Annotated in this window: 45 protein-coding genes, 1 rRNA gene, 3 pseudogenes and 1 riboswitch; of the genes and pseudogenes, 22 read left to right on the top strand and 27 right to left on the bottom strand. The window is 61.9% G+C overall.

Annotation, left to right across the window (positions count from 1 at the left end):
* Positions 1–90: ribosomal RNA gene (locus VNX23_RS11000) — 16S ribosomal RNA — on the bottom strand; the annotation flags it as partial.
* A gap of 870 nt (positions 91–960) precedes the next feature.
* Here VNX23_RS11000 and VNX23_RS10995 point away from each other — a divergent pair.
* Complete coding sequence (locus VNX23_RS10995) at positions 961–3,012, top strand: M23 family metallopeptidase (RefSeq protein ID WP_325629917.1); 2,052 nt, start codon at positions 961–963, stop codon at positions 3,010–3,012.
* Between the two features lie 66 nt (positions 3,013–3,078).
* On the opposite strand, the gene clpB is transcribed toward VNX23_RS10995, so the two are convergent.
* The gene (gene clpB / locus VNX23_RS10990; RefSeq protein WP_325629902.1) at positions 3,079–5,718 is read right to left on the bottom strand and encodes an ATP-dependent chaperone ClpB; all 2,640 of its coding nucleotides are present in this window, start codon (positions 5,716–5,718) and stop codon (positions 3,079–3,081) included.
* 229 nt (positions 5,719–5,947) lie between these two features.
* Here clpB and VNX23_RS10985 point away from each other — a divergent pair, with 229 nt between their 5' ends.
* Positions 5,948–6,730 carry an MOSC domain-containing protein gene (locus VNX23_RS10985; protein WP_325629900.1) on the top strand — a complete coding sequence of 261 codons (783 nt, stop codon included), beginning with the start codon at positions 5,948–5,950 and terminating at the stop codon, positions 6,728–6,730.
* 282 nt (positions 6,731–7,012) lie between these two features.
* Here the strand turns inward: VNX23_RS10985 and VNX23_RS10980 are convergent, their stop codons facing one another.
* Positions 7,013–7,657 (bottom strand): TIGR02594 family protein, encoded by a 645-nt coding sequence (locus VNX23_RS10980; protein ID WP_325629898.1) that lies wholly within the window; start codon positions 7,655–7,657, stop codon positions 7,013–7,015.
* A 275-nt stretch (positions 7,658–7,932) separates the two neighbouring features.
* Between VNX23_RS10980 and VNX23_RS10975 the strand changes: the two genes are divergently transcribed.
* Both VNX23_RS10975 and VNX23_RS10970 read left to right on the top strand, forming a co-directional pair.
* Positions 7,933–8,796 carry an alpha/beta hydrolase gene (locus VNX23_RS10975; protein ID WP_325629896.1) on the top strand — a complete coding sequence of 288 codons (864 nt, stop codon included), beginning with the start codon at positions 7,933–7,935 and terminating at the stop codon, positions 8,794–8,796.
* Between the two features lie 262 nt (positions 8,797–9,058).
* The gene (locus VNX23_RS10970; protein ID WP_325629894.1) at positions 9,059–9,277 is read left to right on the top strand and encodes a hypothetical protein; all 219 of its coding nucleotides are present in this window, start codon (positions 9,059–9,061) and stop codon (positions 9,275–9,277) included.
* A gap of 1,056 nt (positions 9,278–10,333) precedes the next feature.
* Here the strand turns inward: VNX23_RS10970 and metW are convergent.
* Both metW and metX read right to left on the bottom strand, forming a co-directional pair.
* Positions 10,334–11,002 (bottom strand): methionine biosynthesis protein MetW, encoded by a 669-nt coding sequence (gene metW / locus VNX23_RS10965; protein ID WP_325629892.1) that lies wholly within the window; start codon positions 11,000–11,002, stop codon positions 10,334–10,336.
* A complete protein-coding gene (gene metX / locus VNX23_RS10960; RefSeq protein ID WP_414642979.1) occupies positions 10,999–12,189 on the bottom strand; it encodes a homoserine O-acetyltransferase MetX in 1,191 nt (396 codons plus the stop codon). Before metX ends, metW begins: the two co-directional genes overlap by 4 nt.
* 268 nt (positions 12,190–12,457) lie before the next feature.
* A riboswitch (SAM riboswitch) is annotated at positions 12,458–12,537 on the bottom strand.
* A gap of 172 nt (positions 12,538–12,709) precedes the next feature.
* Here metX and VNX23_RS10955 point away from each other — a divergent pair.
* From VNX23_RS10955 to VNX23_RS10945, 3 genes are read left to right on the top strand one after another with little or no spacing between them, the layout of a single operon-like run.
* Positions 12,710–13,540: a chorismate mutase gene (locus VNX23_RS10955; protein ID WP_325629888.1), complete on the top strand. Its 831-nt coding sequence runs from the start codon at positions 12,710–12,712 to the stop codon at positions 13,538–13,540.
* A gap of 41 nt (positions 13,541–13,581) precedes the next feature.
* Positions 13,582–14,679, top strand: coding sequence for a histidinol-phosphate transaminase (hisC, locus tag VNX23_RS10950; protein ID WP_325629886.1), 1,098 nt, complete (start codon positions 13,582–13,584; stop codon positions 14,677–14,679).
* Entirely contained in the window at positions 14,676–15,617 is a 942-nt protein-coding gene (locus tag VNX23_RS10945; RefSeq protein WP_325629884.1) for a prephenate/arogenate dehydrogenase family protein, read from the top strand. Before hisC ends, VNX23_RS10945 begins: the two co-directional genes overlap by 4 nt.
* A gap of 41 nt (positions 15,618–15,658) precedes the next feature.
* On the opposite strand, the gene VNX23_RS10940 is transcribed toward VNX23_RS10945, so the two are convergent.
* Positions 15,659–16,855, bottom strand: coding sequence for a DUF2125 domain-containing protein (locus tag VNX23_RS10940; RefSeq protein ID WP_325629882.1), 1,197 nt, complete (start codon positions 16,853–16,855; stop codon positions 15,659–15,661).
* Positions 16,856–16,965: 110 nt separating this feature from the next.
* On the opposite strand from VNX23_RS10940, the gene VNX23_RS10935 reads away from it, so the two are divergent.
* Positions 16,966–17,544: a gamma-glutamylcyclotransferase gene (locus VNX23_RS10935; protein WP_325629880.1), complete on the top strand. Its 579-nt coding sequence runs from the start codon at positions 16,966–16,968 to the stop codon at positions 17,542–17,544.
* A 21-nt stretch (positions 17,545–17,565) separates the two neighbouring features.
* Here the strand turns inward: VNX23_RS10935 and VNX23_RS10930 are convergent, their stop codons facing one another.
* The 4 genes from VNX23_RS10930 to ftsE all read right to left on the bottom strand — a co-directional run bounded on the left by VNX23_RS10930 (position 17,566) and on the right by ftsE (position 20,740).
* Positions 17,566–18,339, bottom strand: coding sequence for a lysophospholipid acyltransferase family protein (locus VNX23_RS10930; RefSeq protein WP_325629878.1), 774 nt, complete (start codon positions 18,337–18,339; stop codon positions 17,566–17,568).
* A gap of 15 nt (positions 18,340–18,354) precedes the next feature.
* Positions 18,355–19,035 (bottom strand): YdcF family protein, encoded by a 681-nt coding sequence (locus VNX23_RS10925; RefSeq protein ID WP_325629876.1) that lies wholly within the window; start codon positions 19,033–19,035, stop codon positions 18,355–18,357.
* Between the two features lie 81 nt (positions 19,036–19,116).
* Positions 19,117–20,088: an ABC transporter permease gene (locus tag VNX23_RS10920; protein WP_325629874.1), complete on the bottom strand. Its 972-nt coding sequence runs from the start codon at positions 20,086–20,088 to the stop codon at positions 19,117–19,119.
* The gene (ftsE, locus tag VNX23_RS10915) at positions 20,081–20,740 is read right to left on the bottom strand and encodes a cell division ATP-binding protein FtsE (protein WP_325629872.1); all 660 of its coding nucleotides are present in this window, start codon (positions 20,738–20,740) and stop codon (positions 20,081–20,083) included. The genes VNX23_RS10920 and ftsE overlap by 8 nt, the downstream gene beginning before the upstream one ends.
* Positions 20,741–21,069: 329 nt before the next feature.
* Between ftsE and VNX23_RS10910 the strand changes: the two genes are divergently transcribed.
* Positions 21,070–21,945: an MJ0042-type zinc finger domain-containing protein gene (locus VNX23_RS10910; protein ID WP_325629870.1), complete on the top strand. Its 876-nt coding sequence runs from the start codon at positions 21,070–21,072 to the stop codon at positions 21,943–21,945.
* Positions 21,946–21,978: 33 nt separating this feature from the next.
* Positions 21,979–22,356: a response regulator gene (locus tag VNX23_RS10905; RefSeq protein WP_325629868.1), complete on the top strand. Its 378-nt coding sequence runs from the start codon at positions 21,979–21,981 to the stop codon at positions 22,354–22,356.
* Positions 22,357–22,547: 191 nt separating this feature from the next.
* Here VNX23_RS10905 and VNX23_RS10900 read toward each other — a convergent pair whose 3' ends face one another.
* A complete protein-coding gene (locus tag VNX23_RS10900; RefSeq protein WP_325629866.1) occupies positions 22,548–25,124 on the bottom strand; it encodes a TIGR02302 family protein in 2,577 nt (858 codons plus the stop codon).
* Between the two features lie 497 nt (positions 25,125–25,621).
* Here VNX23_RS10900 and VNX23_RS10895 point away from each other — a divergent pair, with 497 nt between their 5' ends.
* Together VNX23_RS10895 and VNX23_RS10890 are read left to right on the top strand one after the other, a co-directional pair.
* Entirely contained in the window at positions 25,622–26,002 is a 381-nt protein-coding gene (locus VNX23_RS10895) for a carboxymuconolactone decarboxylase family protein (protein ID WP_325629864.1), read from the top strand.
* Positions 26,003–26,089: 87 nt separating this feature from the next.
* Positions 26,090–26,995: an NAD(P)-dependent oxidoreductase gene (locus VNX23_RS10890; protein ID WP_325629862.1), complete on the top strand. Its 906-nt coding sequence runs from the start codon at positions 26,090–26,092 to the stop codon at positions 26,993–26,995.
* Between the two features lie 156 nt (positions 26,996–27,151).
* Here VNX23_RS10890 and lysA read toward each other — a convergent pair whose 3' ends face one another.
* From lysA to argH, 3 genes are all read right to left on the bottom strand, one after another.
* A complete protein-coding gene (lysA, locus tag VNX23_RS10885; protein WP_325629860.1) occupies positions 27,152–28,417 on the bottom strand; it encodes a diaminopimelate decarboxylase in 1,266 nt (421 codons plus the stop codon).
* A gap of 51 nt (positions 28,418–28,468) precedes the next feature.
* Positions 28,469–28,747 (bottom strand): LPS translocon maturation chaperone LptM, encoded by a 279-nt coding sequence (lptM, locus tag VNX23_RS10880; protein WP_325629858.1) that lies wholly within the window; start codon positions 28,745–28,747, stop codon positions 28,469–28,471.
* Positions 28,748–28,838: 91 nt separating this feature from the next.
* Entirely contained in the window at positions 28,839–30,236 is a 1,398-nt protein-coding gene (argH, locus tag VNX23_RS10875) for an argininosuccinate lyase (RefSeq protein ID WP_325629857.1), read from the bottom strand.
* 287 nt (positions 30,237–30,523) lie between these two features.
* On the opposite strand from argH, the gene tlpA reads away from it, so the two are divergent.
* Together tlpA and VNX23_RS10865 are read left to right on the top strand one after the other, a co-directional pair.
* Positions 30,524–31,201, top strand: a complete 678-nt coding sequence (gene tlpA, locus VNX23_RS10870; protein ID WP_325629855.1) for a thiol:disulfide interchange protein TlpA — start codon at positions 30,524–30,526, stop codon at positions 31,199–31,201.
* A gap of 684 nt (positions 31,202–31,885) precedes the next feature.
* Positions 31,886–33,211 carry a hypothetical protein gene (locus VNX23_RS10865; RefSeq protein ID WP_325629853.1) on the top strand — a complete coding sequence of 442 codons (1,326 nt, stop codon included), beginning with the start codon at positions 31,886–31,888 and terminating at the stop codon, positions 33,209–33,211.
* Positions 33,212–33,390: 179 nt separating this feature from the next.
* On the opposite strand, the gene VNX23_RS10860 is transcribed toward VNX23_RS10865, so the two are convergent.
* The 7 genes from VNX23_RS10860 to VNX23_RS10830 form a co-directional block, all read right to left on the bottom strand.
* Positions 33,391–34,239, bottom strand: coding sequence for a fumarylacetoacetate hydrolase family protein (locus VNX23_RS10860; protein ID WP_325629851.1), 849 nt, complete (start codon positions 34,237–34,239; stop codon positions 33,391–33,393).
* 232 nt (positions 34,240–34,471) lie between these two features.
* Entirely contained in the window at positions 34,472–34,669 is a 198-nt protein-coding gene (locus tag VNX23_RS10855; RefSeq protein ID WP_325629849.1) for a putative motility protein, read from the bottom strand.
* Positions 34,670–34,824: 155 nt separating this feature from the next.
* On the bottom strand, positions 34,825–35,706 hold the full coding sequence (locus VNX23_RS10850) for a 3-hydroxybutyryl-CoA dehydrogenase (protein ID WP_325629847.1): 882 nt from the start codon (positions 35,704–35,706) through the stop codon (positions 34,825–34,827).
* A gap of 153 nt (positions 35,707–35,859) precedes the next feature.
* On the bottom strand, positions 35,860–36,804 hold the full coding sequence (locus VNX23_RS10845) for an electron transfer flavoprotein subunit alpha/FixB family protein (RefSeq protein WP_325629845.1): 945 nt from the start codon (positions 36,802–36,804) through the stop codon (positions 35,860–35,862).
* A gap of 1 nt (position 36,805) precedes the next feature.
* The gene (locus VNX23_RS10840) at positions 36,806–37,555 is read right to left on the bottom strand and encodes an electron transfer flavoprotein subunit beta/FixA family protein (RefSeq protein WP_325629843.1); all 750 of its coding nucleotides are present in this window, start codon (positions 37,553–37,555) and stop codon (positions 36,806–36,808) included.
* Between the two features lie 214 nt (positions 37,556–37,769).
* The gene (locus VNX23_RS10835) at positions 37,770–38,342 is read right to left on the bottom strand and encodes a cob(I)yrinic acid a,c-diamide adenosyltransferase (protein ID WP_325629841.1); all 573 of its coding nucleotides are present in this window, start codon (positions 38,340–38,342) and stop codon (positions 37,770–37,772) included.
* 283 nt (positions 38,343–38,625) lie between these two features.
* On the bottom strand, positions 38,626–38,820 hold the full coding sequence (locus VNX23_RS10830; RefSeq protein WP_325629839.1) for a twin transmembrane helix small protein: 195 nt from the start codon (positions 38,818–38,820) through the stop codon (positions 38,626–38,628).
* 132 nt (positions 38,821–38,952) lie between these two features.
* Between VNX23_RS10830 and VNX23_RS10825 the strand changes: the two genes are divergently transcribed.
* Positions 38,953–39,846 carry a YihY/virulence factor BrkB family protein gene (locus tag VNX23_RS10825; protein WP_325629837.1) on the top strand — a complete coding sequence of 298 codons (894 nt, stop codon included), beginning with the start codon at positions 38,953–38,955 and terminating at the stop codon, positions 39,844–39,846.
* Here VNX23_RS10825 and VNX23_RS10820 read toward each other — a convergent pair.
* Positions 39,773–41,026 (bottom strand): ATP-binding protein, encoded by a 1,254-nt coding sequence (locus VNX23_RS10820; protein ID WP_325629835.1) that lies wholly within the window; start codon positions 41,024–41,026, stop codon positions 39,773–39,775. The genes VNX23_RS10825 and VNX23_RS10820 overlap by 74 nt on opposite strands.
* A 266-nt stretch (positions 41,027–41,292) precedes the next feature.
* Positions 41,293–42,165 carry a tRNA glutamyl-Q(34) synthetase GluQRS gene (gluQRS, locus tag VNX23_RS10815; protein WP_325629833.1) on the bottom strand — a complete coding sequence of 291 codons (873 nt, stop codon included), beginning with the start codon at positions 42,163–42,165 and terminating at the stop codon, positions 41,293–41,295.
* Positions 42,166–42,202: 37 nt separating this feature from the next.
* Here gluQRS and VNX23_RS10810 point away from each other — a divergent pair, with 37 nt between their 5' ends.
* From VNX23_RS10810 to VNX23_RS10800, 3 genes are all read left to right on the top strand, one after another.
* Positions 42,203–42,949, top strand: coding sequence for a DNA-3-methyladenine glycosylase 2 family protein (locus VNX23_RS10810; protein ID WP_325629831.1), 747 nt, complete (start codon positions 42,203–42,205; stop codon positions 42,947–42,949).
* Positions 42,946–44,037: a DUF2855 family protein gene (locus VNX23_RS10805; RefSeq protein WP_325629829.1), complete on the top strand. Its 1,092-nt coding sequence runs from the start codon at positions 42,946–42,948 to the stop codon at positions 44,035–44,037. Before VNX23_RS10810 ends, VNX23_RS10805 begins: the two co-directional genes overlap by 4 nt.
* Before the next feature lie 65 nt (positions 44,038–44,102).
* Entirely contained in the window at positions 44,103–45,884 is a 1,782-nt protein-coding gene (locus VNX23_RS10800) for an NAD(P)/FAD-dependent oxidoreductase (protein ID WP_325629827.1), read from the top strand.
* 102 nt (positions 45,885–45,986) lie between these two features.
* Here VNX23_RS10800 and VNX23_RS10795 read toward each other — a convergent pair whose 3' ends face one another.
* Complete coding sequence (locus VNX23_RS10795; protein ID WP_325629825.1) at positions 45,987–46,964, bottom strand: tripartite tricarboxylate transporter substrate-binding protein; 978 nt, start codon at positions 46,962–46,964, stop codon at positions 45,987–45,989.
* Between the two features lie 31 nt (positions 46,965–46,995).
* A complete protein-coding gene (locus VNX23_RS10790; protein WP_325629823.1) occupies positions 46,996–48,753 on the bottom strand; it encodes a chloride channel protein in 1,758 nt (585 codons plus the stop codon).
* Between the two features lie 194 nt (positions 48,754–48,947).
* On the opposite strand from VNX23_RS10790, the gene VNX23_RS10785 reads away from it, so the two are divergent.
* Together VNX23_RS10785 and VNX23_RS10780 are read left to right on the top strand one after the other, a co-directional pair.
* Positions 48,948–49,505 carry an HNH endonuclease gene (locus tag VNX23_RS10785; protein ID WP_325629821.1) on the top strand — a complete coding sequence of 186 codons (558 nt, stop codon included), beginning with the start codon at positions 48,948–48,950 and terminating at the stop codon, positions 49,503–49,505.
* Positions 49,486–49,840 (top strand): annotated as a pseudogene (locus VNX23_RS10780) (hypothetical protein); the annotation flags it as partial. The gene VNX23_RS10785 and the pseudogene VNX23_RS10780, both read left to right, overlap by 20 nt.
* A gap of 261 nt (positions 49,841–50,101) precedes the next feature.
* On the opposite strand, the gene VNX23_RS10775 reads toward VNX23_RS10780, so the two are convergent.
* Entirely contained in the window at positions 50,102–50,491 is a 390-nt protein-coding gene (locus VNX23_RS10775; protein WP_325629819.1) for a cupin domain-containing protein, read from the bottom strand.
* 48 nt (positions 50,492–50,539) lie between these two features.
* Positions 50,540–51,295: an SDR family oxidoreductase gene (locus tag VNX23_RS10770; RefSeq protein ID WP_325629817.1), complete on the bottom strand. Its 756-nt coding sequence runs from the start codon at positions 51,293–51,295 to the stop codon at positions 50,540–50,542.
* Between the two features lie 299 nt (positions 51,296–51,594).
* Here VNX23_RS10770 and VNX23_RS10765 point away from each other — a divergent pair.
* Both VNX23_RS10765 and VNX23_RS10760 read left to right on the top strand, forming a co-directional pair.
* Positions 51,595–52,524: pseudogene (locus VNX23_RS10765) on the top strand (winged helix-turn-helix domain-containing protein); the annotation flags it as partial.
* A 274-nt stretch (positions 52,525–52,798) separates the two neighbouring features.
* Positions 52,799–53,080 (top strand): annotated as a pseudogene (locus VNX23_RS10760) (hypothetical protein); the annotation flags it as partial.

The following is a 53,080-nucleotide window of genomic DNA, read 5'->3' as shown; positions in this document are numbered from 1 at the left end:
GCCGCTGACGTATTGCTACGCCCGCTCGACTTGCATGTGTTAAGCCTGCCGCCAGCGTTCGCTCTGAGCCAGGATCAAACTCTCAAGTTGGACTTGAAACTTTGAACCGGCTGATCACAACGTTTGACGAGGTCCCACCATTTTTTGTCAGCCGAAGCCGACATGCCGCCTGCGATTCACATCGCGGGCAGCGATGGTGTAACCTTTTCAAAACGTGTACCGCCGAAGTCTTTCGTCCGATCTCGAAAGATGAAAACCGAAGTTTTCAAGTATTCGAGATCCGCAAGGACTCCGCCGTCCACGTTTCTCTTTCTTCATCTTCACTTGTCAAACAGCCCGGGGCCGAGACCCCTCTCCCCATCACGGGAGTTTTCTCACGGAAACCCCCAAAGGGGCCTTTCCGAATCCTCACTCGACGACAAATGACAACCGATGGTTATCGGCTGTTGAGTCACTCATCTTAGTGAGGAGCTTCACGGGCACGAAAACATGCCTTGGCCGAGGGCCAAGGCAGCGCCGCGCTCAGTGGGCCGGTTTATAAGCCCGCCCGATCGGCGTTGTCAACGGTTGTTGTCAACAAATCGTCGCATCGCGCAGTGGAATCTCGCACCACAAAGAAGTCCCGATTTTTAGGAACCTGACGCCGTACTTTATCCACATTCCTGCGACGTTCTGGCATACATAGGTATTTGAATCGCCGGGTGCCAGTGGGGGCTGCCGGCGAAAGGGTACCGGGGGGATCGGCGATCTTTCGAACCGATCGCCTTTGCCTTGTCGACGAACAACACCGAAGAGATTTGCACACCATCAAGGTTCGTGATTTCGGCCAAGTTTTCCGGCTTCTCACGAACATCGGCGCGGAACGCCGCGCTCCCGAATCTGCCTTGAGAAAGGGCGAATGCGGGTTGAAGGATGGACGCAGATGTCGTCGAAGGTCGAAGGAATTGGGGGGACGGTGGGTTGAACCACAGGGCGCCGCGCGGGGGCAGTTACGGACGCGAGACCGGGATCATCGATCTTGGTCACGAGCCGCCGCTTTCCGTGGATGGGACCGAGGCCGCCGTCATCGATCGCCGCCGCGTCTCCGTACAATGGTTTAGCGGAACCATCCTGACCGGATTATGCGGCGCGGCCTTGATCGGCGGCGCCGTTTTCGCGTCCCTGGACGGCGAAATGACCTTTGCCAAGGTTCCGGAGCGGGTCGAAGGGGCGCTGCGTGGCGCGTTCGGCGCCAACGACCATACCCTGAAAAAGAGCGACCGGTTGCCGCCTCCGGGCGAAGCGACGGCGGCGCGAAACGTGGTCCGGGTTTCGACGGTCACCCGCGTCGGCAACCGCGACGTCATGCGGGTGCGGCCGTTCGTCCGCATCTCCGGCAATCTGTCGATGACGACCAGCGATCTGAGCGCCAAGATCCCGCCATTCAACGCCCAGCGCATGCTCAGCGACGTCGGCAGTCCCCCGCCTGCCGCCTCCGACGATCCGAACAATGCCGACGCCGTCGAACCCGATGCCGAGGTTTCCTTCGTCACCAAGGATCTCGCGCCGATCCTGCCCAAGGCCAAGATTGCCGCCGTGGTCGCCCTCGACGAGGTGATGCTGCGGGTCCGCGACGCCTCGAACTGGCGCGGCAACGGCGGTGGTGTGCGCTACGCCTCTCTGGCCAATGCAACCGCGGACGTGAGCGGCGCGCAAACCGGCCTCAAGCTCGCCTACGCCACCGAAGGCTCGGCCTCCGATCCCTATGCCGGCTTCGAGACGCGGATCGTACCCGAGAACGTCACGCTGCTGCCCAAGACCAAAGAGCAGATCACCGGCGGCAATCCCAACGGTGAACGCGTCCACATCGTCAAGAAGGGCGATAGCGTCATCCCGATTCTGCGCGAGCAGGGCGCAACCGCGGAAGAAGCCAGATCCATTGCGATCATGCTCGGCGCGAAGGGCCGCGATGGCGGGCTGAGGGAAGGTCAGAAGGTCCGCATCCTGATGGCGCCTGCGGGGCCTGGCCAGCGGCTGCAGCCCTACCGGGTGATAGTCGCCAACGATACCAATATCGAAGCGGTGGCGGCGCTTTCCGATCTCGGCAAATATGTCGCCGTCGACGTGCAGAGCATAAACACCGTCACCGATACGGCCGATAACAGCGACGATGATGACGACGACGGCAGCGGCGTGCGGCTCTATCAAAGCGTTTACGAAACCGCGCTGCGCAACAAGGTGCCGGCGGCCGTGATCGAAGACATGGTCCGCATCTATTCCTACGACGTCGATTTCCAGCGCAAGGTCCAGCCCGGAGACTCCTTCGACGTGTTCTTTGCCGGAGAGGACGAGGGCACGAACAGCAACGAAAAATCCGAAGTCTTGTTTGCCTCTCTGACGGTCGGCGGTGAAACCAAGAAATACTATCGTTTCCAGACGCCGGACGACTCCGTCGTCGACTACTATGATGAGAGCGGCAAGAGCGCGAAAAAGTTCCTGGTGCGCAAGCCCGTCAACAACGCCATCATGCGATCCGGTTTCGGCAGCCGCCGCCACCCCATCCTCGGCTATGTCAAGATGCACACCGGCGTCGACTGGGCGACGCCGTACGGCACGCCGATTTTCGCGTCGGGCAACGGCGTGGTCGAAAGCGTCGGCTGGGAAGGCGGCTACGGCAAATACGTCAAGCTGAAGCACAACAACGGTTACGAGACTGCCTACGGGCACATGTCCGCCTATGCCAAGGGGCTGGAAGTCGGCAAGCGGGTTCGCCAGGGCCAGGTCATCGGTTTTGTCGGTTCGACCGGACAATCAACCGGCGCCCACGTCCACTATGAAATTCTGGTCAATGGCCGCTTCGTCGATCCGATGCGCATCAAGCTGCCGCGGGGCCGCTCGCTCGAGGGGCTGGTGCTGGCAAGCTTCGAGAAGGAACGCGATCGTCTCGACACCATGATGAACAATCGCGGTAGCAGCCCGGCGCGGATTTCGGACGCCACTGCAACCGGCGGCGCGCGGCATTCCACGCGCTGAAGCCGGGACGTTTGGGTTCCTTGCATCGGCGTCGACGCTGCCTTGATCGTGCAAAGTCCGGGCGCCTCAGTTCAGCTTTCGTTTTGGCACCGGCGCTTCGAACTGCGCAATCTCCGCTGTTTGCCGCGCCTTGCCGTTGAACGTCAGCACATTGCCTTCCGCTGAAATAACGACGCGATCTCCATCGGCAATTTCGCCCGCGAGAATCATCTCGGCCAGCGGATCCTGAAGATTACGCTGGATCACGCGCTTCAGCGGCCGCGCGCCGTAGGCGGGATCCCAGCCCTTGGCGGCAAGCCAGTCGCGCGCCGCGGCGTCGAGCGTAAGCGTGATTTTCCGCTCCTCCAACAGCTTCTGCAGGCGAGCGAACTGGATTTCGACGATCCGGCCCATCTCGCTCTTCTGCAAGCGATGGAACAGGATGATCTCGTCGACCCGATTGAGGAATTCGGGACGGAAATGCGCCCGCACCATTGCCATCACCTGTTCGCGGACCGCAAAGGTGTCTTCGCCTTCGGGCTGGTTGACCAGAAACTCCGAGCCCAGATTCGAGGTCATGATGATCAGCGTGTTGCGGAAATCGACCGTGCGGCCCTGACCGTCGGTCAGGCGGCCGTCGTCCAGCACCTGCAGCAGCACGTTGAAGACGTCGGGATGAGCCTTCTCGATCTCGTCGAACAGCACGACCTGGTAGGGCCGCCGGCGGACCGCTTCTGTCAACGCACCGCCCTCGTCATAGCCGACATAGCCCGGAGGCGCGCCGATCAGCCGCGACACCGAGTGCTTCTCCATGTATTCGGACATGTCGAGGCGCACCATCGCGGTCTCATCATTGAACAAATATTCGGCGAGCGCTTTTGTAAGCTCGGTCTTGCCGACGCCGGTTGGCCCCAGGAACATGAACGAGCCCATCGGGCGGTTTGGGTCCTGTAAACCTGCGCGCGAACGGCGCACGGCGGTTGCCACCGCACGCACGGCTTCGGCCTGACCGACCACGCGCTTGCTGAGGCTTTCTTCCATCCTCAACAGCTTGTCCTTCTCGCCTTCCAGCATCTTGTCGACGGGGACGCCGGTCCAGCGCGAAACCACCTGCGCGATGTGGTTGGCGGTGACCGCCTCCTCCATCATCTCGCCGGCATTCTCCTTGGCCTCGATCGCGGCGAGCTTCTTCTCGAGCTCCGGAATCCGGCCATAGGCAAGCTCGCCCGCGCGCTGGAATTCGCCGCGGCGCTGCGCGTTGGCAAGTTCGATCCGCAAGCTATCGAGTTCGCTCTTCAGCTTCTGCGCATTGGAGAGCTTGTTCTTCTCTGCGCTCCAGCGCGAGGTCAGGGCGGCCGACCTTTCCTCGAGTTCGGCCAGTTCCTTTTCCAGGATTTGCAGCCGGCTCTTCGAGCCGGGATCGCTCTCCTTTTTCAGAGCCTCCTGCTCGATCTTGAGCCGAATGATCTCACGATCCAGCGAGTCGAGCTCTTCGGGCTTGGAATCGACCTGCATCTTCAGCCGGGCCGCGGCCTCATCCATGAGGTCGATGGCCTTGTCGGGCAGAAAGCGGTCGGTGATGTATCGGTTCGACAGCGTGGCCGCTGCAACAAGCGCCGAATCGGTGATGCGCACGCCGTGGTGCTGCTCGTATTTGTCTTTCAGGCCGCGCAGGATCGAGATGGTGTCTTCAACGGTCGGTTCGGAGACGAAGATCGGCTGGAACCGCCGCGCCAGTGCTGCGTCCTTTTCGACGTGCTTGCGATACTCATCGAGCGTGGTGGCGCCGATGCAGTGCAGGTCTCCCCGCGCCAGCGCGGGCTTCAGGAGATTGGACGCATCCATCGCGCCGTCGGCCTTGCCGGCGCCGATCAGGGTGTGCATCTCATCGATGAAAAGGATGATGCTGCCTTCGGCCGAGGTGACCTCCTGCAGCACGGCCTTGAGCCGCTCCTCGAATTCGCCGCGGTATTTGGCGCCGGCGATCAGCGCGCCCATGTCGAGCGACAAAAGTCGCTTGTCCTTCAGGCTTTCCGGCACGTCGCCATTGACGATCCGCAGCGCAAGGCCTTCGACGATGGCGGTCTTGCCGACGCCGGGCTCGCCGATCAGGACGGGATTGTTCTTGGTACGGCGGGAAAGGACCTGGATGGTGCGACGGATTTCCTCGTCGCGCCCGATCACGGGGTCGAGCTTGCCGTCGCGGGCGGCTTGCGTCAGGTCGCGCGCATATTTCTTCAGCGCGTCATAGGCGTTCTCCGCCGTGGCGCTGTCGGCCGTTCGTCCCTTGCGCAAGGATTCGATCGCCGCGTTGAGATTTTGCGGGGTGACGCCGCCGTCCTTGAGGATCTTGCCGGCATCGCTGTTCTTCTCCAGCACCAGGCCAAGCAACAGCCTCTCGACAGTGACAAAGCTGTCACCGGCCTTGTCCGCGGCCTTTTCGGCCGCATCGAACGCGCGCGCGAGATCGGACGCAAGATAAACCTGGCCGGCGCCGCTTCCGGAAACTTTCGGCAGTTTGTTGAGCGCATCCTCGACTGCTTTCAGGATCGCCCGCGAGTTGCCCCCGGCACGATCAATCAAACCGGCGGCGAGGCCCTCGTTATCGTCAAGCAGGACTTTCAGGAGGTGCAGCGACGAAAACTGCTGGTGGCCCTCGCGCACCGCCAGCGACTGCGCCGACTGGATGAAACCGCGCGAACGCTCGGTATATTTTTCGATATTCATTGGTATGCCCTCAGCCTGCCGCTACCACCCGCGAAGCATGGCTAACGGCATCTTCATTGGGAATCCGCGCACCGCATTGACATCCGTCAACCGCTTCGCGGCCCAGCTTGAGGCAAATGTGGGAACGGGTGTCCGGAAACGGAAGAGGCGTTTTCACAAATTCGTGTGCGGTGGCCCTGGTGCGGTGGATCCGGGACACTAGCGCGCAAGAATCCCCTAATAAGGCCCGATGTCCCTGAGCCCAGCACAAGTCACAAGCCTTTATCGTTATCCGGTAAAAGGCCTTTCGCCCGAACCGTTGCCACGCGTCGCCCTGGAAGTCGGCGAGACCCTTCCCTCCGACCGGCGTTACGCCATCGAGAATGGCCCGAGCGGCTTTGATCCCGAAGCGCCGGCATGGCTGCCAAAATCCCATTTCCTGATGCTGATGCGAAACGAACGCCTGGCGGGGTTAGAAACCCGGTTCGAGGATCGCAGCAACCTTTTGACCATCCGCAAGGGCGGCGACGTTGCCGCACAAGGCGATCTGGAAACACCTGAAGGCCGGCTTGCGATCGAGCAATTTTTCGTTGCGAATTTTGCAAGCGATCTGAAGGGAGCGCCGAAAATTCTTTCGAGCGCCGGCCACAGCTTTTCCGATGTCGCCCGCAAGGTCGTGTCCATCATCAATCTCGCGAGTGCCCGCGCCATCGAGAACATGGTCGGCGCACCAGTCCATCCCTTGCGCTTCCGCGCCAACCTCTATGTCGAGGGCTGGCCGGCGTGGCACGAATTCGACTTGATGGACCGCACGCTTGCCATTGGAGCGACCCGACTGAAGGTGGTGAAGCGCATCGTTCGTTGCGCGGCCGTCAATGTCGATCCCGACAGCGCCGAGCGCGATCTCGAAATCCCGCAAGCGCTGCAGCGCCGCCTCGGCCATGGCGACTGCGGCATCTATGCCGAGGTGATCGCCGGCGGCACCATTGCCGTCGGCGATGCGATCACGGTGGAAGAACCGCGGTTGCTTTGACGATGGCAAGCCTCTGCCCCACAAGGGGAGAGCTGTCGCATATGGTTACGTTGCCGCTTTTCTTCTCCCTCCCCCTTGTGGGGAGGGTCGGCGAGCTCGGAAGCGCGCTCTTGCGCTTCAAAGCGAGCCGGGGTGGGGGTTTTCTTCACATTCTGTTTTCTTCACATTCTGCTTTCTTCATAACGCCCCCACCCGACCGTCGCTTCGCGACGGCCACCCTCCCCACGCGTTCCGCGGGGGAGGGATAGGAGGCGGCACCGCCAAATGCGATTGTCGCAGCGATCAACCGGTCGGCATGACGTAGGTATAGATCCGGCCGCGCGAGATCGGTGCTTCCCTGACGCGGTTGCCATTGTTGCCCGAAATCACGATCGGATTGCCTTTGGCATCAATGCCGCTGACGACGCCGACATGGCCCCCGCCGCGCCGGCCCATGACGGCGATGGCGCCGACCTGCGGTCCGGACACACGTTGGCCGTAGTGAGAGAAGGAGAGCGCCATATCCGAGCCGGTGCCGCGATGGCCGGTATGCTGCAGAACCATGTTCATGAAGCGGGCGCACCACAGGCTGCCACGGCCGGTCGGATTGCCGCCGAGGTAACGACGCGCTTCGGAAACGACGTCCGATCCGCCACCTGACATATTAGCGCTGCCGGAAGTGCTCGATGGCAGGCTGGCATTGGCCTCGCCAAGACCGCGCGATTTCATTTTCGCAACGCCCGCCTCGCAGCGGGACGAGCGCGCCATGTGGCGGAAATGATGCAAAGCGTGGTGCCGTCTGGCGTGGTGACCGGCAAAATGCACGTGTGCGTGCCGCCTTGCATGATGGTGGGACCTTGCTGAAGCGGGAGTGGCGGAAACGGCGAAGGCCGTGGAGCACAGCGCCAACGCGACCAGCGACCCGCGTAACGAAGAAAACTGAAGCATACTCAACCTATCCTCTTTCACATTCCCAATTCCCGCCGGCCTTTGATGGCCGGCATCCGGGGCGCCGTATGAAAAGTTTTGATGTGGCGAGAAAAAGACGCGACGCATCAGCGCCGCCTTAAGGTCCGGGGTGATTTCGTGACGAAAAAATCGATTTTGCCTCATTGCAGCCGCGAGTATTAACTGCGACCTTCAAGCGCGAAACTTTCGCGCCAATCAGCCAATCGTCGCGCAAGCAAATTGCGTCAGAACAAAAACGGTGGAAGGAAACTCGAATGCCCCACGCGGTTACGAAGGAAAACGTCCGTCTCTATTTCGAGGAAGCGGGCAGCGGAACGCCCATTATCTTTCTGCATGAATACGCAGCCGACCACACCAATTGGGAGCCGCAGATGCGCTACTTCTCGCGTGGCCATCGCTGCATCGCCTACTCCGCGCGTGGATATACTCCCTCCGACGTGCCGCCGTCGAAGGACTCCTACACCTACAAGCACTTCTACACCGACGCGCTCGCCGTGCTCGATCATCTCGACATCGGCAAGGCGCATCTCATTGGGCTCTCGATGGGCGCGTATTCCTCGCTGCAGGTTGCGCTCAATGCGCCGGAACGCGCGCTGTCGATGACGCTCGCCGGTGTCGGCTCGGGCTCGAGCCTGGAAAATCTCGACGCCTTTCGCAAGCAATGCGTGGCCAATGCCGAGCAATATGAGACCATCGGCGCGGTCGAAGTCGCCAAGGTCACGCGTGAGGCGGCGAGCCGGATTCCTTTCCTGGTCAAGGACCCGCGCGGTCACGCCGATTTCTATGATGCGCTCGCCCGTCACGACGCCAGGGGGTCGGCCAACACCATGCGCGGCTTCCAGGGCGGCAGGCCCTCGATCCACACCATGGCGGATGCGATTGCGAAGGTGCCGACGCCGGCGCTGATCATCTGTGGCGACGAAGACGATGCGTGCATCGAGCCCAGCCTGTTTCTGAAGAAACATCTGCCGGCAGCGGGGCTCGTGATGTTCCCGAAGTCCGGCCACGTGCTCAATCTGGAAGAGCCGGCGCTGTTCAACGAGATGGTCGAACGCTTCATCGCCCTCGTCGAGGCCGGGCGCTGGGGCGTGCGCGATCCGAGGTCGATGGCGGTTTGAACGTCATTCCGGGGCGCGCATCAGCGCGAACCCGGAATCTAGCTCCTGTAGGGTGGGTTAGCGAAGCGTAACCCACCGCTCATTCCACCACGACGGCGGACTACGCCTTCTCAGGCGGATTGCGAGAGCACGATCTGCCATTCGTCGGCGACAAAGAGGTGGGTTACGCCTTCGGCTAACCCACCCTACGGGCTGGAATCGTGACTCACGCTAAGGATGATATATGTGCTATACTCAATCTCCAGTAATACGGAGGAAAATTATGGCAACCGTTTTTATTGAAGCGCGTCCAAAGGGCAGACCTGAAGGAAGCCCCATCACCGATTATGTGGTTGAAGACCACGCGGACCATCCGCTTGGAACGTTCAAGACTCAACACGAAGCAATTGATTGGGCCAAGAAGAATGGTCACAGGCCTCATGTGGCCAGGGTTCGCCATCTTAACGATAAAAAGAAGCCTGATCACTGGCGCGCGGTGTGATGGCTAGTTGAGAGGCGAAGCAAGTGTAGTCCATAAGTATGGGACTCGGAATCTCGAGATTCCGAGTTCGCTGCTTGCCCCGGAAAGACGGTGGAAGGATGGACTGAGCAACGCAGCAGCCCCTGCGCCTAACGGCGAATTTGTCGAACCCCATCAAGCTGTTTCTACCTGTCCAGTCCTTCGCGAAAAAATATTTCGCTTCGCGTTTTCCCCAAATCAAATCCATGATTCCCGCATCCCGTGCCCTTGAACAGAGGGGCGTTTCGCGATCGTCACGGACGTTGGGCGCGGGATGCGGTGGACGCGGTTGCGCCCGAAGACGAGGGGTGCAACCGCGGACGGCGAAGTCGTGTGGTCCTGACGCCCCGACGCTGGCGTCAAGTTGGCGGGATGATCCGCCGGCGATGGTGGCAAAACAGCCCGGTCACCAGGGAGAGCGCGAAGGAAACCGTTAAAACCATTCGCGTGCGGGAATGCCGGGTGAAACCGGCGTGTACCTGCGGTGACTATGCTCGTGTGGTTTTTGTTTTTCCCACGCGAGGCTGTGGGTGCGCTTGTGCATCCGGCATTCCCCACGCCCTCTATGGGCGGACGGATTTGTGCAAGACTCGGGCGGATCACGCTGCGAGAACGTAGAAGTGTGGCTTACGCGCGTCATCGCGAGCGTAAGCGACCTGTCCGCCGTAACTTTAGCGAAGACGGAAAGCAATTGAGACTTCTTCCGCGTCGTCATTCCGGGGCGCGAGTGTAACGAGCGAGCTTTGATGTGCAATTGCACATCAGAGAATCCATTTCTCCGCAGAGTTTGTGGCGCGATGGATTCCGGGTTCAGCCCTGCGGGCTGCCCCGGAATGACGAAAGGCTGTTTGACAATTGAATCAGATAAGCGGCGAGCGCGCCCTTTTCCCTCCCCCAGGGAGAGCTAGGGAGGGGGGTGGCCGCATCGGGACTACCCGCGTGAACCCCTCTCCCCAACCCTCCCCCACAAGGGGGGAGGGAACTCACCGACGTTGCGGCGACATTGACGATAACTGCCCATGGCCGGGCGCTGCAGGCCTACCGCCCCTTCCCGGCGCGGCTCAGGAGAAACACGCCCTGTTCGCCGAACATGTTCCAGAACCACCACGGCGCGCTGAGCCGCAACGGCCGGCCATAGAGATCGAGCGCGACCGCGCGCTCCATCTTGACGTTGATCTCGCCGCACAGCTGCACGAAATCCTTGATGGTGCAGAAATGAATGTTCGGCGTGTCGTACCAGGTCGCGGGCAGGTTTTCGGTGCGCGGCATATGCCCGCCGATCAGGAGTTGCAGTCGCATTTTCCAGAATCCGAAGTTCGGAAAAGAGACGATCGCGCGCCGCCCGATCCGCAGCAGATTTTCCAGAACCGCCCTGGGCTGCCGCGTCGCCTGCAGGGTCTGCGACAGGATCACGTAATCGAAAGCGTCGTTCGGATAGTTGACAAGGTCGGTGTCCGCATCGCCCTGCACCACCGCCAGCCCCTTGGCCACACAGCGATTGACGCCTTCGCGCGACAGCTCGATGCCGCGGCCGTCGATGCCGCGGCTTTCCAGCAGCTGCAACAGGTCGCCGTCGCCGCAGCCGACGTCGAGCACTTTTGAGCCGGGCTCAACCATTTCCGCGACCAAAAGATGATCGCCGCGATAATGGGAATCGTCGCGCTTGATCGTGGGATCAAGCGGAAGCACCTGTTGCTGCAGCGTCATTCGCCGCCTTTCCCGGAAAGTCCGCGCGCTTTCGCAGCCGATTGCAGGAAGGCGCGGGAGATGTCGAAGAATTCCGGCACATCCAGCAGGAAGGCATCGTGGCCGCGATCGGTCTCGATCTCGGCGAACGACACCCGGGCGCTGGAGGCGTTGAGCGCATGCACGAGCGCGCGCGATTCCGAGGTCGGGAACAGCCAGTCGCTGGTAAACGACACCACGCAGAAGCGGGTCTTGATGCCGCGAAAGGCCTCCGCCAGCACGCCGTCATGATCGCCGGCGATGTCGAAGTAATCCATCGCGCGCGTCAGATAGAGATAGCTGTTGGCATCGAACCGTTCGACAAAGGACGAACCCTGATAGCGCAGATAACTTTCGACCTGGAAATCCGCGTCGAAGGAAAACGTCGGCAGATCGCGGTCCTGCATCCGCCGGCCGAATTTGCGGTGGAGAGCGGCGTCGGAAAGATAGGTGATATGTGCCGCCATCCGTGCCACGCCGAGGCCACGATGCGGCTGCGTGCCGTGTTCGGCGTAGCGGCCCTGGTGCCAATCCGGATCGGCCATCACCGCCTGGCGGCCGAGCTCGTGGAAGGCGATGTTCTGCGCCGAGTGCCGCGTCGAGCAGGCGATCGGCAGTGCGGAGAACACGCGCCTTGGATAGGCCGCGGTCCATTGCAGGACCTGCATGCCGCCCATCGAACCGCCGACCACGCAGAACAAGGTTTCGATCCCCAGCCGGTCCAGCAGCATCGCCTGCGCGCGCACCATGTCCGGAATCGTGATGATCGGGAAATCCAGGCCCCACAATTTTCCGGTCGCCGGATTGGTCGAGGCCGGCCCGGTCGAGCCCATGCAGCCGCCGATCACGTTGGGGCAGATGATGAAGTAGTTGTCGGGATCGAGCGGGCGACCGGGACCGACCATGGTCTCCCACCAGCCCGGCTTGCCGGTCACGGGGTGCACATTGGCGACATGTTGATCGCCGGTCAGCGCGTGGCAGACCAGGATGGCATTGGAGCGCTCGGCGTTGAGTTCGCCGTAGGTCTGGTAGGCGATCTGGAATGGAGCCAGATCGATGCCGCAATCAAGCGGCAGCGGCTGATCCGCACCGAACAACGCGATCCTGGAACTCGGATGGTCCGCCTCCTGCGACCGCTCGTCGGCATGGATCGCGGGACTAGTGCCCACTTTTCGAAGCTCGTGTCCCATATCAGCCACCACCTTTCACGAACTTCGAAAAGTTATGGGCACTGGCAAATTCATAATCCAGGAGCCGCCTTTCCATTTGGAATTCCTGTTTGGAATTCGCCGCTTGTGGCGCAGGAATTTCAAATGGGCGGCGCCTGGAACCGACTGTATTTTTACCATCTTGCTACCGACCTCCTAAGGTGGCTTTCAAAACCGCCACGGACATCAGGCCAAAAAAAATCCGGCCTGAACAAAGGTTCGGCCGGGATCACTTTTGTCCCCGGCCTGTTTAGCGAGTTGTTTAACGTGGCTGCAAGCCGGCCGGCTCAAATGACCACGGAACGAGCAAAATTTAGTCCCAAGCGCTCCCAACGTCAAGGCAAGCCGCCCGTTAACCAAGACTGCCTCGCCGGCAGGCACTGAAACTCTCAATGTTTTCTTTGCTTTCGGCGCCGCTCTTACCTAATCAATACGTTTCAGCCGGAGCCATTCAACCGAACCGGTTTTCAGGGTTTGAAAGATGTCCCAGTCGCCGCCCGCTCCGCCCTCGCTCGATGTGCTGCGCAAGGAGATCGACGCCATCGACGCGCAGATGCACAGCCTGTTGATGCAGCGCGGCGATATCATCGACCGGCTGATACAGGTGAAGAAGACGCAGGAAACCGGTTCGGCTTTCCGCCCCGCGCGCGAAGCGGACATGATGCGGCGTCTGGTGCAGCGCCACCGCGGCATCCTGCCCCTCGACACGGTAGAGAGCATCTGGCGCGTCATCATCTCGACCTTCACCTATGTGCAGGCGCCGTTTTCGGTTCACGCCGATGTCTCGATCGGCGAGTCCGCGATGCGCGATTCGGCGCGCTTCCATTTCGGTTTTACCGTGCCCTATGTCTCGCATTTCAGTGCGCCGGCCGCAGTCGAGGCGGTCGCAAAATCCAAGGGCGATCTGGCGCTGGTTTCGGCGACCTCGAGCCATGCGCCGTGGTGGATCGCGCTCGAGGCCAGGGAAGCACCGAAAATCATCGCGCGATTGCCCTTCGTCGAGCGCGCCGATCATCCTGCCGCCTTGCCTGTATTCGTGGTGTCGCGGGTCGCCGACAGCGCGATGGTGACCGAGGTCGAAACGTGGAGCGTGCGTGTGTCCGGCTGGAACGCCGAGATCGCCCGCGCATTGTCGCCGCTGGCGGAAGTCGTCGCGGTGCCGGATACGGCATTCGACGGCGCGGCCCTGCTGGTGTCGGTTTCCGGCACTAGCGGCCTTGAAAAGATCAAGGCGGCGCTGATCGAGGCCGGCGCTTCGGTGCGATCATCGGCCCTCGTCGGCAGCCACGCAACGCGCTATACGGTCCCCTAGTGCGGCGAATTTGGTAGCCCGCCCGCCATCCGGAGTTGAAGATGTCCCGACCCGTGCCGAACGCCGGCATTCTCGATATTGCGCCCTATACGCCGGGCAAGAGCCCGAAGCCGCAACCGGGCCGCAAGGTGTTCAAACTGTCGGCCAATGAAACGCCGTTCGGCCCTTCGCCGAAGGCGATCGAGGCCTACATCAACGCGGCCGCGCATCTGCAAGACTATCCGGAAAGCACCTCGCGTATCCTGCGCGAAGCGATCGGGCGCGCCTTCGGGCTTGATCCCGATCGCATCATCTGTGGCGCGGGCTCCGACGAGCTCCTCAATCTGCTGGCCCATGCCTATCTTGACCGCGGCGACGAGGCGATCTCCACCACTCACGGCTTTCTGGTGTATCCGATCGCGACCATGGCCAACGGCGCCGTCAATGTGGTCGCGCCCGAGACCAATTACACCGCTGATGTCGATGCGATCCTTAAGCTTGTCACGCCGCGAACCAAGCTCGTGTGGCTTGCCAACCCGAACAATCCGACCGGAACCTATGTGCCGTTCGACGAGGTCAAACGGCTGCGCGCCGGACTGCCGTCGCACACGCTGCTGGTCCTGGACGCGGCCTATTCGGACTACGTGTCGCGCAACGACTACGAGATGGGCATCGAACTGGTAGCGACCACCGACAACACCGTGATGACCCACACATTCTCGAAAATTCACGGGCTGGCGGCGCTGCGCGTCGGCTGGATGTTCGCACCCGCCCACGTCGTCGAAGCGGTGAACCGCATCCGCGGACCTTTCAACGTCTCGACGCCCGCCATGCTGGCGGCGGTGGCGGCGCTGCAGGACACCGCGCATCTTGAGATGTCGAAGGCGCACACCGAGAAATGGCGCAGCTGGCTGACGGAAGAATTGACAAAGCTTGGGCTGAAGGTGACGCCGAGCGCGGCCAATTTTGTCCTGATCCATTTTCCCCTCGACAAGGGCAAGACGGCGACCGATGCCGATGCCTTCCTGACCGGGCGCGGCCTTGTGCTGCGCGCGTTGAACAATTATCGCCTGCCTCACGCGCTCCGTATGACCGTCGGCACTGATGAGGCCAATCGGCTGGTGGTCGAGGGCCTGCGCGATTTTCTGGGGGTGAAGTGAGCGGCAGTTTGCAGTTCAATCGCATCGCGCTGATCGGCTTCGGGCTGATCGGCGGCTCGATCGCGCGTGCCGCGCGCGAGCAGGGACTTGCCGGCGAAATCGTCACCACCGCGCGCTCCGCCAAAACACGCGCGCGTGTGACCGAGCTTGGCATCGTCGACCGGGTGGTGGAAACCAATGCCGAGGCGGTCAAAAACGCCGATCTCGTCATCCTCTGCATCCCGGTGGGCGCCTGCGGCGCGGTCGCGCAGGAAATCGCAGGCGATCTCAAGCAGGGGGCGATCGTATCCGACGTCGGCTCGGTCAAGGGCGCGGTGGTGCGGGACATGGCGCCGCATTTGCCGGCGAGCGTGCATTTCGTGCCGGCACATCCGGTTGCAGGCACCGAGCACTCCGGACCCGATTCCGGTTTCGCCGAGCTCTTCATCAACCGCTGGTGCATCCTGACCCCGCCCGAGGGCACCGATCCCGATGCGGTCGAGAAGTTGCGGGCGTTCTGGGCAGCTATCGGCGCCAGGGTCGAGATCATGACGCCCGAGCATCATGATCTGGTGCTGGCGATCACCAGCCATTTGCCGCATTTGATCGCCTACACCATCGTCGGCACCGCCGACGAGCTTGAAGAGGTCACCTCGTCGGAAGTGATAAAGTTCTCGGCCGGCGGCTTTCGCGATTTCACCCGCATCGCCGCTTCCGATCCGACCATGTGGCGTGACGTGTTTCTGGCCAACAAGGATGCGGTGCTGGAAATGCTCGGGACCTTCAACGAGGATCTCTCGAAGCTTACCCGAGCCATCAGGCGTGGCGATGGGGAAGCGCTGTTCGAACATTTCACGCGCACCCGCGCCATCCGCCGCGGCATTGTCGAGATCGGCCAGGATTCGGCAGCGCCCGATTTCGGTCGCCCGCACGCGCAGCTCGAGAAGAAGGCGGAGTGAACTTGTCGTTTTCGCGAAGGCGACAAAAGCGGTGGCGATGCTTAGAACAACGGCGAGACCTGCCCTACTTTCAGCGGGCCGAGGTATACCGAGCCGTCGACAAAGCGCAGCGGGAAGGACCGCGCCTTTTTGCCTTCGAGCACGGCTTCGGTGCCGAGCGCGTTGACGCCTGCGGCGACCCCGATATTGGCGCCTTGCTTGACCATCTTGCCAAGGCCGGGAATCGCCCGGTCCAGCGCCCCAAGCAGATTGTTGACGTCCTGAGTTTTGACCCCCGGCGCGACGCGGTCGAGCGTCGCCTGCGGCACGCCTTCATCGAGCATCTTGTCGATGCCAAGCGCCGCAATCACCTTGTCGAGGCCGGCAACCGTCATCTGCAGTTCGCCATCGAGATTGCCTTGCGCACTCAGCCCAAGGGTGCCTGCCGCTACCGCGATCAGATCGTCCTGCTGGAGTCGGGATTGCACGATCTCGACATGCCCGCCAGCGGCCTGCAATTCGCGAAACCGCTCGGGCCAGGGTTTTGGCGCGAGATCCTTCAGTCCGCTCAGCATCGCGCGAACTTCTGCATCGAACGGCTGGGTAAGCAGCGGATGCACGTCCTGGACACTGCCTGCCTGGACCCTGAGGACGGTTTCAATCACGGGATGTTCAAGCGGGCTGCCTTCGGCGAGACGGCCGTGCAGCTCGATGTGCTTTGCGCGCGCCAGCGGCACCTGCACCGAAGCATTGACGCGGTCGACCGATGCGTCGTCGAAAACGATCGAGGCGCGCTGCGGAATTGCCGGCAATCCCACCACGCTGGAGCGGCCCTTGCTCCAGTTCACCACCATCGACGGCGTCCCCCGCGAATCGAAGACTGTCGCAGGCGCCGAAAATTCCGCGATCAGCAATTTCGGATCGTAGACCTGCGCGATGACGAGGATTTCGCCGAGCCTAGCGGTGACCGGCGTCTGCGCCGCGGCTTGCGCTGCGGTCTGCGAGACCAGCGATACGCTGGCGCCGGCGCAGCGCACTTCCAGGCGGAACGGGAAACCGGCCACCGTCCGTCTGGCGCAATCATAGACCCGGCCTGACTTCGCTTCCTGGGCGCGCCAGGCATCGGCTTTCACTTCGGCCTGGGAGGCGGCATAAAACCAGAACCCGCTCCATGCCGCCGCGGCGAGGAGGAGCAGAATCGGCATCATGAAAAGGCGCCAGTGGCGGCGGTTTTGTGTTGCGCTGGTCGTACCGGTCATGGAGCGACCATTGGAGGACGATTTTGTCAATTGTAAGCGGCGGGCGGGGTACCAGAGGACAGCGATTTCTGCTTCGTTTCGCTTCGATGTTCTGATAGCCCTCCCTAAAAATGACCGCTGAAATCGCCTCCCGAACGAAGCCCGCCAGAGACGACCTGTGGGTTTTTGGCTACGGATCGCTGATGTGGCGGCCGGGCTTCGAGTTCATCGAGCAGGTCCCGGCGCGCCTGATCGGCGAACACCGCGCGCTCTGCGTCTATTCGTTCGACCATCGCGGCACGCCGGAAAAGCCGGGCCTCGTGCTTGGTCTGGACCGCGGCGGTGCCTGCCGCGGCGTCGCTTTCAGGGTTGTCGCAAAGCGGCGCGAACAGACGATTGAGTATCTGCGCAGCCGCGAGCAGACCACCCATGTCTACCGTGAGGTCATGCGATCGGTCTGGCTCGAAAACGAGGGCCGGGATCGGGTCAGCGCGCTGGCCTATGTGGTCGATCGCGGCCATATTCAGTATGCAGGACGACTCTCGCTGACCGAGCAGCTGCGCCTGGTTCGGCAGGGACATGGCCGCTCGGGAAACAACCGCGACTATGTGTTGTCGACCGTAAAATCGATCGAAGCGCAGGGCTTTCGCGATCCGAAATTGCATCAGCTTGCGCTCATGCTGCACGATGACGCAACGCTGCATCGCTAAGGCCGCCAGCAGCAGAAATTATCAGATTTTCGCCGAGGCCGAATCCTGCACGCCGCCAAACAACTGCGCCTGTTCGCGGCGCGCCGCTTCGACAAGCCTGCCGGTTGCATCCTCGATGGCGCTTAAGATGCGCTTGAGGAATTCGTCGCGCGACAGGCCCGGTGGTAGCGGATCGAGGAATTCGACGACCAGCGTCCCCGGATAGCGCATGAACGTCCGTCGCGGCCAGAACAGTCCCGAATTGAGCGCCACCGGCAGACAGGGTGCGCGGCAATCGATGTAAATCTGCGAAACGCCGGCCTTGTAGCGCGGCGGCGCGCCGACCGGTGTCCGCGTGCCTTCCGGAAAGATGATCAATTGACGGCCCTGCCGTACCTGCTCGGCGGCGCGGCGCGCCATCCTCAGCAGCGCCCGGCCGCCGGCGCTTCTGTCGACATCGATCATGTCGGCCTTGATCAGATACAGGCCGAACACCGGTATCCATTTCAGCTCGCGCTTGAGGATGAAGAGCGGTTGATCGAAGAATTGCAGGAGCGCAAAGGTTTCCCACATCGACTGATGCTTCGAGGCGACGATCAGGGGCCCTTCGGGAATCTTCTCGACGCCACGGTACTCCACCCTGGTGTTGCAGATGATACGCATCAGCCAGATGTTGCTGCGCGCCCAAAGCCGCGCCAGGGTCATCAGGGCCGAGCGCGGCATGACGAAGGTCGGGATGGCGACGATGAACCACAACAACAGCATCACATAGAACAGCACGTTGTAGATCAGCGAACGCACGAAAATGGATGCCATCGAGAACCCGATCAATCAATTGGCTTGAGCCGTCGCCGGCGGCGGAATGCCCGGCCTCTCCGAATCGGCCAGACGCACCCGCACCTCGGCGGCGATATATTTGGCATATTCCGTGAGCAGCAGCCGCACCGTCGCGCCGTTGGTCCACCACGGCTCGTCGCGCCATTTGTCGCCGACCACCACGTAGGGAATAAGAACGATGTCGGGCATCGCATGGGATAATTCGACGATCGCCCGTGGCATATGGTAATTCGACGTGACCACGATCAGCGACTTGAAGCCGCGCTCGCGCACCCAACGCCGCGCCTCCGCCGCATTGCTGCGGGTGTTGACCGCGGAGCGATCGAGGTCGACGCAGCAGCGGAGCAATGACTGATTGTCGGGCAGCGAACGCGATATGTCGCTCGCGGCATTGGTTGGATGCACGCCGGAGATCAACAGCCGCTTGCCGTAACCATCGGCCAGCAATTCCATCGCATCAGACACCCGCGACGATCCGCCGGTCAGCACCACGATCCCGTCGGCCGTTCGGGTGGGTTTGGTTTCACTCCCGTGCAGTTGCGACAGAAATCCGACAAAGCCGATCGCACCGGCAAGAAACGCGATCGTCAGCAGGACGACGAGCGCGGCGCGCAAGTAGTTCGGGGGCGCGGCGATCAATGCCGGTTTCGACCTATCGTCGGGCGGCTGGTTCATTTCCGATGTGGCGATCCCTTTCCGTTCGAGTTTAGAAGGTTTTCTGGCGAAGTGGAATCTGCAACACGCCGTATTGCTCCGTCAGTCGATTTCGTTGAGCGTCGCAAGCAGGGTCCGTCGCGACGCCCAGGCTGTGATTCCGGCGATCAGCACCGCCTGCACCGCCAGTGCCAGATAGCCCGACGGGCGCAGCGAAAACGTACCCAGCAGCGCGGCAAACTGATCGCCGACGGGCGTGCCGGAGAACCAGCTCGCAATCGATTCAGAAAACCCGAAAAACAGCATGGCGATGCCGCCGCCGATGATGCCGCCTTCGAGGCCCAGCCGGAGAAAATGCCGCAGGAATCGATTGGCGATGAAGCGGTCGCCTGCACCCACAAAGTGAAGGACCTCGACGATCGGACGGTTTGCGGCCATCGCGCCGCGCGTCGCAAACGACACCGAAATGATGGTCGCGATTATGACCAGCACCAGAATGCCGATGCCGGCAATCACGGTCGCGCCGGTCATCGACCGCATCCGTTCGATCCAGGCGCGATGATCGTCGACGCTGGCCGACGGCGACACCTGTTTCACCCGGTGGCGCAGCGCCTCCAGGTCGAGGGCCGTTCCCGGTTGCACCCGCGCGACGATCACGCGCGGCACCGGCAACTCGTCGAGCGAGAGTCCACTGCCGAGCCACGGCTCCAGGAGTTTGGCCGATTCCTCCCTGCTGAACGGCCGGATATCGACGATACCGGGTTGGGCGCGCACCGCTTCGGCGACCGCTGCCGCATCGCGCTCGATGTCGTGGCCGGGCGAGGGGCGCACCTGAACAGTGATTTCGCTCGCGACTTCCGACTGCCACTCCGCCGCCGACGCGCTCACCAGCAGCACGGTGCCGGTTGTCATCGAGGCAAGGAAGGTCATGATGGCGACGACGGCGACCAATGCACTGCCAGCGATCGAGCCGCGCGGCACGATCGGCGACAAGTTGCGCGCCTTCGCCGGTACCTGGGGACGCTCACGCGCGAGATCCACCAAAGGGCCAAGCTGTTGATCGGTCCTACTCATAGATATGAAGCCGTCCCTGGTGCAGCACCAGCCGTCGCGCGTCATACTGGTCCATCAGGGCCATATCATGGGTCGCGATGATGACCGCGGTGCCGGACCTGTTCAGCTCGATGAACAGCCGCAGCAATCGCCGGCCCAGCGTTGGATCGACGTTGCCGGTCGGCTCGTCCGCCAGCAACAGATGCGGCCGCGAGATCACGGCGCGCGCGATGGCTGCCCGCTGCTTCTCACCACCGGACAGGATCGGCGGCAGCGCATCCATTCGATCGCCAAGACCCACCCACCTCAGAAGATCGATGACCTCCTTGCGGTAGCTCGATTCCTGCCGGCCTATGACGCGGAACGGCAGCGCGACGTTCTCGTACGTAGTCATGTGGTCCAGAAGCCGGAAGTCCTGCAGCACGATCCCGATCCGCTTGCGCAAGTCCGCGATCTGATCCTTGCCAAGCAGCGAGACGTCGTGGCCGAACAGGTTGACCAGACCTCGGGTCGGCCGCAGCGATAAAAACAGCAGTTTCAACAGCGAGGTCTTGCCGGCGCCGGACGGGCCGGTGAGGAACTGGAAGGAATGGGCGGGAATCTCGAAATTGAGGTCGCGCAAAATCTCCGGGCCGAGCCCGTAGCGCAATCCGACATTTTCGAACCGAACCACGTTCAGCTCCGTTCGATGGGGGGCGCGACCTTAAACATGGTGGTTGCCCCTGGCCGGCCGGCCTCGCTGCGGCCGGGAAGTCCGACAAAGTGGTTGTGCTTCGTTTATGGTTTCCGATTCGTTAACGGTCACGTTGTAGCATCCCACTGCCCTGCTTTCGAATTTCGCCCGCGCGCCTCTTGGAGCGAAGTTCCGAAGCAAGCGGGCATCGGCAATCCGGCGCTTTGGCGCCGCCTTTCGGTCTGAAGCTCCCAGGGCGAGCGTGCGCCGGCGCCCCGGAGACCTCGAACCGGCGGGCAGCAGCCCGTATCCCAGCGGAGAGTGGCTCCATGCACATCGTATGCCCTCATTGCTCGACATCCTATGCCATTGATCCGGCTACCCTGGGGACGGCCGGCCGCACCGTGCGGTGCTCCCGCTGCAAGGAGGTCTGGCTGGCGCGCCAGGAGGATGCCACGCTTGAGGCACAGTCCCCCGCAATGGCAGTGGCGGGCCGCGACGCCGCAGATCAGGACGCCGCCGCCGAGTGGGACGCCATCGCGCGCCAGGGAGATGACCCCGGGCAGGACACACCGCACGTCGACAGCCCCTCGATCGCGGACGACTGGTCCAGCGAGGAGGAGGATTTTGCGGCTCGAAGCGAGGCCAATTGGCCCCCAATCGCCCGGAACGACCCGCATGGGGCGGGAGCAGGCCGCCGGCAACGTCTATCCTGGCTGCGAAGGCTGCTCGGAGCCAAGGACCGTCCGCTTGTGTCGGGCAGGCCATCCCTCGGGCTTCCCACGGTCTGCGCCGCGATGGCCGCGCTGGTGGTAGCCCTGGTCATCTGGCGCGTCGACGTCGTGCGGCTGATGCCGCAGACCGCGGGCTTCTACAAGCTGGTCGGCCTCGACGTCAATGTGCGCGGCTTGCGGTTCAAGGACGTCAAGATCACCTCCGAGATGGTGGAAGGCAAACCGGTTCTGGTGATCGAGGGTGTCATCACGGGGGAAACCAGCAAGCCGGTAGAACTGCCGCGGCTGCGCTTCAGCGTTCGCGACGCGCAGGGTGCCGAAATCTATGCATGGAACGCCGTGCTGGAGCAGCCGGTTTTGCGACCCGGCGAGAAGGCCGTGTTCAAGTCCCGATTGGCATCGCCGCCGCCTGAAGCTCGCAACATCGACGTGCGCTTCTTTAGCAAGCGGGACATGGCCGCCCGTATTTGAACGGCATCGCTTACTCACGAAACAGGTGCCCATATGCCGCGCGTGCTGATTGTCGATGATGAGGATTCCATGCGCATGCTGGTGGCGCGCGCCATCGTCATGGACGGCCACCAGATCGTCACTGCTGCAGACGGCGCAGAAGCGCTGGAAATCCTGGGCAGCGAACAAGGCGCGTTCGATCTCCTGCTGACCGATATCCAGATGCCGGTGATGGATGGGATTGCGCTGGCGCTGTCGGCAGCTCGTGATTTTCCAAGAACGACGATCCTGCTGATGACGGGATTTGCCGATCAGCGCGAACGCGCTTCGAACCTCAGCGCGATCGCCCATGACATCATCACCAAGCCGTTTTCGGTAGCCGATATCCGCACCGCGGTCGCCGATGCACTCGCTGCGCGACGGGCTGGCTAAAGCAAATCAGATTAGGTTGCACTGTAACCGCGACGAAAGTGTGCTCCCTCTCCCTTTGGGAGAGGGTCGGGGTGAGTGGTACGGTCTCTGATGAGAGTGCTGGCCCTCACCCGGATTGCTTCGCAATCCGATCTCTCCCCAATGGGGAGAGGTGAATCGAGTCTGCCGCACAACGCCCTGAGCAATCCCGATCAATAATCCTTCAGCAAGCGCTCGATGTAATCGAGCTCGATCTGCGGGCGCGCGGGATCGGCAAGACGCCGGCGAAGCTCTTCCAGGATCCGACGCACCCGCTGCACATCGATTTCACCGGGAATCTTTACCGTCAGGTCGTCGCCGAATTCGCGGCCGTGCAAGGGTCGTCCAAGTGGATCGCTCTGGTTGCCGCCGCTCTGCTGGCGGCCAACCCGGTTACCGGGTCCGTCGGCCTGACCTTCGCCATCGCCCTGCTGCATCGCCTCCGCAAGGCTCTGGGCGCCCTTGCGAAGCGCATCCAGTGCCTTGCCTTGCGAATCAACGGCGCCCTCGGCGTTGCCTTCGCCGAGCTTGCCGCTGGCATCGCCCATGGCGGAGTCGGCTTCGCCGAGACCATCCTCGCCGTCACCCTGATCGGCGTCCTGGCCCTGTTGGCCCTGCTGACCCTTTTCGCCGCGCTTGCCCTGCCCCATGCCGCGCTTGGCCAGTTCGTCCTGCAATTTCCTCAAGCGGTCGCGCAGACCCTGCTGGTCCTGCTGCAGATCGCTCATGCTCTGATCGCCCTGTTTGCCCCGCTGCCGGTCGCGCCGTGAATCCTGGCCCTGCTTGAAGGTCTTGTCGCGCAGTTGCTGCTGCTTGCGGATCATGTCGCCGAGTTCGTTCAGCGCCTGCTCCATGTCGCTGTCGCCCTGGCCGGGTTGCGCCAGCTGAAGATTCTCGAGCATCTGCTGCAGCTGTTCGAGCAATTGCTTGGCGGCCTCCTTGTCGCCGGAGCGCGACAGCCGCTCCATGCGTTCGATCATGTTGTTGAGGTCCTGCTGGCGCATCACCCTGGTATTGGGATCGAGCGGCCGCGCCAATTGTTGCGGATTGTTGCGCAATTGTTCGGCAAGCTGGCGCATGAAGTTGTCGAGCGCCGCGCGCAGATCCTGGGTGAGTTTCTTGATCTCCTCGTCGCTGGCGCCTCTCTCCAGCGCCTGCTTGAGCGCATCCTGAGCGGCGCGCAGCGCCTTGTCGACATCGGTGATGTTGCCGTCCTCGATGGTAACGGCGAGCGCCCACAGGCTCGCCACCACCTCGCGCATGGCATCGTCGGTTCGCGCCATCTCGAGCTGCCGCGTGACGCTGCGCAGGCCGAGATATTGGCCGAGTTCGGGCATGAACAATTCCGGCGCAATCAACAACGCTTCGAGCGCCGCCTGGACCTGCGAGTTCTGGTTGGCGTCGAGCGCCAGAATGCGGCGCTGCTCGATCAGAGCGCGCGCCAGAGGCTTGGTGAACAACCGTTCCGGCAGGCGCATGTTGAAGGGCTCACTGCGTCCCTCATTGCCGGCCTCGTCCTTCGCGGTGAGCGTGAGCGTGACGTCGGCGCCAGCGTATGGATCTTCACTCAGGTCCCTCACCGTCTGACCGACGCCGTTGCGGGTGCGCGCGTTCGGCAGCACCAGCGAGAATTGCGGCGGGTCGAACAAGGGGCGCGACTCGGCGCCCTTGGGCGCGTCGGCCTTGGTCGCATCGGTTTTGGACGCCTCGGCGCGGCGGACCGCAAACAGCGCCCGCGCTTCAATGACCCCGTAATCATCCTCGATCTTGTAGGCGAGTTGCACCGCGCCGCGGGCCTGACGTTCCGGATCCTTGGCGAGCGCGATGGTCGGAGGACGGTCGGGTATGGCGGTAAAGCTCCACTGCGGCTGCCCCGAGGGCGCGCGAACATGGACCGTGCCGTCACCGGTGATCGCAAAGTGCCTTTCGTTGGTCCCCTTCGGGGCCTCTTCCTTCGGCGCGGCTTCGCTCACCCCGCCGCCCGCCACGACATCGAGGGTGCCGCCGCTCGAACGCACGATCAGCGTACTGCGGTTCGGGACCGCCAACGGCCCCGCGGCGGGGATTGCGGCCTCCTTGTTCGCCGAAGAAAGAATGATCGGCGGCTTGCTGGTATAGAGCGGCGGCGTCACCCACGCGTCGACCCTGACATTGGCTACCGACAGCACGCCATTCAGGTCGAAGGCAGTGGCGACCCGCATGGTCCGCTCGTCGCCGGCGGCGATATAGGTCGCAACCATCAGCACCACGATCAGGGCGCGCAGCGCCCAGGGATCGTGAATCGCCAGCCGCGGCGACGGCAGGCCGGCACGGATGCGCTTGATCGTGGCCAGGGTTCGCTCACGCTGGGCTTGCCAAAGCGCCCGCGCTACCGGGTCTTGCGATTCCAGCGTGTCGGTCAGGGTTGTCGCCGGGCGATGGCGAATGCCGGTGCCGCGATCGAGCCTGCCAAGTGCCTCCTGCCGGCTTGGCCAGCGAAACCAGGCCAGCGGGAACAGAGATGCCAGCGCCAAAGCCACGAACAGGCCGAGGCCAATGGCGCGGGCCAGAAACGTCAGCGCCAGCCATAATCCTGCCCACGACACCACCAGGAACAGCCCTGCAACCGTCAAAAGCCGGGCCAGATGCGGCCAGACTCGTTCCCAGGCGATCGCATATTTGGCCCGCTGCACGGCCCGCGTCAGTTGCAGCCGTGAAAGCGCATCAGGATTTTGTACCGGCTCTGACCGGTCTTGGGTGGCGCCGCTCAATAAACTCTCCAGGTTCCGGATCACACTTTAGCACATCGGCGACAGTGAGGCACCTACGCTGGTGTGGCGGTTCAGAAGTCCGCATCATTGCAGCCCGCGAGTTCGTCATGCGGATTTCTGAACCAAAGCCACACTAGAAACAATGACTTGCTAGTGTCCTTTCGATTCCGAAGTTCGCAAACAAGATCGCAGCAAAATGATTCGAACTTGGGAATCAGGACCCTAGTGTCCCGATTCTGGCATTCGTACCATGTTGCAGCGATCTATCTTACGAATGTCAGAACCAAGGGGAAACTAGCAAAGTATTGATTCTAGTGCGGTTTAGGATTTGGCATTCGCCGTGAGAACTCGCGGAAAAACTGGTGCGAATGTCAAAATCCACCGCACTCGCAGGCAGCCCACACCCGGGAATACGCATAACACGAGGGCGTGACTGAGCCGTTGCGACCTCGTAATAACGATGGAACCAAGGAAGTGCCATCCTGTGAGGGAACGCCATGGACAAGAAAACGCACGACAAGGGATTGGAAATCAGGAAAGCCGTGCTGGGCGAGGCCTATGTCGCCAATGCCCTGAAAAATTCCGACGATTTCAACAAGCCGTTTCAGGAACTCGTCACCGAATATTGCTGGGGCGCGATCTGGGGCCGCGAGGAACTGCCACGCAAGACTCGCAGCATGCTCAATCTGGCCATGATCTCGATCCTCAACCGGCCGCACGAATTGCGGGCCCACATCAAGGGCGCGCTGACCAATGGTGTGACGCGCGAGGAGATTCGCGAAGTCTTCATGCAGGTTGCGATCTATGCCGGCATTCCCGCAGGCGTCGATAGTTTCCGCATCGCCCGCGAAGTGTTCGCCGAACTCGACAAGGCATAAGGCTGTCTTCGGTCTCGAAACGGAACAAAACTCAGACTTCGAGACGGCCGCGATCGACGTTTTGAGAATCGTTGAGGGCCTATCACCATGGAAATCGGATTCATCGGCCTCGGCAAAATGGGCTTTCCCATGGCGCGACGCCTGATCGAGGCCCAGCACCAGTTGTTCGTCTTCGATCAGCGCAAGGAAGCCGTCGATGGACTGGTTGCGCTGGGCGCGCGGGCGGCTTCTTCTCCGAAAGACGTTGCAGACCGCGCCGAAACCGTGATGGCAAGCCTGCCATCGCTGCAGGCCTCGCTCGAGGTGGCGACCGGAACGGATGGCGTGATCGAAGGCAAGCGCGTCAGGCGATTCGTGGATCTCTCCACCGTCGGATCGCAGATGGCGGTGCGGATCCATGACCTGCTTGCGAAGCGCGACCTCGTGCAGCTCGACAGTCCAGTCAGTGGCGGCGTCGGAGGCGCCCAAAAGGGCACGCTGGCCGTCATGGTCTCGGGCCCTCGCGCCGATTTCCAGGCGGTGAAACCGGCGCTCGACATGATCGGCAAGGTGTTCTTCATCGGCGAGAAACCCGGCTCGGCCCAGACCATGAAGCTTGCCAACAATCTGTTGTCGGCCACGGCCGTGGTTGCCACTTCCGAGGCCGTGGTGATGGGCGTCAAGGCAGGCCTCGATCCTGCCGTGATGATCGACGTGATCAATGCGGGCTCGGGCATGAACACGGCGAGCCGCGACAAGTTTCCCCGTTCGATCCTGCCGAGGACCTTCGACTTCGGCTTTGCCACCGGGTTGATGGTCAAGGACGTGCGGCTTTGCCTGGAAGAGGCAAAATCGCTTGGACTGTCGATGGAGGTCGCCGAAGCGGTCGGGCGATTGTGGGAGGTGGTGATCCGCGAAATGGGCGGGGAGTCCGATTTCACGTCCGCAATTCAGCCGATCGAACAGGCGGCCGGCGTCGTGGTTGGCGGCAAAGGCGCTCATGCCGCGAAGTAGCTTTTTCACCTTCTCCCTTTGCGGGAGAAGGTGGCTCGCATCGACAGATGCGAGCCAGATGAGGGGTCCTAACCGCGGATGCCAACCCCTCACCCGGCTCATCTCGCTCCGCTCGATTTCACCGCCCTCTCCCACAAGGGGAGAGGGCACGAGGGCTCACAGCCAGGGCGCAGGCTTGTCCATCGCGATCAGCGCATCGACATCAACGCGCGGACGCACCACCGCGTACTGGTCGCCGCTGACCAGAACTTCCGGCACCAGCGGCCTTGTGTTGTAGGTGCCGGACTGCACCGCGCCGTAGGCGCCGGCGGTCATGATGGCGAGGAGATCGCCAGCCCTGGGCGCAGGAATGGTTCGCGCAAGCGCGAGATAATCGCCGCTCTCGCAGACCGGACCGACGACGTCGGCCACGATCGTCGGCGTGCCTTGCGCGACCGCGACAACCGGCAGGATGTCATGATGGGCTTCATAAAGTGTGGGGCGGATCAGGTCGTTCATCGCCGCGTCGATGATGACGAAGTTCCTTGAAGCGCCGTGCTTCACATAGATGACGCGCGTCACCAGAATTCCGGCATTGCCGACGATCATGCGTCCGGGCTCGAAGACCAGCGTGCAGCCGAGATTTTTGGTCACCCGCTTGACCATGTCGGCATAGGCCGAAGGCAAGGGCGGCGCCTCGCGATCGGCATGATAGGGAATGCCGAGGCCGCCGCCGAAATCGACATGCGAAATCGCGTGGCCGTCAGCGCGCAGCGTCTGCACGCAATCGACCAGCAACCTGAAAGCAGCCTCGAGCGGCTCAAGATCGGTGATCTGGCTGCCGATATGCATGTCGATGCCGGTGGCGCGAATGGCGGGCAGCTTTGCCGCGCGGGCATACACCGCGCGCGCCCGGTCAAGCGGCACGCCGAACTTGTTTTCCGACTTGCCGGTGGAAATTTTCGCATGCGATCCTGAATCGACGTCCGGATTGACCCGAACCGAGATCGGCGCAACCCTTCCCTGCTCGCTCGAGAGGCGCGACAGCGATTCGAGCTCGGATTCGGATTCGACATTGATGCAGAAGATGTCCGCCTCCAGTGCGGCGCGCAGCTCCGTCTCGGTCTTGCCTACCCCGGAAAACACGATCCGCTGCGGCGGAATCCCGGCGGCGAGAGCCCGCTTCAACTCCCCGCCGGAAACCACGTCCGCGCCTGCGCCGAGCTTCGCCAGCGTGCGCAGCACCGACTGGTTGGAGTTGGCCTTCAACGCATAACAGACCAGCACCCTTTCGCCGGCAAAGGCGTCGCTGAATACCCGGTAATGGCGTTCCAGCGTCGCGGTCGAATAGCAATAGAAGGGCGTTCCAACCGCCTCCGCCAGTTCGATGAGATTCACCGCCTCGGCGTGAAGAACGCCGTTGCGATAGTCGAAGTGATTCATGGCTGGACTCGCGTAAAAACGCTGGCGAATATCAAATCTGCCGCACCCGAGTCAGTTGCTGTTCAGGAGCGGATCGAGAACGAACGGTTTTTTTGGCCCTTTGGGGGTGGCCGTCGGCGCATCGGCGCCGTAGCTCGAATTGAACACGCTCGGCTTGCTTGCCTGATCGGCTTCGGGACTGCCCTGCACGGCCACACCCTGGGGCTGCGTGGATGCGGTCGGCGGCAAATCGAGCGGCCCCTTGCGCCCGCAGCCTCCGAGCGCAAGCACGCTCACGCCCAGGACAATGAGCGCCCATCCCTGATATTTTGGCCGGTCGTTGCGATTCACGTCCAAATCCCCAATGCGCGTCGCACCATACAAAGATTGAACTCGTCTGGCGAGACCCGAGCGGCGCTGAAATTGCCGAGAGAATCGCCGCTCAGCCCAACTTTCGCTCTTTTTCCAGCCGCTTGAGCCACGCTTTGGCCTGCGCCGCCACATTCCTGGGCGCGGTTCCGCCAAAACTCGTGCGGCTCTTCACCGAAGCTTCGACCGACAGAACGTTGAGCGCGTCAGGGGTGATCTTCGGCTCGATCCCCTGCATGGCCTCCAACGGCAGTTCGTGCAGCGCCACGCCATCCTGCGATGCCCTGGCAACGATGCGGCCCGTCACATGATGGGCGTCGCGGAACGGCATTTTCAGCGTCCGCACCAGCCAGTCCGCGAGATCGGTCGCGGTGGTGTAGCCCTCACCGGCGGCAAGCTTCATTCGCGCCTCATCCGGTACCATGTCGATGACCATTCCGGTCATCGCACGGATGGCGAGAGAGAGTGCCGCGAACGCTTCCATCGCGCCCTGCTTGTCTTCCTGCATGTCCTTTTGATAGGCGAGCGGCAGGCCCTTCATCACGATCAACAGAGCGTTGAGCGCGCCGATCACCCTCCCCGTCTTGGCGCGCACCAGCTCGGCCGCATCGGGATTGCGCTTCTGCGGCATGATCGAGGAGCCGGTGGTGAACTTGTCGGAAAGCCGCACCAGGCCCACCAGCGGCGAGGTCCAGATCACGATCTCCTCGGCAAAGCGCGACAGATGCACCGACGCAATCGCGGTCGCCGACAGCGTCTCGAGCACGAAATCGCGATCCGAGACCGCGTCGAGCGAATTGGCCATCGGCCGGTCGAAGCCGAGCGCCTTCGCGGTCGCCTCGCGATCGATCGGAAACGAGGTGCCGGCGAGCGCCGCGGCGCCGAGCGGGGATTCGTTGGCGCGTTTGCGCGCGTCCGCAAAGCGGCCGCGATCGCGTGCCGCCATTTCCACATAGGCGAGCAGGTGATGTCCGAGCGTGACCGGCTGCGCAGTCTGCAGATGGGTGAAGCCGGGCATCACGGTGGCGGCATGTTCCAACGCCCGTTGCGCCAGCGCGCGCTGAAACGCGGCGAGTGCGGCATCGGTCTCGTCGATGACGTCGCGAACGTACAGACGAAAATCGGTCGCGACCTGATCGTTCCGCGATCGCGCGGTATGCAGCCGTCCCGCCGCGGGCCCGATCAACTCGCCAAGCCTGCTCTCGACATTCATGTGAATGTCTTCCAGCGCGCGCTTGAAATCGAACGATCCCTTGCCGATTTCTGACAAAATCGTGTCTAGACCCCTGGCGATATTTTTCGCATCGTTCGCCGTGATAATGCCTTGCGCGGCGAGCATTGCGGCGTGGGCCTTGGACGCGGCGATGTCCTGGGCGTAAAGGTGCCGATCGACGTCGATCGAGACGTTGATCTCCTCCATGATCTCGTCCGGGCGCTCGCTGAACCGGCCGCCCCACATCTTGTTGCTCATGATCAAAAACTCATGCCTGCCGCTTGTCTGCCTGCTTGTCGTCGCGCCCGATCACATGCCATCTGCCATAGGCCACGCACGCTAGTGCGGCGAATTTGAAGTTCCCATCGGTATCGCGGCAAGTTCGTGATGGGAACTTCAAATTCAAGGCCGCACTAGAATCAACAAGTGCTAGAGCTCCTTTGATTCCGAAGTTCGCATCAGAGGTCGCCACGATAGGTTGCGAACTTCGGAATCGGAGCTCTAGCGCCCTGCATAGCCGCAACTGATACAGGATGACAAACGATATGCCTGAAAGACCCCCGCAAATTGCGGCGCCCACGCGCCGGATTCCCTACGTCGCCGGGGCTGTCCTGGTCGGGGCGATAATCGGATTCGCCGGGATATACGGGGTTGGCGGGCTGAAGCGTAACGCGGCGGGCGATCCCGGCTGCGCCTCGGCGGTGGACCTGTCGCGAAAGCTCGCGCCGCTGGCCCATGGCGAGGTAGCCGCCTTGACCATGGCAACCGCGCCTCTGCGCCTGCCGGACCTTGCCTTCGAAGACGCCGACGGCAAGCCCAAGAAGCTCTCGGACTGGCGTGGCCGCACGGTGCTGGTGAACCTCTGGGCGACCTGGTGCGTGCCTTGCCGGAAGGAAATGCCGGCACTGGACCGACTACAAACCAAACTTGAGAATAAGGATTTCGAGGTGGTCGCGATCAATATCGATACCCGCGACCCCGAGAAGCCGAGAAATTTCCTGAAAGAGGCAAACCTGACCCGGCTCGGTTACTTTAGTGATCAGAAAGCCAAGGTTTTCCAGGATCTTAAAGCCGCAGGACGCGCTCTGGGCATGCCGACCTCGGTGCTCGTCGATGGCCAGGGCTGCGAGATCGCCACCATTGCCGGCCCCGCCGAATGGGACAGCGACGACGCGATCAAGCTGATCACGGCGGCAATAAAGCCGGTAGCGGCCGGATTTTAGGGGGTTACGTTGAGATTACCGACGATGCCCGAGGCGACATTGGCGAGCAAGACGGTTCCAGTACCAAGCGGGTCTGAACTGCGGATTTCTCCGGATCGGCATGCGATTTCAAAATGGCGGCGTTCGCGAAACCTGCACGTTTGCGGCTGACATCAGCGGAAGTCATCTTGGTTTCGGTCATATCGCAGCCAACACGACGCACGTCATCGCTGCAACTGTCGTTCGGCTTACGTTGTCCGTAAACGTATATATGATTGGATCGTCCGGCATGGCTTGTCGATGAGCCATCATCAGGGCGCGGCCGATCCAGTAGATCCGCGCTTGCTGCTCCATTCAAACTGCTCTTCTGATGACCGACACTCCGCCTGCGTGCCCCGGTAGCCTGTGACTATCCCCTAACGATTGATCAGCCGGAAAGCACAGCCGAGCAGCCAAGGCGCACACGCGACAAATAGCTACGAGATGTTAATGGTGGATTAAAACTTCAGGTTGTATCATTTCAGATGCTCGTGAAAATCCCCTTATCGCATTCGCTGCAATCGCCTCGCTATCAACAATCACTCATCTGCGGCCGATCTTGCACCGCCAGTAGTCGAACCGGGCATCAATGGTCCGGCGTCTACGTCGGAGCCATGGGTCCCCGTGAAGCGGACTTGTCAACGACGGCTCTCACCTGCTTGATCTATGTTATATGATCCCAAACCAGCTCCAGAACCTCACTGTACGAAAGGTCTATCGATTTCTGACGGGCTTTTCGGTTTGGTCTTTGCAGTAATCGCGATGGGTATTTCTGTTTGGGGCTTCAGGACTTTAGGCCCTGCCCTCGACAGCGCCGCCTCTTTCAACATCTGGTTTCAGGCTGACACGCCGAGAGTCATATCAAATCTTACAGACGTAGCGAGCAATCATTACCGAACATCAGTTCATCCGGCTTCATCGATTATTCTCACGCCGATTGTGCTTGGTATCGGCGAGCTCGGTTTTACTTCTCTGGTAGCTGCCAAGTTTTTGATCGCATTGGCGGCGGCCTTGAGCGGCGGGCTATTTTTTTGCGCCCTGCGTAGTTTCGGGTTGCCGCGTGTTCCAACCGTCGTATTTGCCGCGCTCTATCTGTTGAGCGCAGCATTTATCGATTGGTATGCCGTAATCGAGTTAAATTCGGTTGCGGGCGTGACTATCGTTCTTGCACTGCTGGCGCTGGCATCCGGTCGAACCATTTCCCCGCTCTGGTGGTTATTGATTAGTGCTGGAACACTCAGCATCACGGTTACAAATTGGTCCGTCGGTTTGGCAGCGACGCTGGTACGCTGGCCGCCCAAACGGTTTGCTGAAATTTCGGCTGCTGCGCTAGCTCTCATCGTCCTCTTATCCTCGGCGCAGTACTTTCTGTTTTCGAATGCTTCGCTTTTTTTCTTGCCACGTTCCGTCGTGGACGAAACTCAGTGGACTCAAATTGCCCAGCAAAGGAACGGCGGCGACGCATGGGAGCCGCTCGAAAGCTTGCGATCGCTCCTGATTACGACGGTCGTCGCACCGACACCATATATCGAGATTCAGTCAGGGGATAAGGTGGTGACGAACCAGCAAACTCCATGGTCTGACAATATCTGGGGCGGGATCGCCGCCAGTTTGGCTTGGATCGCATTGCTTTGCTGCGGAATTTGGGGGGCCGTGGCAACGCCCAAACTGAAGCCAATTTCGTTTGGTCTGGGGATGATGCTGCTCATCCAAATGGCTCTTCACAGCGTATACGGCACTGTGACCTTTCTTTACGCACCACACTTTCTCCCGATACTTGTAGCGATATGTTCGTTTTCCTGGTTCTCTCCAGCTCGTCGAGGCGCACTGGCGCTGGCTATCTTTGTGTTAGCTGTAGGCGGATTCAATAATGTGGTTCAATTTCGGAATGGAGCACATCTCGCCAATCAGATTCTTAGCTACGGCGGAAACAAGATCGATCCGAGCTTTCCGGCGAACGATGTGATTATCGCAGCGCCCACCAAACGCTAGCCTGCACGGCTTTCGCAAAATGGATGATGCATCTTTGTCCGTAACCGCTGCGAGATCGCCACCATTGCCGGCCCCGCTGGCGCTGGATGGGACAGCGACGCCTCCCCGCTCCTAGAGCTTCCTGGGGTCGCCTTCCGCAGCCCAACCGCATCTCACCGACCCCGCGCCAATCGGGCGCCTTACGCCTCGTCGGCGATGCCGTTGCGCAAAAGCCCGATCCGGTCGATCTCGACCTCGACGACATCTCCCGGCTTCATCCAAAGCGGCGGCGTGCGCCTGGACCCGACGCCGCCGGGCGTGCCGGTCACGATCACGTCGCCCGGCTCCAGCCGCGTGAAAGACGAGCAGTATTCGATCTGGCGCGGAATATCGAAGATCATCTGGCTGATGGTTGCGTCCTGAACCACCTCGCCGTTGAGGCGGGTCTGCAGCCGCAGTGGTGCGAGATCGCCTGCTTCGTCCGGTGTCACCATCCAGGGCCCGAAAGCGCCGGTCTGCGGAAAATTCTTGCCGGGCGTGAACTGATGCGTGTGCCGTTGAAAATCGCGAACGCTGCCCTCGTTGTAACAGGCGTATCCTGCGATGTGGTCCCAGGAATCCTTGCCGGCGATGTAGCGGCCTGGCTTGCCGATGATGACGGCGAGTTCGCCCTCGAAATCGAGATCTTTCGAGACACGCGGCCGGACGATGTTGCAAAGATGCCCGGTTTGGCTGTTGGCGAAGCGGCCGAACACGGTGGGATTTGCGACTTCGGCGCGGCCGGTTTCCACGCGGTGCGTTTCATAATTGAGGCCAATGCAGAGGATCTTGTCCGGATTGGGTATCACTGGCAGCCAGGTGATGTTTGCGAGGCGATGTCGCGAGGCCTTGCCGGCCGCCGCCGCCACCTCACCCAGAGCGCCGGAGGCGATGGCGGATTTCAAATCGGGATATCGGTCGCGAAAATGCGCGCCGAGATCGACGGCTTGTGCGCCATCGATGAGACCCCAGCTCGGGGTGCCGTTGATCGCAAAACTCGCAAACTTCATCGGATGTCCCGTGGTGCTGGAGCCGCTTCGCAAAGCCAATGGGGCTGAGACGTGATCGCGCCGCTTGGGCCGCGCCTCTCGCTATCGCAAGCCGCGAGCACGGGCAATGCCGAAGGCGCGGCAAGGCTTGCAACCGGCTGGAATTGGACTGGGTTGGTTCTGTGAAAGTGGCGGTTTACGCGCAAAAGCCGGGGCGAGAGCGTGCCATCCCCAAGGCCGAACAACAGGATTCTCAGGCCTTTACGTTGACATTGCCGCCAATACCGGGGCCCACATTGGCAAGCGAAGGGGAGCCGGCATCGAGGAGGGTCAGGACGGTCGCCTTCTCCGCATCGAGATTTGACTTCAACAGCGTGGTTGCGACCTGCAACTGGGTGTTTCCTGCCTGGGCAGCGATAAGGCTGCCAGCCAAACTCGCGATATCCGCCATGCGCCACCCTCCGTCTGGGCTCACCCTACCCGGCGGGAGTTAATAAATTCTGGATTGAGAGGAGAGAAAGTGCAACCAGACGACGAAGGCGGGTGTCGAATCGTGTTCGGCCACCAAGGAGAAATAGACCGCTCAGGGAGGGATAGAAACAGGCTCTAGCGCGTCGGGACCGGTTTGTCGCCGCGATAATCGTAGAAGCCGCGCTGGGTCTTGCGACCGAGCCAGCCGGCCTCGACGTACTTCACGAGCAGCGGACACGGCCGGTATTTGGAATCGGCCAGCCCCTCATGCAGGACCTGCATGATCGACAGGCAGGTGTCGAGACCGATGAAATCGGCAAGCTCGAGCGGACCCATGGGATGGTGGGCGCCGAGCTTCATGGCCGCATCGATCGCTTCGACGTTGCCCACGCCCTCGTAAAGCGTGTAGATCGCCTCGTTGATCATCGGCAAAAGAATCCGGTTGACGATGAAGGCGGGGAAATCCTCCGAGACCGCGATTTGCTTGCCGAGCCGGGTTACGAACTCCCTGGCGGCGTCGAAGGTCGAGTCATCGGTCGCGATGCCGCGAATCAGTTCGACCAGTTCCATCCGCGGCACCGGATTCATGAAGTGAATGCCGATGAAGCGCTCGGGGCGATCGGTGGAGGCGGCAAGCCGCGTGATCGAGATCGAAGATGTGTTGGAGGCGACTATCGCGCTGGGCTTGAGAACCGCGCAGACGTCGTGAAAAATCCTGCGCTTGATGTCTTCCTTCTCGACCGCGGTCTCGATGACCAGATCACAGTCCGACAATCCGTCGATGGAATCTGCGGGAGTAATCCGCTCCAGCGCCGTCTTTCGGGCGTCTTCGGTGATGACTTTCTTGGCGACCTGACGCGACAAATTACCGTTGATGGTCGCCATTGCCGACTTCAGGCGATCGGCGGATATGTCGTTGAGGATCACGTCGAAGCCGGCCAGCGCCGCCACATGCGCGATGCCATTGCCCATCTGGCCGGAACCGATCACGCCGACCTTATTGATCATAACCGCCATGTTACCATCTCACCGGAACGACGCGCCCGGCCGTCCCGTCCCTTTGCATCAACACCGGTCGAAACGCCTTTCATCCGGTACAACACTTCGTTCCATTGTTATCGCAAAATCGCCCCGTATGCTCGCGCAAATGCAGTAGCTTTTTCGTCCCCATTACTTCCCGAGCTTGCCGACCGCCTCGGTAAGGTCCGGAACCACTTGATACAGATCCGCAACAAGACCGTAGTCCGCAACCTGGAAGATCGGTGCGTCTTCATCCTTGTTGATCGCAACGATGACCTTGGAATCCTTCATACCGGCAAGATGCTGGATCGCTCCAGAAATGCCGATGGCAACGTAGAGCTCGGGGGCCACCACCTTGCCGGTCTGGCCGACCTGCCAGTCGTTGGGCGCATAACCGGCGTCCACCGCCGCGCGCGACGCGCCGACAGCGGCGCCGAGCTTGTCGGCGAGCGGCTCGATATATTTTGCAAAATTCTCGCGGCTTTGCATGGCGCGTCCGCCGGAGACGATGATCTTCGCCGAGGTCAGTTCGGGACGATCGCTCTTGGCGACTTCCTCGCCGACAAAGCTGGACAGGCCGGGATCGGCGGCCGCAGAGGCGTTCTCCACCGCCGCGCTGCCGCCCTCTCCGGTGGCGGCGAAGGTCGAGGTTCGCACCGTGATGACCTTCTTGGCATCCTTCGATTTTACGGTCTGGATGGCGTTGCCGGCATAGATCGGCCGCTCAAAGGTATCCGGGGAGATCACCTTGATGATTTCCGAGACCTGCATCACGTCGAGAAGCGCGGCGACGCGCGGCATCACGTTCTTGAAACGCGAGGTCGCGGGCGCGACGAAGGCGTCATAGCCTGGCGCCAGCGACACGATCAGCGCCGCCAGCGGCTCGGCGAGATCGTGGGCGTAAGCCGGGTTGTCGGCGAGCAGCACTTTCCTTACGCCCGCAAGCCTGGCCGCCGCGTCTGCGGCCGCCTTGGCGCTTTCACCGGCGACCAGCACGTCAACTTCAGCGCCAAGCGCGACGGCGGCGGTCAGCGCCTTGCTGGTGGAATCCTTGATCGTTGCGTTGTCGTGTTCGGCGATCAACAGCGTTGTCATCTTAAAGAACCCCGGCTTCATTCTTGAGCTTCGAGACCAACTCGGCGACATCCTTGACCTTGACGCCTCCCTTGCGGCCCGGCGGCTCGGAGGTTTTCAGGATCTCCAGATGGGGCGTCAGATCGACGCCATAACCGGATGCGCTCTTGTCGGCGATCGGCTTCTTCTTCGCCTTCATGATGTTCGGCAGGCTGGCATAACGCGGCTCGTTCAACCGCAAATCGGTGGTTACGACAGCGGGCCCCTTCAGTTTCACCGTCTGCAGGCCGCCGTCGACTTCGCGCGTCACTTTGAAGTCGGAGCCATCGACTTCAAGCTTGGAGGCAAAGGTTGCCTGCGACCATCCGAGCAGGGCGGCCAGCATCTGGCCGGTCTGGTTGCTGTCGTCGTCGATCGCCTGTTTGCCCAGGATCACGAGTGCGGGCTTCTCTTCGTCGGCGACCGCCTTGAGAATCTTGGCCACCGCCAAGGGTTCGACGTTGCCGTCCGCCTTGACCAGGATGCCGCGGTCGGCGCCCATGGCGAGCCCGGTGCGGATGGTTTCGGCCGCCTGCGCGGGGCCGATCGAAACCACCACGACCTCGGTTGCCTTGCCGGCCTCTTTCAGGCGCAAGGCCTCCTCGACGGCGATCTCGTCGAACGGATTCATCGACATCTTCACATTGGCGAGTTCGACGCCCGTTCCGTCGGCTTTGACGCGGACCTTGACGTTGAAATCGACCACCCGCTTCACTGGTACCAGGACCTTCATCGACCCTCTTTCGCTCAAAATCCTTCAGGTTTGATCGGCATGGGCGCGGAACCTAAAGCGCCTGCCAAGTCCGGTCAACGCGCGTGCGAGCCAAAAATCGGCTTCGCGGGCCGATCTTAATGCATGATCCGGAAAAGTGGGAACCGGTTTTCCGAAGAGATCATGCTCGGCAACAGGCCAAGGCTCCTGACGGCACTATTCCCGCCGCGGCCGATCAGCGGTTCCGGCCGGGCACCCACAACACGTCTCCCGCCCCGTTATGGTTGGCGGCGCGGCTGGCGACAAACAGGAAGTCTGAAAGGCGGTTCATGTACTGGATCGCGGCGTCGCTGACGGGTTCCTCCGGCTTGGCCGCAAGTTCCACCATGATCCGTTCCGCCCGCCGACAGATCGTGCGCGCCAGATGCAGATGCGCGGCCGCGGGCGTACCGCCCGGCAGCACAAACGACGTCAGCGGCGCAAGCGGCGCGTTCAAACGATCGATATCCCGTTCAAGGCGCTCGACCTGGCTCGACAGCATCCGTAACCGCTCTGCCTTGCCCTCGCGCTGGGGCACCGCAAGGTCGGCGCCAAGGTCGAACAGGTCATTCTGAATCAGACCGAGCATCCCATCGAGTTCGGGCGCACCCGCAAGGTGCAGCCGTGCGATACCGATGGCGGCGTTGGTCTCATCGACGGTCCCGTAGGCCGCGATGCGCAAATCGTATTTTGGACGCCGCTCGCCGCTCCCGAGCGCCGTCGTGCCATCGTCGCCGGTTCGCGTATAGATACGATTGAGGACGACCATGCCTGCCTCCTTCCCGTCCTAGTGATCCGATTCTAACATTCGCTTCCCTTCTCAGTCGGCATTTTTTCGAATGCTAGAACCAAAGGAACACCGGGTAGCGAATGTCAAATCCACTCCACTGGTGCGGCGAATTTGAAGTTCCTATCAGTATAGCGGCAAGTTCGTGACAGGAACTTCAAATTCAAGGCCGCACCAGAATCAACAAGTTGCTAGAGCTCCTTTGATTCCGAAGTCCGCATCAGAGGTCGCCGTGCGATAGCTTGCGAACTTCGGAATCGGAGCTCTAGCGTCCCATCGCCCAGACCGTGAGCATGATGATGACGACCGCGATGAATTGCAGCAACACGCGCAACCGCATCAGTTTCTGGGACCGGTTCGGCGATCCGCCCCGCATCATGTTGATGAGACCCAGCAGCAGTACGAACGCGACGGCAGCTACCGCAACCGGAAGAACCAAGCTACTCAAGAATGAAGCCATTTCTCGTACATAACACCGCGCCAGGGGACGCGCCATTGCCGGGAGGGGGTCCAACCTCGAAGCAACGATCTGGCTTTTAGCTCAATAATATCAGAAGGTAGGTCGGTCTATTTTGCCATCCGTGGGCTCATCGTGCGGCAGATTCGCTACATCTTCGACGTCTGCATAGACGCGTTCTACACGTTCCTCGCCGATGACGGCTGGGCCATCGCCAGCCATATCGCGCTTTCGACCTTGATGGCGCTATTCCCATTTCTGATCGTACTGACGTCGCTTGCCGGGTTCTTCGGCTCGAAGGAACTTGCCGATCAGGCCGCGGGGCTGATGCTGCAAGTGTGGCCGAAGCAGGTCGCCGATTCGCTGACGGGCCAAATCCACGACGTGCTGACGACGACACGTGGCGACATCCTCACCGTCGGCGCCGTGCTGGCCGTATATTTCGCCTCCAACGGCGTGGAAGCGCTGCGGATCGCGCTCAATCGCGCCTATTCCGTCGTTGAAACGCGGCGCTGGTACTGGCTGCGGCTGGAATCGATCGGCTATACGCTGATTGCCGCCTTCACCTCGCTTGCGATGGCATTCCTGATCGTGCTGGGGCCGCTGATCATCGAGGCCGCCCGCCGCCACATCCCGCTGATCGTCGAAAGCAACGAGCAGCTGCTCAGCTTCGCGCGCTACGGCGTCACCATCACGGCGCTGATCGTCGCGCTGTTCATTCTCCATGCCTGGGTGCCGGCGGGCCGGCGGAGCTTTCTGCAGATCCTGCCCGGCATCATCTTCACCATGGCGGCGTCGCTGGTGTCCGGCATCGTGTTCGGGCAGTATCTTGCGCGCTTTGCCAACAATTACGTGACCATGTATGCCGGACTCGCATCGGTCATCATTGCGCTGGTCTTCCTCTATTTCATTGCCGCGATCTTCGTCTATGGCGGGGAACTGAACGCCGCGATCATCAAGTCGCGGCTGCCGCATGGCGTGTCGCTTCAAGCAGCGCAGTCGCTAAGGCCCTCGGAGACACGGGCTTGACCAGAAAGGCGTCCGCGCCGGCCGCGCGCGACGCCGCCTCGTCCTCGCCCCGGCCCGACACCCCAATGATGGCGATGCGCCCGAGCACGGAGGGAAGCGCGCGAATTCGCCTGATCGCCTCGATGCCGCTGATGCCCGGCAGCACCATGTCCATCAGCACCGCGTCGAAGTCGCCTTGCGCGAGCCGCTCCGGCGCCGCCTCGCCGTGGCCGATGAATTCCGCCTGATGACCGAGTTCGCTCAACACCGCGTTGAGCACGACCCGGCCGAAGGGATTGTCTTCGACGCCGAGCACGCGCAGCGCTCGCAGACGGTCGGAAGAAACGTCGCTATCCGATCCCGGACCCGCCGATTCCGGAACCTCCGCGCGCCTCAGCGATACCGTCAATACGAACGTGGTTCCACCGCCGCGCCGTGGCGCGACGACGATATCGCCCCCCATCGCGCGCGCGAGCTGCTTGACCGACGACAGACCAAGGCCTGCTCCGCCGAAACGCGCGGCAATGTTGACGTTGGCCTGCGAGAAGGGACGGAACAGACGCTTGATTTCCTTGAGCGTCAAGCCGATGCCGCTGTCCGAAATCGCAAAGGCCACGCCGATCTTGTCCCCCGGGCCGCTGATCGGTTTGACCTCCAGGGCGACGCCGCCGTGTTCGGTGAATTTGGTGGCATTGTCGATCAGATTTTCCAATGCCGCGCGGAGGCGAACGGGATCGCCGATCACGAATGCCGGCAGTTTTTCCAAAATCTCGGTCTTGGACTGCAGACCCTTGGCGGTCGCCCGGCCGCCCAGTGAATCCCCCACGCTGCGGGCGAAGGCGCGCAGATCGAAAAATTCCTCCCGCAGGGCAAATCCCGAACGGCCGCTTCTGGCGGCGTCGACGAACACGGTCGCCAGACTGGCAAGATGCTCCGCGCCCGCCTTGATGGTGTCGGCCCAGCGTCGTTCACGCTCGCCGAGGTCGGACGTGGCGAGCAGATCGCTGATGGCGAGAATTCCGGTAAGGGGGGTGCGGACCTCGTGGGCGAAGGTGGCGAGCGCGGTCTCGACCACGCCGGGAGCGGCGATTTTGGCAGCGGGCTTTCGCGCCCTGCCGGCAGCAGCTTTTGCTGCGCGTTTTTTCGGCTGAGCTCTTTTCGACCCCCGCTTGGTGCGCCGTGGGCGCGATCTCGACGCCATGAATCCCCCGATCCGGCCGACGCCCAGCATGGCACGTTCGCCCTTGCAAAGTCACGCCGAAGCGCATCGGACCACCAGTGTCCTGATTCCGAAGTTCGTATCATTTTACGGCGACCCCGTTTGCGAATTCGGAATCGAAAGGACACTAGCAAGTCATTGTTTTCTAGTGTGGCTTTGGTTCAGAAGTCCGCATGACGAAGTCGCAGCAGCAATGAGGCGGACTTCTGAACCGCCACACTGGCGAGAATTCGTCCAAAACGGGGCGCTCAAGTCAGGCCGACAAGGCGGCGGATTTCCGCTGGCGTGGCTCCGGCGGCGCGGAGTTCGCGCAAGCCGGTGGCTGCGCTCGATTTCGACAGTTTTCGCCGGTCGGAATCGAGGATCAGACGGTGATGGCGATAGGCCGGCTCCGGCAACGCCAACAGCCGTTGCAACAGCCGATGTACGCTGGTCGACCAGAACAGATCCTCACCCCGCACGACCTCCGTTACGCCTTGCAGGGCGTCGTCGATGACGACGGCGAGATGATAGCTGGTCGGCGTCTCCTTGCGCGCGAGGATGACGTCGCCCCATCCGTCGGGTCGCGCTGCGATCCTTCCGCTCTCCCCGTTCGGCCCCGCCCCATGCTCGGCCCAGTGCAGTTGGCCGGTGCGCGCGAGAGCCGCCGCCATATCGAGGCGCAGCGCGTAAGGCGCGTCCGATCGAAGCAATTGCGTGCGCTGCTGGCGCGACAGGGACCGGGCATTGCCCGGATAATGCGGCGCGCCGTCGGGATCACGCGGCCACGGCCCGACCGCTTCCCTCTCCGCAACCAGGCGGGTGATCTCGGCGCGGCTTTCAAAACTCGGATAGATGAGACGGCGCGCCGTCAATTTTTCGAGCGCGACGCGATGGTCGGCAAGATGCTCCGATTGCAGGCGTACCGGAGCTTGCCAGGTGATGCCGAGCCAGGAAAGGTCCTCATAAATCGCCTCCTCGAATTCCGGCCTGCAGCGCGTCGCATCGATATCCTCGATGCGCAGCAGGAAGCTGCCGCCGGTTCGGCGCGCCAGGTCGAAATTCAGCAATGCTGAATAGGCGTGGCCGAGATGGAGATATCCATTGGGGCTCGGCGCAAAGCGGAAGACGGGCGGCGGCATTGATCTCTTTCACAAGACATGGTGGTTTTAGGTCGCAATGATCCTACATCTCAACAGCCAGGACGATCTTGAAGAAGCTATCCGCGCGCTGGTAAAGCTGGACCCGCGGCTCAAGCCCGTGTTCGAGCTCACCGGCATGCCGGCGCTGCGGCGGCGGGAGGCCGGCTTTGCGGGGCTTGCGGCAATCATCTGCGGCCAACAGCTTTCCACCGCGAGCGCCGCGGCGATCTGGGCCCGCCTCGCCGCCGCGTTCGATCCGTTTCACCACGATTCGCTGCGCCGCGCCCGCGCCGACCGCCTGGGGCGTCTCGGCCTCTCGGCGGCGAAGATCAAGACATTGAAAAACCTGGCGCGCGAAATCGCCACCGAACGGCTGAACCTCGACGTGCTGGCGAACGAGGAGGCCGACGCCGCGCATCACACGCTGGTTTCGCTGCACGGCATCGGCCCGTGGACCGCCGACCTCTATCTGCTGTTTTGCCTTGGACATGGCGACGCCTGGCCGGCTGGCGATCTCGCCGTCCAGGAGGCGGTGAAAATCGGACTCGGATTGAGGACGCGCCCGACCGCGAAAGAGATGGCGCCGCTCGCCGAACCGTGGCGGCCGATGCGGGGCGCGGCAGCGCATCTGTGGTGGGCCTATTACCGCGCGATCAAGAAACGAGAGGGCGTGATTGCGGACAAGGCAAAGGCGAACGCTGTTTCAAACAATGTCCCTGTTGCAAAAGGTTCATCGGTGGACGCAAAGATCACGGCAGCACAACCGCCGAGGTCGAAGAAATGAAATCCACCGACTTCATCGTTGCACGCCACAATCTGCAGGACTGCAAGTTCATCGAAGCCCGATTGCCGGACGCGAACGCGCTTGCTGACGAAACGCTGCTGATCAAGGTCGATCGCTTCGCCTTCACCGCCAACAATATCACCTACGCTGCGCTCGGCGATCAGCTGAAATACTGGCAGCTGTTTCCGGCGCCGGAGAATTTCGGCATTATTCCGGTGTGGGGATTTGGCGAGGTGATCGCCTCGCGCCATCCTTCGATCGAAACCGGCGAACGCCTGTTCGGCTATTTTCCGATGGCGACGCATCTTGTCATCGAAGCGGCCGATGTGAGCAAACGCGGCTTGCGGGACGCTGCCGCGCATCGGCAAGGCGTGGCGCCGGTGTACAATGCTTACGCGCGCGTCGGCGGCGACCCTGCTTACGTCGGCCGTGGCGGCGACTATCAGGCACTGCTGCGGCCGCTGTTCATGCTCTCGTTCCTGGTCGATGATTTTCTTGCCGAGAACGATTTTTTCGGTGCCGCGCGCGTACTGCTTTCAAGCGCATCCAGCAAGACCGCGTTCGGGCTTGCGCATCTTCTGCACACCCAGCGCCCATCCATCCGGGTGACCGGACTGACCTCTGCCGCCAATGTAGAGTTTGTCCGCTCGCTCGGCTGCTACGACGAGATCGTGACTTATGACCGCGTGACATCGCTGCCGCCTGATTCACCTGTCGCCTTCGTCGATATGGCGGGAAACAGCGAGTTGCGTGCAAACTTGCATCGGCATTTCGGCGAGCAGATGAGGTACTCCGGACAGATCGGGCTCACCCACCGCAGCCTGTTGACCAACGAACCGGAATTGCCGGGCGCGAGACCGACCTGGTTTTTCGCGCCCGATCAGATGCGCAAGCGCGCGAAAGAATGGGGGCCCGGTGGCATCGAGCAGCGGTTTGGCGCCGCGTGGTCGGACTTTGCACCCACGCTTGCCGGCCGGCTCGCGGTGGTGGAAGGCCGCGGGCTGGCTGCGGTAAAGTCGGTCTATCTCGACACGCATAACGGGCATATTCGCCCCGACCAGGGCCACATTCTTTCGCTTTGGGACTAAGCCGCTTTCTGAGCGAACTCAAAGGGTATAGCTTCGCGGCAGAGGAAACGCCCGCGAGGTCGCGCATGCTCGACAGGACAGACGACGTCTCGGTATCCGCCGCGCACTGGCTGGCTCAATTCGAAGGCGCGCTCGCGCATCCCGAAGGCGGCGCGCTGCAGGCGCTCTTTCATCCCGACAGCTATTGGCGCGATGTGCTGGCGCTGAGCTGGAACCTGCAAACCAGCAATGGCGCCGATGCCATCGTGAAAGAATTATCGGCGCTGGCCAGGCGCGCCGCGCCGCGCAATTTCAGGATCGATCCCGAACGCGCCGCGCCACGCCGTGTGACTCGCGCCGGCACCAACGCGGTCGAGGCGATCTTCAAATTCGAAACCGCGCAAGGTCGTGGCAGCGGTATTCTGCGGCTGATCCCCGATACCAGCGATGCCAACACGCCGAAGGCCTGGACGCTTCTGACCGCGCTCGACGAATTGAAGGGGTTCGAGGAGTCGCTCGGATCGAGACGGCCGCGCGGGCAGTCCTATTCGCGTGACTTTCGCGGGCCCAACTGGCTCGATCAGCGCAACGCCGCAACGGCCTATGCCGACCGCGATCCGGTCGTCCTGGTGGTGGGCGGCGGCCAGGCCGGGCTTTCGATCGCAGCGCGGTGCAAGCAGTTGCAGGTCGATACGCTGATCGTCGATCGCGAAATGCGCATCGGTGATAACTGGCGCAAGCGATACCACGCGTTGACCCTGCATAATCAGGTGCAGGTAAACCACCTGCCCTATATGCCGTTCCCGCCGAATTGGCCGGTCTATATCCCAAAGGACAAGCTCGCCAACTGGTTCGAGACCTATGTCGAGGCCATGGAGCTGAACTTCTGGACCGGCACCACTTTCGAGGGCGGCACCTATGATGAGGCAGCGCAGCGCTGGTCCGTGGTGCTGCGCCGCGCCGACGGCAGCGTACGCAAAATGCACCCACGCCATGTCGTCATGGCGACCGGCGTCAGCGGCATTCCGAATCTGCCTGATATTGCGGGCCTGAAAAATTTCGCCGGCACGACCATGCATTCCAGCCAATACACCGACGGCGAGGACTGGAAGGGCAGGAAGGCGCTCGTGATCGGCACCGGAAACAGCGGTCACGATATCGCGCAGGACCTCTATTCAAGCGGCGTAGACGTGACGCTGTTCCAGCGCTCCTCGACCTTGATCACCAATATCGAACCATCGGCGCAACTGGCCTATGCGGCGTACAACGAAGGCACGCTCGAGGACAACGACCTGATCGCGACCTCGATGCCGCTGACGCTCGCCAAAAGAAGCCACGTGCTGATGACCGAGCAATCCAGAAAATTCGACAGGGAATTGCTCGATGGGCTCGCGCAGATCGGCTTCAAGCTCGATTTCGGCGATGGCGGCACTGGCTGGCAGTTCAAATACCTGACCCGCGGCGGCGGCTATTATTTCAACGTCGGCTGCTCCGATCTCGTGGTGCGCGGCGAGATCGGATTGAGGCAATTTTCCGACGTCGAATCCTTTGCGGCCGAGGGCGTGCGGATGAAGAATGGCGAGCGGCTCGCCGCCGATTTGATCGTTCTCGCGACCGGCTACAAACCGCAGGAATATCTGGTGCGCAAGCTGTTCGGCGAGGAGATCGCCGCACGCGTCGGAGCGATCTGGGGATTCGGCGACGGACAGGAACTGCGCAGCATGTATACGCGCACCGGCCAGGCGGGCCTTTGGTTCATCGCCGGCAGCCTGGCGCAATGCCGTATCAATTCGAAATATCTGGCGCTGCAGATCAAGGCTTGCGAGGAGGGTCTGCTGCCGCTGACGCGGGAAGCTTCCACGCCGTAGTTAAAGCCTCATCCCGAGGAGCGCCTCGCGCGCCTGCCGAGAGATAATCTCGTGGCTTCATGGTTCGAGACGGCGCTTCGCGCCTCCTCTGAGGCTTGAAATTCACTCTGCCCTGAGGTTCGACGCCTTGATGATCGGCCACCACCGTTCCATCTCCGCCTTTTGAAAGGCTCGCAGCGCTTCCGGGGTCCGCTGATCTTGCGGCGATATCTCGATGCCGAGGTCGGCAAACCGCCTCCCGACTGCAGGATCGGCGAGCACTTGGCGCATGGTCGCGTTCAGTTTTTCGACAATCTGCCTTGGCGTATCCTTCGGCACCCAAAGCCCGTACCACAGCGAGGCAATAAAGCCTGGTAACCCTGCCTCGTCCGCCGTCGGAATATCGGGCGAGGAAGAAAGGCGCGTCTTGCCGGTGACCGCAAAAGGCTTGATGCTTGCGGTTGCGACCAGCGACCTGAAATTGGACGACGGCTCGATCATGAAATCGATCTGTCCGGCCAACAGATCCTGCATCGCCGGCGCATTGCCGCGATAGGGCACGAACTGAAATCGCGTCGCGGTCTCCTTCTGGAACGAGATTCCGGCGAGATGGCCGGCCGCACCGACGCCGGCAATCCCGACCGATGCCTTGTCGGGATTGGCCTTGAGCCAGGCGATCAATCCCTTCAGATCGTCGGCCGCCAGACTCTTCTTGCCGGCAATCAGAAGCGGTTCGCTGCCGATAAGAATGACGGGTTCGAGATCCTTCAAAAGGTCAAACGCGAGCGCGTAGAGGCCGCCGGTGAGCATATGCGTGGTCGAGGTGCCGACGCTGAGCGTGTAGCCATCGGCCGGCGAACGGACGGCGCGGCCGACGCCGATGCTGCCGGCAGCGCCGGCGATGTTCTCGATGATGATGGATTGGCCGAGAATCGGGCGCATCTCCTCGGCGAGATATCGCGCCACCGTGTCGGTTGCGCCGCCAGGGGGAAACGGCACGATCATGGTGATTGGACGGGTCGGATAGGACTGCGCCGCGGCCAGGCCGATCGATCCCGAACCAAGCGTTGCAGCGAGCAGCGCAATGATCCATTTGCGCATCGAACTTCTCCGCGATGGGAAGAGAAAGCGATCAGACATCGCCGACCACCTCGCGCCGCCTTCGTTCGGATTCTTCGGCGTAACGCCGCATCGCGTGCACCTCGGTCAGAATGCCGATGGGGCGGTTTTCGCCGGTCTCGACCACGGCAAGCGATTCGGCTTCAGCCGCATCAAACGCTGCGATGGCCTCGCGGATATCCATCCCCGGATGCAGCACCTCCCGCCGGCAATGAAGGATGCCACGAAGACCTTCCTCGGCGTCGATGTCGGGGGCATGCGCGTCCGCCACCAGCACGAGCCCCTCGTAATGGCCGGCATCATCTACCGCAATCACCTGGGTCTTCGACCCCGGCGGAAATTTGCCGCGGAATTCTGCGATTCCCATTTCTGCGTTTACGGTCACCACGTCCGGCCGCATCATGCGGCGGACCGTGAGATCGCGAATCCAACCCACGTCGGCAGCGCTGCGGATGGTCTCGCCGCGCAAATGCAATCGCCAGGTCGCAAACGAGTAGCCGAACAGTTCGCGGGTGATCTGGGTCGAGATCAGCACGGCGGCCAGCACTACCGTCGTTAACCAGAGGTCGCCTGTCGATTCCAGCGCGATGAAAGACATGGTGAGCGGGCCGCCGATGACGGAGGCCGACAGCGCGCTCATGCCGACGATCGCGTAGACGTCCGGATCGAGGTGAAGGCCCGGCCAAAGCATGCCGGCGGCAACCGCGAACAGGCGGCCGCCGATTGCACCCAGAAACAGCGTGGCGAAAAACAATCCGCCGCGGAAACCGAAGCCCAGCGAAGCCACCGAGGCGACGGTCTTTAACGCGAACACCATCAGGACAAACATCAACGGCATCGAGATGATTCCGGAAAGGTGCAGCGCGCCATGTCCCGACGACATGACTTCCGGCGTGATCAATGCGAGCAGGCCTACGACAAGTCCGCCAAGCGCGGGCCGCAAGGGCGGCCAAAGTCTTGTCTTTGACAGCAGAGCCTCGCAAACGCCGACCCCGCGCATGATGCCTATTCCATAGAGCGCTGCGGCAACCCCGAGCAGGGCTGCGATCGCAAGATCGCGGCCGAGCACGTGTCCGATCGCATCGACGCCGACGCCGAGGGAGAGTGGAGTAAATTTCTGGGCGACGAAATAGCCGATCACCGAGGCGACGCCGACCGGCGTCAGACTGGCCGGCGTATATCCTCCGAGCACGAGTTCGAAGGCATAGAACGCTCCGCCAAGCGGCGCGCCGAACGCACCTGCAATCGCGGCCGCCGCTCCGCAACCGACCATCAGACGCTGATCGGCGCGGCGCAGGTGAAATCCGCGGCCGAGCGAGGCGGCAAGTCCGCTCGAAAGCTGCGTGTAGCCCGCTTCGAGTCCGACCGAAGCGCCGACCCCGCTCGACCAGATCGTCTGCAAGGCCACGATTACGCTTCCCCGAAACGACATTCGTCCTCCATGCAGCGCGTTGGCCTCGATGGGATCGACTTCGCGTGCCGGCCGGAAGCGCGCGAGAAACAGGAAGGCCAGTCCCAACAGAAGACCGCCGAGACTCGGAACCAGCAGCGCGCGCAGCGGCTCAATGCTGACCTGGCTTGAAAGTCGTTCTCCCATTTCGAGGTTGAACAGCACGACGTGGAGCATTTGAACCGTGGCGCTCATCGCCGACACCACCAGTCCGCCGACGGTTCCAACCAGCGCCGCAAGACCGATCAGGTTCGTTTCATGGGCCCTCACAAAGGCCCTCAACCGGCGCGGCGCTTCGAGGTAGCGGGACGTGGTGTCCATTTCTGCCGTGTCCAAATGCGGCCAAAAAGTGCCGCCTGCCTCCTTTAGCGGCCCTGGCACGGCCTCTGCAATGCGGCTCGAGAGTAAGGCGTCAAGTCGGATAAGGCCGCCAACGCTCTTCACAATCCCGTCACGCTGCATGTAGTATGTCAACGCATGCTGCTTCGCAGCTATATGGAGGCCGGGAGCGTTACTTGAACGCACATGTCTCGCAAGGCGGTTGGCCGGTACTGGTATTAAATGCGGATTTCCGGCCGCTGAGTTACTATCCGCTATCCCTCTGGTCGTGGCAGGACGCGATCAAGGCGGTGTTTCTCGAGCGCGTCAACATCGTCGAACACTACGACCGCGCGGTCCGCAGCCCCACTTTCGAGATGCAGCTGCCGAGCGTGGTGTCGCTGAAATCCTTCGTCAAGCCGAGCACCCATCCCGCCTTTACCCGGTTCAACGTCTTCCTGCGCGATCGATTCGCCTGCCAATATTGCCAGTCGAGCGATGATCTCACCTTCGACCACATCATTCCGCGCAGCAAAGGCGGCCAGACCACGTGGGAAAATGTCGTGGCGGCGTGCTCCCCATGCAATTTGCGCAAGGGCAATTTGACGCCGCAGCAGGCACGGATGTTCCCGAGGCAGCAGCCGTTCGCGCCGAGCGTGCATCAGCTGCATCGCAACGGCCGGCTGTTCCCTCCCAACTATCTGCACGACAGCTGGCTCGACTACTTGTACTGGGACACCGAACTCGATCCGTAAACGGAACGATTCGTCTCGCGATGGTAATCTCGGCGTCCGGCTTTTCCACCGCAGCACACGGAAGCTTACTCTGACCGAAGCGGGCGCGCGTTTCCTTACCGGAATTTTTGAAACACTATCCTGATGTCCGTCCCCACTGGCAGTTTGAAAGCCGGCAGGTCGATCCGATCGCCGAAGGATTCGATGCGGCGATCGATGCCGACGGCGGACCGATCTCGATCTATTACGCAAGCCGCGCGCAGCTGCCGGCCAAGACGCGCGTCTTCGTCGATTTCGTCGTGGAGGCATTCCCGCAGCAACGTCTGGCCGAACGGTTTGCAGCCAGCATCGGGTAGCCCACGGAGTTGCCCAACCCGCGGCGTCAATCCTGGCGCGCCTCTGACAGTTTCGCTCAGTCAATTGCCGATCGCTGATCCGTTCGGGGTCAATCGCGTCACTTTGACCCCGCGCCGCTCACTTCCAGTCTACCCCGAATAGCGAACATTCTCAGAGGCGATCGGCATGTCCGAAAGTGCCCCGCAAGCGGACTCATGCATCGCAGCAAACATCAGGCAGGGCCTTTCCCGCGTCAGTTTCGTGTACTCGGGTTGTAACAGTCACTGTGCGGGCACGAGCGCCGGGGCGCCCTTGTCCTTGATCAAGAGCACCAGGAATTTCGCCGGCCGGGTGCCGCTTGCGTTCCGGTCGACGACATGAACATCATCGGGGCCTTCATAGAAGGTCTGTCCTGGTGTCAGTGTCACCTGTTGTCCACCCTTCAGCTGCATCACGACGGAGCCCTCCAGCACGTAAACAAACGCATGTGCATTGTGTCGGTGGATAGCGCTCGACCCGCCGGGCGCATGCTCGACTGTGATCATCAGAGCTTCCCTGCCGGGATTCTCCGGAAGATCCTTAGACATGAGTGACGTGACCTTAGGCTCCTGAGCCACCGCCGTGCCGGTCATGAGGCACAGAAGAACCAACGCAACGAGCTTGATCGTCATAGTTGGTCTTTCGTTCGTTGCCCGGATGATCATGTTATCTCCCGTGCTTCAGCTATGAACCGCGTTGCGGCTGAGCCAGTCGTCGAAGCGGATGGAGCCGAGCCGGGGGCGATCGCCGGGCGTCAGCGAGCGGTCGTTCAACTCCGCGCCGAAGTAGCGCCAATGCACGTCGGCGATCACCTTGCGCTGGTCGCCGCTCGCGGCCAGGAACTTGCGCGCGAACTTGTCCATCGGATAGGCTTCCGGGCCCGCAACCTCGACGGTGCCGTTAACCGGCGGTGCGAGTGTCAGCTCGGCCAAATTGGCGACCACGTCGTCCGAGGCGATCGGCTGGAACAGCGCGGGCGACAGCCGGACCAGATCGCCTTCTGCGCCCGATTTGACGATGCCTCCGACGAACTCGAAGAACTGCGTCGAGCGCAGGATCGTATAGGGAATGCCGGACGCCTTGATCAGATTCTCCTGCGCCACCTTGGCGCGGAGGTAGCCACTGTCGGGACTGCGGTCGCTGCCGACGATCGACAGCGCCAGATGATGCTTCACGCCGGCGGCCTTTTCCGCGGCCATCAGGTTGCGGCCCGAGGTTTCGAAGAATTCGAGCACCGCCTTGTCCTCCCACACCGGCGCGTTGGCCAGATCGACGACGACCTGTGCGCCGGAGAGAGCCTCCTTCAGTCCCTCGCCCGTGATGGTGTTGACGCCGGTATTGGGCGCGGCCGCGATGGCATTATGACTCTTCTCCTGCAGTTTCTTGACGAGCTTTGATCCGATCAGGCCGGTGCCTCCGATGACGACAATTTTCATGATTTTGCCCTCCAAGGGTATGCAAGGGAGTGTCAGGTTGTGTCTTATTCGACGCGAAAGGATGCCGGATCGGCGGCCGGAAAGCCTTGTGGCGGCCTTGAAGCGCGATTGAATTTCGCTTGGGTTTCCGTCCAAGACGGCGAGACAAAAGAGCAAGACGTGCCGAGAAAGCGCCCCGCTGTTCCGGCAGTTTCCGCTTGCTTCTTTACCGGCGCGACAACTCGCGCGAGCTTCGGCGATGATCACCGTGCTATCAATGGCTTGCCGGCCATGGCGATGAGCGGCGATGAGAGGACTAAGTGCGGTACGCGTTCGAGGACTACGTGATCGACTCGGACCGGCGGGAGCTCACGCGCAGCGCCGAGCCGATCGCCGTCGGGCCGCAGGTCTTCGACCTGCTGCTCCATCTGCTGCGGAACCGCGAGCACGTCGTCAGCAAGGACGAGCTCCTGGATGCCGTGTGGGCCGGGCGGATCGTCTCTGAATCGACCCTGACCAGTCACATCAACGCGGCGCGCAAGGCCATCGGCGACAGCGGGCAGAACCAGCGCCTGCTTCGAACGATCGCCCGCAAGGGATTCCGGTTCGTCGGCGACGTCACCGAGATCGCCAGTCGCTCCGCCGCGGTCAGCACCGAGCCCGACGCACCGGGCCAGACCATCGCAGAGGCGCCGGCCCTCCCCGACAGGCCCTCAATTGCCGCGCTCCCGTTCCTGAACCTAAGCGGCGACATCGAGCAGGAGTACTTCACCGACGGCGTTGTGGAGGACATCATCACGGCCTTGTCGCGCATTCGCTGGCTGTTCGTGATCGCACGTAATTCGAGCTTCACCTACAAGGGCCGCGCGGTCGACGTGAAGACGGTCGGACGCGAATTGGGCGTGCGCTATGTGCTCGAAGGCAGCGTGCGCAAGGCCGGAAACCGCGTGCGGGTCACGGGACAGCTGATCGAGGCGACAACCGGCGGGCACCTATGGGCCGAGCGCTACGACCGCGACCTCAACGACATTTTCGCGGTGCAGGACGAGATCACCGCCGCGGTCTCCATCGCGATCCTGCCGACGATGGAGCGCAGCGAGCGCGAGCGCGCCGCGCGCAAGCCGCCCGACAACCTCGACGCCTGGGAATGCTATCACCGCGGGCTGTGGCATTTCGCCAAGATCGAAGCGGCGGAAAATGCGCGAGCGATTGGCTTTTTCGAGCGCGCGATCGAGCTCGCGTTAGCGTTTCTGACCTGGGGTCAATCAGGCGCGTTCGGGCTGCAGAACAATTAATCATTGGCAACCGGGGGCGCGAAAGCCTTACGGCGCGCGGCTCTTTGGCGTTTTCGCGCTCGTGCAAATAGGTTTCAAATTTCCCTTCGGCGAGAGGCGCATCGGTGAATTTGGCCGAAAAGCTCGTGATGCGCCTGATCGGTAATATAGCGTTCCACTTCTTCTACATTCGGGTTCGGGCGGCGCGGAGCCGCTAAAACCCATCGCCCAGCAAGGCGGCGGCGACGCGGTGAGCGAGGCCTACATCCAGGCGCTCGTTCATGAGCACCCGGCGTGCTTACCGATCGCCGAGATCGACGCGATGTTTTCAGGCCCGGTGCCGATTTGCACCGAACTGAACGCGCCCGCCGGCCCAATCGACAATTTCATGGTCACGCCGTCCGGCCTGCCGGTGCTCGTCGAATGCAAGCTCTGGCGCAATCCGGAAGCGCGGCGCGAGGTCGTGAGCCAAATTCTCGACTACGCCAAAGAACTCAGCCGCTGGTCTTCATCCGATGTGCAGCGCGAGGTG

It is taken from the genome of Bradyrhizobium sp. (assembly GCF_035570375.1).
In the GTDB taxonomy this organism is placed as follows: Bacteria; Pseudomonadota; Alphaproteobacteria; order Rhizobiales; family Xanthobacteraceae; genus Bradyrhizobium.
Note: the sequence above shows the minus strand (reverse complement) of the source record. Positions and strands in the feature narration are given on the sequence as shown.

Bases quoted from the DNA above. Each gene is read 5' to 3' on its own strand.
- VNX23_RS10910 (WP_325629870.1), top strand. From the start codon at position 21,070: ATGCACATCGTATGCCCTCATTGCTCGACATCCTATGCCATTGATCCG.
- VNX23_RS10865 (WP_325629853.1), top strand. From the start codon at position 31,886: ATGTTATATGATCCCAAACCAGCTCCAGAACCTCACTGTACGAAAGGT.
- argH (WP_325629857.1), bottom strand. From the start codon at position 30,236: ATGAGCAACAAGATGTGGGGCGGCCGGTTCAGCGAGCGCCCGGACGAG.
- VNX23_RS10970 (WP_325629894.1), top strand. From the start codon at position 9,059: ATGGCAACCGTTTTTATTGAAGCGCGTCCAAAGGGCAGACCTGAAGGA.
- lysA (WP_325629860.1), bottom strand. From the start codon at position 28,417: ATGAATCACTTCGACTATCGCAACGGCGTTCTTCACGCCGAGGCGGTG.
- VNX23_RS10800 (WP_325629827.1), top strand. From the start codon at position 44,103: ATGCTCGACAGGACAGACGACGTCTCGGTATCCGCCGCGCACTGGCTG.
- VNX23_RS10840 (WP_325629843.1), bottom strand. From the start codon at position 37,555: ATGAAGGTCCTGGTACCAGTGAAGCGGGTGGTCGATTTCAACGTCAAG.
- VNX23_RS10940 (WP_325629882.1), bottom strand. From the start codon at position 16,855: ATGACCGGTACGACCAGCGCAACACAAAACCGCCGCCACTGGCGCCTT.
- VNX23_RS10920 (WP_325629874.1), bottom strand. From the start codon at position 20,088: ATGAGTAGGACCGATCAACAGCTTGGCCCTTTGGTGGATCTCGCGCGT.
- VNX23_RS10980 (WP_325629898.1), bottom strand. From the start codon at position 7,657: ATGCTTCAGTTTTCTTCGTTACGCGGGTCGCTGGTCGCGTTGGCGCTG.
- VNX23_RS10895 (WP_325629864.1), top strand. From the start codon at position 25,622: ATGGACAAGAAAACGCACGACAAGGGATTGGAAATCAGGAAAGCCGTG.
- VNX23_RS10930 (WP_325629878.1), bottom strand. From the start codon at position 18,339: ATGGCATCCATTTTCGTGCGTTCGCTGATCTACAACGTGCTGTTCTAT.
- VNX23_RS10985 (WP_325629900.1), top strand. From the start codon at position 5,948: ATGTCCCTGAGCCCAGCACAAGTCACAAGCCTTTATCGTTATCCGGTA.
- VNX23_RS10795 (WP_325629825.1), bottom strand. From the start codon at position 46,964: ATGCGCAAATGGATCATTGCGCTGCTCGCTGCAACGCTTGGTTCGGGA.
- VNX23_RS10975 (WP_325629896.1), top strand. From the start codon at position 7,933: ATGCCCCACGCGGTTACGAAGGAAAACGTCCGTCTCTATTTCGAGGAA.
- VNX23_RS10890 (WP_325629862.1), top strand. From the start codon at position 26,090: ATGGAAATCGGATTCATCGGCCTCGGCAAAATGGGCTTTCCCATGGCG.
- VNX23_RS10925 (WP_325629876.1), bottom strand. From the start codon at position 19,035: ATGAACCAGCCGCCCGACGATAGGTCGAAACCGGCATTGATCGCCGCG.
- VNX23_RS10855 (WP_325629849.1), bottom strand. From the start codon at position 34,669: ATGGCGGATATCGCGAGTTTGGCTGGCAGCCTTATCGCTGCCCAGGCA.
- VNX23_RS10845 (WP_325629845.1), bottom strand. From the start codon at position 36,804: ATGACAACGCTGTTGATCGCCGAACACGACAACGCAACGATCAAGGAT.
- VNX23_RS10835 (WP_325629841.1), bottom strand. From the start codon at position 38,342: ATGGTCGTCCTCAATCGTATCTATACGCGAACCGGCGACGATGGCACG.
- VNX23_RS10935 (WP_325629880.1), top strand. From the start codon at position 16,966: ATGACCGCTGAAATCGCCTCCCGAACGAAGCCCGCCAGAGACGACCTG.
- VNX23_RS10770 (WP_325629817.1), bottom strand. From the start codon at position 51,295: ATGAAAATTGTCGTCATCGGAGGCACCGGCCTGATCGGATCAAAGCTC.
- VNX23_RS10860 (WP_325629851.1), bottom strand. From the start codon at position 34,239: ATGAAGTTTGCGAGTTTTGCGATCAACGGCACCCCGAGCTGGGGTCTC.
- VNX23_RS10955 (WP_325629888.1), top strand. From the start codon at position 12,710: ATGTCCCAGTCGCCGCCCGCTCCGCCCTCGCTCGATGTGCTGCGCAAG.
- hisC (WP_325629886.1), top strand. From the start codon at position 13,582: ATGTCCCGACCCGTGCCGAACGCCGGCATTCTCGATATTGCGCCCTAT.
- VNX23_RS10790 (WP_325629823.1), bottom strand. From the start codon at position 48,753: ATGGACACCACGTCCCGCTACCTCGAAGCGCCGCGCCGGTTGAGGGCC.
- gluQRS (WP_325629833.1), bottom strand. From the start codon at position 42,165: ATGCCGCCGCCCGTCTTCCGCTTTGCGCCGAGCCCCAATGGATATCTC.
- metW (WP_325629892.1), bottom strand. From the start codon at position 11,002: ATGACGCTGCAGCAACAGGTGCTTCCGCTTGATCCCACGATCAAGCGC.
- VNX23_RS10805 (WP_325629829.1), top strand. From the start codon at position 42,946: ATGAAATCCACCGACTTCATCGTTGCACGCCACAATCTGCAGGACTGC.
- VNX23_RS10810 (WP_325629831.1), top strand. From the start codon at position 42,203: ATGATCCTACATCTCAACAGCCAGGACGATCTTGAAGAAGCTATCCGC.
- tlpA (WP_325629855.1), top strand. From the start codon at position 30,524: ATGCCTGAAAGACCCCCGCAAATTGCGGCGCCCACGCGCCGGATTCCC.
- VNX23_RS10775 (WP_325629819.1), bottom strand. From the start codon at position 50,491: ATGACGATCAAGCTCGTTGCGTTGGTTCTTCTGTGCCTCATGACCGGC.
- clpB (WP_325629902.1), bottom strand. From the start codon at position 5,718: ATGAATATCGAAAAATATACCGAGCGTTCGCGCGGTTTCATCCAGTCG.
- VNX23_RS10820 (WP_325629835.1), bottom strand. From the start codon at position 41,026: ATGGCGTCGAGATCGCGCCCACGGCGCACCAAGCGGGGGTCGAAAAGA.
- VNX23_RS10905 (WP_325629868.1), top strand. From the start codon at position 21,979: ATGCCGCGCGTGCTGATTGTCGATGATGAGGATTCCATGCGCATGCTG.
- VNX23_RS10830 (WP_325629839.1), bottom strand. From the start codon at position 38,820: ATGGCTTCATTCTTGAGTAGCTTGGTTCTTCCGGTTGCGGTAGCTGCC.
- VNX23_RS10850 (WP_325629847.1), bottom strand. From the start codon at position 35,706: ATGGCGGTTATGATCAATAAGGTCGGCGTGATCGGTTCCGGCCAGATG.